This is a genomic window from Myxococcus qinghaiensis (genome assembly GCF_024198215.1).
In the GTDB taxonomy this organism is placed as follows: domain Bacteria; phylum Myxococcota; class Myxococcia; order Myxococcales; family Myxococcaceae; genus Myxococcus; species Myxococcus qinghaiensis.
The window spans coordinates 230685-288355 of the sequence record NZ_JAKCFA010000014.1 but is presented as its reverse complement, the minus strand read 5'-3'; the positions used below and the strand labels follow the sequence as shown (position 1 = coordinate 288355).

44 protein-coding genes and 1 pseudogene (2 of these 45 cut by a window edge) are annotated in these 57671 nt (G+C 68.2%); 15 read left to right on the top strand and 30 right to left on the bottom strand.

All coding sequences use genetic code 11. The features are described from left to right. Positions 1-393 carry the final stretch of an alpha/beta hydrolase gene (locus LZ199_RS26455; protein WP_253996549.1) on the top strand. The gene continues 744 nt to the left of window position 1, outside the view, so the window shows 393 of its 1137 coding nt (coding positions 745-1137); its start codon lies beyond the left edge, outside the window; the stop codon is at positions 391-393. 163 nt (positions 394-556) lie between these two features. After that, positions 557-1258, top strand: coding sequence for an RICIN domain-containing protein (locus LZ199_RS26450; RefSeq protein WP_253996548.1), 702 nt, complete (start codon positions 557-559; stop codon positions 1256-1258). 92 nt (positions 1259-1350) lie between these two features. Here the strand turns inward: LZ199_RS26450 and LZ199_RS46245 are convergent, their stop codons facing one another. Further along, positions 1351-1485: a hypothetical protein gene (locus tag LZ199_RS46245; protein ID WP_256569427.1), complete on the bottom strand. Its 135-nt coding sequence runs from the start codon at positions 1483-1485 to the stop codon at positions 1351-1353. A gap of 39 nt (positions 1486-1524) precedes the next feature. Beyond that, positions 1525-2319, bottom strand: coding sequence for a hypothetical protein (locus LZ199_RS26445; RefSeq protein ID WP_253996547.1), 795 nt, complete (start codon positions 2317-2319; stop codon positions 1525-1527). Positions 2320-2491: 172 nt separating this feature from the next. Here LZ199_RS26445 and LZ199_RS26440 point away from each other — a divergent pair, with 172 nt between their 5' ends. Genes LZ199_RS26440 through LZ199_RS26430 form a run of 3 tightly spaced genes read left to right on the top strand, consistent with a single transcriptional unit; the run spans position 2492 to position 9075 of the window. Continuing rightward, a complete protein-coding gene (locus LZ199_RS26440; protein WP_253996546.1) occupies positions 2492-2899 on the top strand; it encodes a hypothetical protein in 408 nt (135 codons plus the stop codon). 17 nt (positions 2900-2916) lie between these two features. Next, complete coding sequence (locus LZ199_RS26435) at positions 2917-3891, top strand: peptidoglycan-binding protein (protein ID WP_253996545.1); 975 nt, start codon at positions 2917-2919, stop codon at positions 3889-3891. An 18-nt stretch (positions 3892-3909) separates the two neighbouring features. Then, positions 3910-9075, top strand: a complete 5166-nt coding sequence (locus tag LZ199_RS26430) for a TFIIB-type zinc ribbon-containing protein (protein ID WP_253996544.1) — start codon at positions 3910-3912, stop codon at positions 9073-9075. A gap of 28 nt (positions 9076-9103) precedes the next feature. On the opposite strand, the pseudogene LZ199_RS26425 reads toward LZ199_RS26430, so the two are convergent. The 5 genes and pseudogenes from LZ199_RS26425 to LZ199_RS26405 form a co-directional block, all read right to left on the bottom strand. Continuing rightward, positions 9104-9439: pseudogene (locus LZ199_RS26425) on the bottom strand (type VI secretion system accessory protein TagJ); the annotation flags it as partial. 192 nt (positions 9440-9631) lie between these two features. After that, positions 9632-9943 carry a hypothetical protein gene (locus LZ199_RS26420; RefSeq protein WP_253996542.1) on the bottom strand — a complete coding sequence of 104 codons (312 nt, stop codon included), beginning with the start codon at positions 9941-9943 and terminating at the stop codon, positions 9632-9634. Between the two features lie 132 nt (positions 9944-10075). After that, the gene (locus LZ199_RS26415) at positions 10076-11647 is read right to left on the bottom strand and encodes a DUF1501 domain-containing protein (RefSeq protein WP_253996541.1); all 1572 of its coding nucleotides are present in this window, start codon (positions 11645-11647) and stop codon (positions 10076-10078) included. A gap of 18 nt (positions 11648-11665) precedes the next feature. Beyond that, on the bottom strand, positions 11666-12712 hold the full coding sequence (locus LZ199_RS26410) for a hypothetical protein (RefSeq protein WP_253996540.1): 1047 nt from the start codon (positions 12710-12712) through the stop codon (positions 11666-11668). Next, a complete protein-coding gene (locus LZ199_RS26405; RefSeq protein ID WP_253996539.1) occupies positions 12712-14550 on the bottom strand; it encodes a DUF1549 domain-containing protein in 1839 nt (612 codons plus the stop codon). Before LZ199_RS26405 ends, LZ199_RS26410 begins: the two co-directional genes overlap by 1 nt. A gap of 330 nt (positions 14551-14880) precedes the next feature. Here LZ199_RS26405 and LZ199_RS26400 point away from each other — a divergent pair, with 330 nt between their 5' ends. Next, complete coding sequence (locus LZ199_RS26400) at positions 14881-15339, top strand: hypothetical protein (RefSeq protein WP_253996538.1); 459 nt, start codon at positions 14881-14883, stop codon at positions 15337-15339. Positions 15340-15343: 4 nt separating this feature from the next. On the opposite strand, the gene LZ199_RS26395 is transcribed toward LZ199_RS26400, so the two are convergent. The 3 genes from LZ199_RS26395 to LZ199_RS26385 all read right to left on the bottom strand — a co-directional run bounded on the left by LZ199_RS26395 (position 15344) and on the right by LZ199_RS26385 (position 22142). After that, positions 15344-16228, bottom strand: coding sequence for a hypothetical protein (locus LZ199_RS26395; RefSeq protein ID WP_253996537.1), 885 nt, complete (start codon positions 16226-16228; stop codon positions 15344-15346). Between the two features lie 270 nt (positions 16229-16498). Further along, positions 16499-20020, bottom strand: coding sequence for a hypothetical protein (locus LZ199_RS26390; RefSeq protein WP_253996536.1), 3522 nt, complete (start codon positions 20018-20020; stop codon positions 16499-16501). A gap of 76 nt (positions 20021-20096) precedes the next feature. Beyond that, entirely contained in the window at positions 20097-22142 is a 2046-nt protein-coding gene (locus LZ199_RS26385) for a LamG domain-containing protein (protein WP_253996535.1), read from the bottom strand. A 284-nt stretch (positions 22143-22426) separates the two neighbouring features. Here LZ199_RS26385 and LZ199_RS26380 point away from each other — a divergent pair, with 284 nt between their 5' ends. Beyond that, a complete protein-coding gene (locus tag LZ199_RS26380; protein WP_253996534.1) occupies positions 22427-22819 on the top strand; it encodes a hypothetical protein in 393 nt (130 codons plus the stop codon). Here the strand turns inward: LZ199_RS26380 and LZ199_RS26375 are convergent. Continuing rightward, positions 22809-23546, bottom strand: a complete 738-nt coding sequence (locus LZ199_RS26375; protein WP_253996533.1) for an endonuclease/exonuclease/phosphatase family protein — start codon at positions 23544-23546, stop codon at positions 22809-22811. The genes LZ199_RS26380 and LZ199_RS26375 overlap by 11 nt on opposite strands. 410 nt (positions 23547-23956) lie before the next feature. Beyond that, positions 23957-24289: a MazG nucleotide pyrophosphohydrolase domain-containing protein gene (locus LZ199_RS26370; protein WP_253996532.1), complete on the bottom strand. Its 333-nt coding sequence runs from the start codon at positions 24287-24289 to the stop codon at positions 23957-23959. Between the two features lie 113 nt (positions 24290-24402). Between LZ199_RS26370 and LZ199_RS26365 the strand changes: the two genes are divergently transcribed. After that, positions 24403-24672, top strand: coding sequence for an SAM-dependent methyltransferase (locus LZ199_RS26365; protein ID WP_253996531.1), 270 nt, complete (start codon positions 24403-24405; stop codon positions 24670-24672). 113 nt (positions 24673-24785) lie between these two features. Here the strand turns inward: LZ199_RS26365 and LZ199_RS26360 are convergent, their stop codons facing one another. Then, positions 24786-25586, bottom strand: coding sequence for a zinc-dependent metalloprotease (locus LZ199_RS26360; protein ID WP_253996530.1), 801 nt, complete (start codon positions 25584-25586; stop codon positions 24786-24788). Positions 25587-25949: 363 nt separating this feature from the next. Further along, entirely contained in the window at positions 25950-26642 is a 693-nt protein-coding gene (locus tag LZ199_RS26355; protein WP_253996529.1) for a DUF2490 domain-containing protein, read from the bottom strand. A gap of 384 nt (positions 26643-27026) precedes the next feature. On the opposite strand from LZ199_RS26355, the gene LZ199_RS26350 reads away from it, so the two are divergent. Next, positions 27027-27671, top strand: coding sequence for a glutathione S-transferase family protein (locus LZ199_RS26350; protein ID WP_253996528.1), 645 nt, complete (start codon positions 27027-27029; stop codon positions 27669-27671). Between the two features lie 157 nt (positions 27672-27828). Here LZ199_RS26350 and LZ199_RS26345 read toward each other — a convergent pair whose 3' ends face one another. From LZ199_RS26345 to LZ199_RS26315, 7 genes are all read right to left on the bottom strand, one after another. Beyond that, a complete protein-coding gene (locus tag LZ199_RS26345; RefSeq protein WP_253996527.1) occupies positions 27829-29532 on the bottom strand; it encodes a serine hydrolase domain-containing protein in 1704 nt (567 codons plus the stop codon). Between the two features lie 243 nt (positions 29533-29775). Beyond that, on the bottom strand, positions 29776-30717 hold the full coding sequence (locus LZ199_RS26340; RefSeq protein ID WP_253996526.1) for a WD40 repeat domain-containing protein: 942 nt from the start codon (positions 30715-30717) through the stop codon (positions 29776-29778). A 74-nt stretch (positions 30718-30791) separates the two neighbouring features. Further along, positions 30792-33179 carry a hypothetical protein gene (locus LZ199_RS26335; protein ID WP_253996525.1) on the bottom strand — a complete coding sequence of 796 codons (2388 nt, stop codon included), beginning with the start codon at positions 33177-33179 and terminating at the stop codon, positions 30792-30794. 8 nt (positions 33180-33187) lie between these two features. Further along, positions 33188-34705 carry a hypothetical protein gene (locus tag LZ199_RS26330; protein ID WP_253996524.1) on the bottom strand — a complete coding sequence of 506 codons (1518 nt, stop codon included), beginning with the start codon at positions 34703-34705 and terminating at the stop codon, positions 33188-33190. A 68-nt stretch (positions 34706-34773) separates the two neighbouring features. After that, positions 34774-35550: a hypothetical protein gene (locus LZ199_RS26325; RefSeq protein ID WP_253996523.1), complete on the bottom strand. Its 777-nt coding sequence runs from the start codon at positions 35548-35550 to the stop codon at positions 34774-34776. 50 nt (positions 35551-35600) lie between these two features. Then, positions 35601-36566: a hypothetical protein gene (locus LZ199_RS26320; protein WP_253996522.1), complete on the bottom strand. Its 966-nt coding sequence runs from the start codon at positions 36564-36566 to the stop codon at positions 35601-35603. 256 nt (positions 36567-36822) lie between these two features. Then, the gene (locus tag LZ199_RS26315; protein WP_253996521.1) at positions 36823-37758 is read right to left on the bottom strand and encodes an HNH endonuclease; all 936 of its coding nucleotides are present in this window, start codon (positions 37756-37758) and stop codon (positions 36823-36825) included. Between the two features lie 371 nt (positions 37759-38129). On the opposite strand from LZ199_RS26315, the gene LZ199_RS26310 reads away from it, so the two are divergent. Next, positions 38130-39320: a beta-1,3-glucanase family protein gene (locus tag LZ199_RS26310; protein ID WP_253996520.1), complete on the top strand. Its 1191-nt coding sequence runs from the start codon at positions 38130-38132 to the stop codon at positions 39318-39320. Positions 39321-39635: 315 nt separating this feature from the next. After that, the gene (locus LZ199_RS26305; RefSeq protein WP_253996519.1) at positions 39636-40895 is read left to right on the top strand and encodes an alpha/beta hydrolase family protein; all 1260 of its coding nucleotides are present in this window, start codon (positions 39636-39638) and stop codon (positions 40893-40895) included. Between the two features lie 11 nt (positions 40896-40906). On the opposite strand, the gene LZ199_RS26300 is transcribed toward LZ199_RS26305, so the two are convergent. Next, positions 40907-41638: a TetR/AcrR family transcriptional regulator gene (locus LZ199_RS26300; RefSeq protein WP_253996518.1), complete on the bottom strand. Its 732-nt coding sequence runs from the start codon at positions 41636-41638 to the stop codon at positions 40907-40909. An 81-nt stretch (positions 41639-41719) separates the two neighbouring features. Beyond that, positions 41720-43129 (bottom strand): amidohydrolase family protein, encoded by a 1410-nt coding sequence (locus LZ199_RS26295; protein ID WP_256569426.1) that lies wholly within the window; start codon positions 43127-43129, stop codon positions 41720-41722. Between the two features lie 246 nt (positions 43130-43375). Between LZ199_RS26295 and LZ199_RS26290 the strand changes: the two genes are divergently transcribed. After that, positions 43376-44842, top strand: a complete 1467-nt coding sequence (locus tag LZ199_RS26290; protein ID WP_253996516.1) for a hypothetical protein — start codon at positions 43376-43378, stop codon at positions 44840-44842. A 78-nt stretch (positions 44843-44920) separates the two neighbouring features. Here the strand turns inward: LZ199_RS26290 and LZ199_RS26285 are convergent, their stop codons facing one another. Together LZ199_RS26285 and LZ199_RS26280 are read right to left on the bottom strand one after the other, a co-directional pair. Continuing rightward, positions 44921-45541: an MXAN_6652 family MXYO-CTERM-anchored protein gene (locus LZ199_RS26285; protein ID WP_253996515.1), complete on the bottom strand. Its 621-nt coding sequence runs from the start codon at positions 45539-45541 to the stop codon at positions 44921-44923. 107 nt (positions 45542-45648) lie between these two features. Next, positions 45649-46860 (bottom strand): MxcI protein, encoded by a 1212-nt coding sequence (locus tag LZ199_RS26280; RefSeq protein WP_253996514.1) that lies wholly within the window; start codon positions 46858-46860, stop codon positions 45649-45651. Positions 46861-47157: 297 nt separating this feature from the next. Between LZ199_RS26280 and LZ199_RS26275 the strand changes: the two genes are divergently transcribed. After that, positions 47158-48807 carry a serine hydrolase gene (locus LZ199_RS26275; RefSeq protein ID WP_253996513.1) on the top strand — a complete coding sequence of 550 codons (1650 nt, stop codon included), beginning with the start codon at positions 47158-47160 and terminating at the stop codon, positions 48805-48807. 57 nt (positions 48808-48864) lie between these two features. On the opposite strand, the gene LZ199_RS26270 is transcribed toward LZ199_RS26275, so the two are convergent. From LZ199_RS26270 to LZ199_RS26255, 4 genes are all read right to left on the bottom strand, one after another. Then, on the bottom strand, positions 48865-49857 hold the full coding sequence (locus LZ199_RS26270; RefSeq protein WP_253996512.1) for an Ig-like domain-containing protein: 993 nt from the start codon (positions 49855-49857) through the stop codon (positions 48865-48867). Positions 49858-50021: 164 nt separating this feature from the next. Further along, a complete protein-coding gene (locus tag LZ199_RS26265) occupies positions 50022-50855 on the bottom strand; it encodes a hypothetical protein (protein ID WP_253996511.1) in 834 nt (277 codons plus the stop codon). Continuing rightward, the gene (locus LZ199_RS26260) at positions 50852-53449 is read right to left on the bottom strand and encodes an exonuclease/endonuclease/phosphatase family protein (protein WP_253996510.1); all 2598 of its coding nucleotides are present in this window, start codon (positions 53447-53449) and stop codon (positions 50852-50854) included. Before LZ199_RS26260 ends, LZ199_RS26265 begins: the two co-directional genes overlap by 4 nt. Positions 53450-53520: 71 nt before the next feature. Then, positions 53521-54780, bottom strand: coding sequence for a DEAD/DEAH box helicase (locus tag LZ199_RS26255; RefSeq protein WP_253996509.1), 1260 nt, complete (start codon positions 54778-54780; stop codon positions 53521-53523). A gap of 226 nt (positions 54781-55006) precedes the next feature. On the opposite strand from LZ199_RS26255, the gene LZ199_RS26250 reads away from it, so the two are divergent. After that, positions 55007-55531 (top strand): RNA polymerase sigma factor, encoded by a 525-nt coding sequence (locus LZ199_RS26250; RefSeq protein ID WP_253996508.1) that lies wholly within the window; start codon positions 55007-55009, stop codon positions 55529-55531. Positions 55532-55533: 2 nt separating this feature from the next. After that, complete coding sequence (locus LZ199_RS26245) at positions 55534-56217, top strand: hypothetical protein (RefSeq protein ID WP_253996507.1); 684 nt, start codon at positions 55534-55536, stop codon at positions 56215-56217. A gap of 8 nt (positions 56218-56225) precedes the next feature. Here the strand turns inward: LZ199_RS26245 and LZ199_RS26240 are convergent, their stop codons facing one another. Continuing rightward, positions 56226-57671 carry the 3' portion of a hypothetical protein gene (locus LZ199_RS26240; RefSeq protein WP_253996506.1) on the bottom strand. Its footprint extends 132 nt past the window's final position, so 1446 of the gene's 1578 nt are visible here — the last part of the coding sequence; its start codon lies off the right edge, out of view; the stop codon is at positions 56226-56228.

The following is a 57671-nucleotide window of genomic DNA, read 5'->3' as shown; positions in this document are numbered from 1 at the left end:
CCCGGAGACACGTCCGTGGCGGCCATCATCAGCTTCTACGCGCCTGGCGATTTGGTGGCCCGCGCGGTGAGCGACCCTGTCGCGCTCGAGGGCTTCACGGGAGTACCGCTGGAAGGCCACCGCGAGCTGTACGAGCTGCTTTCCCCCATCAACCACATCGGACCTCGCTCTCCTCCCACACTCCTGGTCCATGGAGGGGCCGACAGCGTCGTGCCACTCGACGCCTCGCTCGCGATGGCGGCTCGACTTGTCCAGGCGGGCGTTCCCCACGCCCTCTTCACGCTGCCGTACGCGGAGCACGGCTTCGACATCTGGGATGGGGGCTTCGGCCGTCAGCTCGCCCGGGGGCTGGTGGGACTGTTCCTCCAGGAGCACGCGCCCGTCGGTGAATGAAATTCCCGGGCCCCCGTCATGGACAGCACAGGGTGAGCGGGCGGCGAGAGTCGCCCCTCCGCTGGAGAACTCAAAAAGGAGAAGTCCCATGTTGGCGGTTCGGAGTGTTTCCGAGGGTGTTGGTGCGCGTGAAATCCGGTCGTCCGCGAAGAGCAGGGGATGGGTGGCGCTCGCGCTGCTGCTCCTGCCGCTGACGGCCGCCGCGGGGCCGGGGCCAGGCTACCGCTGGGACGAGTCGCGCAACCGCCCCGGGCCCAACCGCTGCCAGAATGACTCGCACTGCGATGGCGCGCGGACGTGCAGCTCCGCGGGCTGGTGCCAGGGCGAGTCGCGCCCCACGCCGCCGCCTCCTCCGCCGCCCGGGCGTCCGGACCGGGACCACGGCGGAGGGGAGTGGGGCCATGGTCGGGGAGAGACGCGTCCCCTGCGCAGCACCTTCATCCGCAGCAAGCTCGCGGGACTCGTCATCGACATCGCGGGCGCGGACCGCTCGCCCGGCACGGGGCTCATCGCCCACCGGGCCAAGTCCAACCGCGAGGGCAATGACAACCAGAAGTGGGAGCTGGTGCCCACGCGGGGCGGCTACCTCATCCGCAGCAAGCTCAACGGGCTCGTGCTCGACGTGGAGGGTGCCAACAAGGCCGCGGGGACCCGCGTGGTCACCTGGGAGGCTCACGGCGGGTCCAATCAGGTGTGGCAGCTGGTGCCCGGTCGCGTTCGTGGCACCTACTTCATCCAGAGCCAGCTCAGCGGCCTCGTGCTGGATATCGAGGGCGGAAAGACAGACGGCTCGGGGCGGCTCATCACCTTCCCCATGCATCGCGACGGGCCGGCGCACAACCAGCTCTGGCAGCTGGACATCTGACGCCAGCACCCCGGGCGCATGAGACGGCAGGAAAGGTGTGGCGGCACCGCTCGACCAGGGTGCCGCCTTCGACCGTGCTTGAGCGGGCCTCCTCAGCCAGGCGTGCCGTGGAGGCGCGGGGCGGGGCGGACGGGGATGCCGAGGTGAAGCAGCACGAAGGCGATGATGAGGACCATGAAGAACCTGGCCGTCCGGTCGCCGTGGAAGCGCTTGCGTCGTGGTCGCAAACGCCGCGCGTGTCCTGGAGTGAGTGCTGACGCGCTGCCTCAGCGGCGGCGATACCAGCCGCTCTCGCAGGCGTTGGCGCGGGTGGCGAAGACGCTGCGGTTGCCGCCCGCGCTCCACTTCGTCTGGAACGCCAGGCAGCGCGCCTCCGGGTAGGCGAAGCAGGTCGTCGGGAAGAAGCAGTCCATGATGTCCCGGAGGTGGGCCTCCATCGCGGTGCTGAAGCCCTGGGCCGCCGAGGCCGAGCGTCCCCCCGCGCCCATGATGTCGCCCCCGGGCTGCGCCGCGTTGACCACGATGACGCCGCCATTCGTCTTCCCGATGTAGCAGCCGGTGTTCCCGGTGCAGGACTGGCCGATGTTGTAGTTCGTCACCGTCACCGGGGCGCAGGCGCGCCCGCCGAACCACGCGAGGCCCGGGTCGCTCAAGCCGCTCAACGTCAGGCAGCGAGGGCTGCTGCCCGGGGCCTCACGGGCCCGGCAGGTCGTCGCATCGTAGGACCAGCAGGCGGCGTTCGGGTCCGCCGCCATCTGGGTGATGAGCTGGCTCACCGTCAGCGCGGAGCCACACCAGGAGGGACAGCCGATGGAGTCCATGTTCGGTGCGAAGGTCGTCTGCACCATCGCCCCGGTGTCTCCCGCGAGGATGTACTCCTCGGTGAGCTGGCCGATGCCGTGGCCCAGCAGCTCGTGCTGGAGGATGCCGCGTGAGAAGTCGTGCTGCCACGGCGCGCCTCCAGAGGGCCTGGGCAGGTCGCCGCCGAAGGTGGTCGCCCCATACGCCGCATAGGAGCCCGTCTTGACGGTCACCTGCGCGTCGATGTTCGCGCAGTACAAGAAGCCCTTCGCCGCGCGAGGGTCCGTCGCTCTCGCGCCGGGCGCGGAGGATGAGTGCGGCGTGACTCCAGCCTACCTCACGCGCCCTTGTCTTTTTGCGGTGCTCTGGAAATAGTGCCGCGGGAGTTCACCGGGCCAGGGTTCAACATTGTTGCGGATTCGAGAGTCGCAGATGGCTTCCATGCGGCTCGCCGCGATGGAGGCTCGAGTCGACCAGCTGGTCGAGGCGCTCCTCCAGGAGCCGCCGTCGCTGGAGCCCGTCTCGCCTCGCGTGGAGCCCCCCTGGACGCGCGAGCGGCTGCGGCCGGTGGTACACCGGGTGGCGGCCCGCGGCGTCCTCACGCTCGACGACGTGCGGCTGTACGTCGGCCTCGCGCAGACGCTGGGCGTGGACTTCGAGGAGCAGCGTCCTCACGCCTGGATGCGCGCGTGGCTGGATGACACCGCTGTCTCCGAGCCGACCGCGCGTCTGCACCGGGTGGTGCGCGAGCGCCGCCGCCGCGAGGACGTCGCCCTGCGGAACCAGCGGAAGGCCGAGGCATTCCGCCTCCGCCATGCTCCGTCTGGGAAGGACACCTGAGCCCGAGGCGCGACTCCATGCCCCCCACGACGACCCGACAGGACCCCGCGGTTGCCCCATGTCCGCTCCAGAAGGCCCCGGGGCAGGTGGAGGTCGTCGTCGTCGACGACCGCGAGACGCCGCTGCCGGGCGTGGCCTTGGAGCTGGCGCGGCCCACGGGCGACGCGGCCCTGCGCCTGCGCACGGACGAGCATGGAGTCGCCCTGTTCGAGGGGCTGGAGAAGGGCAGCTATCGCCTGCGCCTGCTCAACGTGGAGCCCGCGCTGTGGCGGGTGCTGGGCCGGCTCGCCTTGCCTCCCCGCGAGGCGAAGGCCAGCGCCCACTGGGAGACCGTCTCCCAGTCAAAGGCGCTCTCGTGGACGTGCGAGGGAACGGAGTCGCTCACGGTCCTCGCCGCGAGGATGGGGGTGCGGCCCTCGCGGCTGCTCGATGCCCGGAGCGGGCAGCCGCTCGTGAGCGAGGTGGCCCCGGCTCCCGGCACGCGCATCGCCGTGCGCCCCTTCTCCACGGAGTGGGCCACGGTGGAGACGGGCTATCGGCAGGTGGTGCACCGGATTGGAATCCCCCTGTCCCTGGTGCTCGTGCTGCGCGACGGCGTCCACCAGCCCCGCGCGCACCAGCCCTATCTGTTGAAGCTGTGGATGGACGATGGGGAAGAGCTCCCCGCGCGCGAGGGGGTGACGGATGTCCACGGACGCGTCGTCCAGCTGTTGCCGGAGCGCGCGGAGCGAGGTGAGGTGACGGTGGGCCCCGGCCGCGCCGACGAGCGGCGGCTGGTGCTGCGCTTCGCCGCGCTGCGGGCGACGAGCGCACCGGAGGGGTTGCAGGAGCGCCTGGAGAACCTGGGGTTCTCCTGCGGAGGCGAGCGGGGCCAGCTCGGCCCGAAGACACGTCTGGCCGTCGAGTGGTTCCAGTACGCGCTCGGGTTGCCTCCGAGCGGGGATGCGGACGAAGCGACCTGCGCTGCCCTGGGTCTGTTGCACCGCTCCTGACGCCGGAGGACCTACGCCATGGTGTGTCCCAACTGCGGTACCCACATGATGATCGACACGTCGTCGGGCACGCCTCGGTGTTCCGAGTGTGGCTCCGTCCTCGTGCCGGCCCCCGTCTCCTCCGAGCCCGTGTCCGAAGATGATGTGGGAATCGAGATGGACGACGAGCCGGAGCTCGGCTTGGGAGCGATGGAGGAAGGCTCGGAAGGCGAGCCCTTCGAGGGGGACGAGTACGACGCCCTCCTGGAGGAGCTGAGCTCGCAGGACGCGCATCGCCTCTCCTTCGGCGAGATTCGCGACGAGACGCTCCGGGCCGCGTCCGCCGACGACATCCCCCCGCCCCTGGAGGCTCCCTCCGGGCAGATGGAGGAGGACCTCGTCGAGGAGCGCTGGGTCCCTCCCGGTGAGGAGACCACCGTCTCCGACAGGCCCGTGGTCCCCCCGAGCTTCCCGCTCCGGGTGCTCCTGTGGAACATCGCGGACCTGGGCGGCGGCCCCAGCGGGACGCTGCCCGTGCGCAAGCCGTGGACCATCTCCGCCCTGGCCCACGTCATCCGCGTGGCGAATCCCGATGTCGCCACCATCCTGGAGCTGAAGAAGAAGGGCGGCGCACGCCTGGTCGAGCCCAAGCGCCCGGAGCCCATGCAACAGAACGCTGGCCGCGCGGGCGGCGGCCAGAAGCTGGCGGTGCTGACGCAGTTGGCCCATCGCTTCATCCATCCCAAGGGCTACAACGCCAGGCTCGCCGACGGGGACGCGGTGGGGCGCATCGCGAGGCTGGAGGAGGCGCTCCTCAACGACCTGGCGAAGTTCTTCTCCGCCCGGGTGCGGCGGACCATCTGGCCGGGCTTCGACGCCGAGTCCTCGCCAGACCCGGGGTGGAGTGATTTGGTCACCGGCCTTGGCGGCGAGACGCGGGCCGTCCTCGACGAAAACATCGAGAAGGGCTGGGCCGCGTGCGAGCCCGACCTCATCGAAGCCTTCGGTCAGCCGCCGGGGAAGGCAGACGAGGACGAGGACGAGGACGAAGACCCTCCCGAGCGGCTCGTCGCGCTCGACATCGACGTACACGGGAAGAAGGAGCACAAGCTCGCCGCCTTCCGCCTGCTCTGTGTGCGCCTGCTCTTGGAGGAGGGGTACTACGACTGGCTCCAGCCCTATCACGCCCGCTACGACGCGAAAGAGAAGAAGAAGGGGGAGCCGGGCGCCGAGGAGCGGGTGAAGCGCAACACGCTCGCGGAGCTCGCGGTCTCTGAACTGCGGCAGCACGGCGGAATGCTGTTCGAGCGCTTCCTGGCCCACGTCGTAGGGGTGGACGTGGAGGCGCTTTCCAAGCCCAAGCCCAAGGTCAAGGGCAAGGCCAAGGGCAAGGTCCGGCCGATTGCCCTCGAGAATGCCCTGTACCGCGCCAACGACGAGCACCTGTTGCGGGTCTATGAGGCGAAGTACGCCGACTACCTCGAGCGGAAGAACGACACGGAAGACGCGCCGGAGACGCATGCCGGCCTGCGAGAGTTCATCCGCATCCGCGACGCGCTCAACGCCCAGTGCAAGGCTCGCGGCGAGGAGCTCTACGCGTCGTGGCCAGACGAGGTCCCCGACAAGCCCGTCAAGGGGCTCTATACCCAGGACGAGGCGTACGGGGTCCTCTGGCGCAAGTCCAAGGTGGAGGTGGACGCCTCCGCGGTCTCCTATCTCAGCGCCTACGTCGCGCGGCGGGACTCGAAGTCAGGGTCCTTGAAGATGGAGGTCGAAGAGGAAGCGGTGGACGAGGATGGGGTGGAGGAGGACGAGGCGACGGCGCGCCCCGTCAAGAGCCTCTTCTCCAAGCGCGAGCCCCTCCGGATTCCCGTCCGGCTGGCCAAGGTGAAGGACGCGCCGGCCGTGGGCGTCGTCGCCTGGCATCCGCCGGCCCCCGGTGACCGCAACAAGGCGGCCCGGGGCAGGGACTTCCCCACCTTCCTCCAGTACTGCAAGGACGAGCGTCGGGAGAAGTCGCTCGGGGTCATCCTGTCCGACCTGAACATCGACACCGCGAGGCCCAAGAAGGACCGCGCGGCGGACGAGACGCCGTACATCGACACCTGCATCCCGAAGCTCTCGTTCCACCAGTTCTTCGCGACGGTGCTGGGGCCGGGCGCGGACGCCAGTCACCTCTATTCCCAGGCCGACCAGCGCTCGACCCTCGCCAAGAGCGTGTTCGAGGATTGGGCCATCAACAGCAAGCACGACTTCGGCGGCGGCTCGCAACAGCTCCTGCGCACGCTGCTCAACAAGCACATCGACCCCGCGGTCTTCGCGCCCGCCAAGACGGCGAAGGGGCGCGAGCTGCAGCCACGGCTCACGTCCGGCGAGGATGTGCTGGGCTACATCGAGTCGTTCGTCACTCCGCCGCAGCAGCGCTACGGGGCGAGCGGCTACGACAAGATTCTCGTGTACTCGCCCCGCGCGGATGGCTGGACGCTGGAGCAGTCCTCGGTCTTCGTCATCCCGTTCCCCATGGCCATCGCCGACGCGAAGGAGGAAGGACTCTTCTTCATCCACGGCAAGCTGCTGCCCACGCACCTTCAGCCCTTCTGGCGGCTCATCCAGACGGAGGACGGGGCGCTGCCCGAGGACGAGCGCCTCTTCGACAAGCTTCGCGGCTCGGCCGTGCAGCTCGGGGGCTCGGCCGACGCGCGCTGGACGAAGCTGATGGTGGCCGCGAAGAAGCTGAGCGACCACATGCCGCTCGTCTCGGATTTGCGGCTCGTCTACACCGGCCACGACGCCCTGGTCATCGAGGAGGATGAGGCGCTGCTTCGGCCCACCGGCTCTCCCGAGCTGGAGGCGCTGGAGGCGCTGTGCCTCGCCTTCCAGAAGTCCAAGGGCTCCAGCGAGGAGGCGGCGAAGGGGCTCGACGACATCCTGGAGGCGGCGGCCAAGGTCCCCGAAGCGAACCACCCGCGCGCCGCCACGCTGGTGGCGGACGCCATGCAGGTGCGCGAGACGCTCGACGTGCTGCGGGCGGAGGGGTTCGACACGGCGGACTTCTGGGGCAAGCGGCCCGCCCTCAAGTCGGATGGCGGCAAGGGCAAGGGCGCCGCCGTCTCGCTGGATACCCACCTGGCGTTCCTGGGGCTGACGCTCGTCCCCAACGAGGGGGATGGTGACTGTCTCTTCCGCACGCTCTCCCAGCTCCTCTTCGGCACCGAGCGTCACCACGCCTCCGTGCGCCAGGCGGTGGTCAACCACCTGGAGGATTTGCTCGCGGGGACCGTGCAGGACGTCGGGGGGCTGGTGGGGCCCGTCCCGGTGGCGACCTTCCGCCAGGACATGAAGTTGATGCTCGACTGGCATCGCGCGGCCTGGCCGAACCAGCTCGCATACCGGCGCGTCGCCGGGCTGGACGAGTGGCGCCAGTACCTCCGGGCGATGAGCCGGCAGGGCGTCTGGGGAGACCACGTGGCGCTCGCGGCGGCCTCCCATCTGTTCGGGGTGCGCTTCGAGCTCTATGCCCGGACGAGCAACGCCTCGTACTGGACGGACCTCGTGGACTTCGTGCCGCGCACGGAGGGACATGAAGCCGCGCGGACGCTGCTCCTCTCCAACCGGAGGAACACGCATTACGAGGCCGTGGGACTCGTGGGCGCGCCGCTCCCCGTGGAGCAGGAGCTGCCGCCCGTGCTCGTTCCCCTCTGCGTGCTCCGCCGTCGCGACGAGGGAGGGGCGCCGCAAGCCGCCCAGCCGAGCGGGGCCAAGGCGACCTCCAGCCCCAAGCCAGGGGCCTCCTCGTCATCGTCCGCGGTGAAGGGCCCGGTGCACCTGTGGCCGAGCACCGTCTTCTTCAAGCACGACACTCCGACCCATCATCCCCAGGCGCTCTTCCTCTTCGGGGAGAACGACCAGGCGAAGAAGAAGAAGTACTTCCAGCCCACCACCCAGGCCGTCATCCGCATGAACCCGAATGCGCTCGGGATTCGCACGTGCTGGTTCCCAGGGGTGGGCATGCGGGACACGGACCTCGCCAAGAACCAGAACGCCATGGACGAGGACTGCGGCGAGGCCATCCAGTTGCTCAAGAGTGGCGCGTACACGACGCTCGTCGTGCCGTGGGACTTCACGGCGAAGACCGTCGACATCGGGACGGGAATCGCCGACCTGCCGCTGGGCGCGCCCCAGCTGTGGAAATACCTGCAGCAGAAGATACAGGAGCTCATCGACTGGGCGAACGCGCACCTGGGGAAGGTGCTGGTCGTCCCGCATGCGACCGTGCTCGTGCCGTCGGTGGTGCATCATCATGCATCCGACCTCCACGTGCAGGAGGTCTCGAACGCGATGCTGAAGGCGCCGTCCCTGGGCGACGACTCCAGCACCAGTGTCGTGGGGGCCTCCAACGTCGTGTCCGTGCGGACGCTGCACTTCTCCGGGGCCTCGTCCCCGGAGACGGGGCTCCTGTCGGACGCCGACTACGAGAAGAACAAGGCCATGCTCGACGAGGACCTGGCGGAGCTCACGCGGCGGGTGGAGAGCGGCCAGTTCCGCAGGCTCGTGCTCACCCGGGACGAGGACAACCACATCGTCCTGGGCACGGAGCTGGGCCGGCTCGATGTGAATGCGCCCAAGACGCTGGCCTACCTGCGCGAGCGGCTGGAGGCCCTGTGCGCGCGCTGCGAGGAGGTGCACGTCGCCGCGGCCTCGGGCTCCATGGAGGAGGACGAGCGCTCGACGAGGGACGACCGGGAGTCGGGTTCCAAGGACCGCTCAGGGCCGAACAAGCACAAGCGCCCGCGCGACGACGGGGACGAGGCCGCCGAGGTCGACGAGAACGCCGATGAATGGGGCGAGCGGGTCCCCGGCGAAGACGAATCCACCTTCAAGAAGGCCAGGGGCACGGCGCCGAAGGACGTCGAGAAGCCGCCGCCGCTCGAGCGCTCCACCTCGTCGGGGGAGAACAAGCGCTCGCGCGTCGAGCGCGACGAGGGCGCAGACGAGGCCCGCGAGGAGTTCGACGAGGACGGGATAGAGGAAGAGCAGGAGGCCAGCGAGGAGCCCGTGAACAAGAAGCACAGGGGCCCCGCGCGGGAGGAGGAGGTCGCCGATGTCGAGGAGGCCGAGGCGGTGCTCGACGAGGAGGCGGGGGACCCAGGCGGAGCGGAGCCCGTGAACAAGAAGCACAGGGGGCAGATGGAGGAGGAGGACTGAGCACGGCGCTGGCCGCGCACCTTCCACTTCAACCGAAGAGCTTCGACCAGAAAGACTTCTTCTCCGTGGGAGCTGGCTTTCCGCTCGAGGGTTTGCTCGCCACCTCGAAGTCGATCCGTGTCACCTGGAGGAGCCCCACCATCCCCATGCCGCCTTCGTCATGCGTCAGCTTGAAGTCGCGCTGGCCGAAGGCCACGGCATACCCATGGGGCTCGTGATGCCACACGGTCATCTCACCCAGGCGGACGGGTGCGTGGCCATGCAGGCCCGTCCCGGGGTACAGCGAAGGTACGCGGGTTTCGAACGCGCGGTCATCGAGCGTCTGGATCAGGGCGGGGACCCAGACGACATCCATCGAGCTGTTCGGCTTCTCGACGAGGGCGCCTGCGCCAGCTCCGCCTCAATCAACCGGAGTGCGTCCAGGAAGTCGCCTTCCGCGAGGTGCTGCTCAATCTGTTTCATGGCGTAGGCCCCCAAGGTCCCAGGACTCGATGACGGGAGCCCATCCCTCGCATGCATGCGAGGGATGGGCTCGACCGCTCAAAAAGGAGCGGCGTTACTGCGTCACCGCCCGGGCGGCCAGCATCGGCTGCGCGCAGATGGGAGCCACCTGCGAGGACTCCGACGACGACAGCTCGTCCTCCTCCTCGGCGCGGGCCGAGGCGTCACAGGTGCCGTATTCATACTCCGTAACCCACTCCTCACAGGTGATGACCTTCATGCTCCACGGCAGGGCACAGACCAGCCAGCAGGGCTCGCTCGCATTGCAGCGGTCCTGCGAGCAGTCAGGGGGAAGGGCAGACGCGGACAGCGGGGCCAGCACGAGCGCCGCGACACCTGCGAACAGGGACCTCGGAAGCAGTTTCATGATGTCTCCACGATGACGAGATGGCCGGACCACCCAAGCGTGAGCCGGTTCATCCACTGTCCCAGGAAATTCACGAATCTTCAAAAGTCACGAATAACGCATTTTTCCGTTCCAGAGACAGCTCAGCCCCGGCTAGCCCTTCCGGAGCCCCACCACCTCGCCGTAGCCACCGGGGATGAAGAACTCGTGAGCTTCCATCCCCATGATGCGCAGCGCGGTGGTGACGACGTCCGCGGACCGGGGGACGCGCTTCTGCGTCTGTCCCGTCTCTTCGATGATGTCCACCGGTACGCCGAGCCCGCGCGTCGTATACGTGCCGACCTGTCGATTCGCCGCCACGTTTCCGCCCGCGAAGACGACCGAGGTGAAGGGGTGGTGGTCATCCGGCAGGTTGTAGCTGCCATCCCCCGAGCGTGAGGCCCAGCTCCGACCGAACTCGCTCATCACCAGCACCAGGGTGTCATCGAGCAGCGTCTTGCCCGGCTTGCCCGGAGCGGGCGTGGCCTTCATCTCGCCCAGGAAGCGCGCGACGCAATCCATCAGCCCCCGGCCATGCGCGCAGCTGAAGGCATGCCCCGAGCCGCTGTGCGTGTCGAAGTCCATGCGCAGCGAGACATGCACCGACGTGCACAGGTCCGACTTGAGCAGGCGCAGCGCCATGTCCATGCGCGGGTCCAACCCGACGAGGTGGAAGTTCGCGTTGCCGAACGTGTAGGTGAACGACTCGTTCAAGTAGCTCGACAGGTACGCGGGCCGGTTCGTCTTCAGCGTGTCGATGCCCTTGGTGCCCTCCAGCAAGGACACGACATCCGTCGCCAGCACGCGGGAGACGGATGACAGCGAGCCATGCAGGCCCTCCAGGTAGTTGTCCACCTTCGCCGTCGAGCGGCCCAAGAGCGGCTGTGCGCGCCCCAGCGAATAGCGCTCCACCGTGGTCGTCTTCAGCGCCGCCCCCGTGGGCTTGCCTCGCGCATCCAGCTCCGGGCCCTCGGTGCGCGCGTCCAGCCCCGTCCACCAGGCGTTGTCCGTGGGCTTGCCGGAGAGCATCGGCTTGAGCGCGTCGATGGACGGCACTCCCACGGGAGAGGCGTGGGAGGGCAACCCCATGCCGGAAGGCACGCCCCGGTCTCCCGAAACCACGACGAACGGCAGGGGCCGGGTCTCCCGATGCCGCGCGTACAGGTGGTTCGCGATGACCGAGTGCACCGCGGGCGCCCGGTAGTCCGCTCCCGCGACGCCGCACATCGCGGAGATGAAGGCGCTGGCGTGGTCATTGGTGCCCTGGTCGATGCCATGCAGCACGCTCAACTGCTCATGCAGCGCGAAGTGCTGGTAGCCATACATGAGCGGACTGAAGGAGCCGCGCGCCGCCGGGTCCTGCGGATTCCAGGACTGCCACGTCCGCAGCGGCTTGTACGGGCCGTTGGCGGGCGCCAGGTTCACCACCTTGCTCGCCTCGAAGAAGACAGGCTCGCTGCTGAAGCCGGAGGGCCCCGGGACGCAGAGCGGAATCTCAGAGTCCTCCATCGGCGTGAAGCAGTACGCCGGACGGAAGCCGCCCGGGACGTAGAGCACCACGAGCCGGGAGGGGACGTCCGCGTCCGCGGCCTGGGCGACTCCAGAGCGGAGGAGCCCCGCGCGTTCGAGGAGGCCGAGCTGGCTGGCACCGAGGGCCCACTTGAGCAACGTGCGTCGAGAAGTCATTGGCATGGGGTCCTCGGCTCAGTAGGTGATCCACAGCGGGTGACGGATGAGCGCCGCGCAGGTGCCCACCCAGGCCAGGCGCGTGCTCTGCGCTTCGAGCGGAAGATAGACCTGCTCGTACAGCGCCTTCAGCTCCGCGTCCGAGGGGGGCTGTCCCAGCATGCGCAGGTAGAGGTTGCGCAGGTTCTTCTGCACCGCGTCCGGGTTCTTGGTGGAGGTGTCCGCGAGCGTCGCGAAGCGCAGCACCGCCTTGTTGTTGGGCTTGTCCACCGCGCGCCCGCACCAGGCCTGGGACAGCTGGACCAGCGCCTGCCCGGCGGAGGGGCCGAAGCTCGGGTCCTTCTTGCGGTACTCCAGGGAGTTGCCGCCTCCGAGCGCCTCGTAGCGTTCGATGGCGCGCGCGTCGGAGACGTACTGGCCGGAGATGCCGGGCGCCCAGTCACCGGGCCACACGAAGAACTTGTTCCAGTTCACCACGTACGCCTGGTTGCGCCAGTTGGGGTCGCTCGTGCTGACGAAGTCCTCCAGCACCAGCCCCAGCTGGTCCATCAAGCTCACCACCATCTCGTCGGCGGCCAGCCGGCGGACCTTGAACTCCGCGGGTGACGGCGTCTCCAACTGCACGGGCGGCGCCTTCAGGTCGCGAATCCACGCCTCCACCTGGGCGATGGTCATCGTGACGCGGCCGTTGGCGACGAGCTGCTCGTACGGCTGTCCCGGCGGCATCTGGGCGTAGCTGCCAGGCGCCACGCCCTTGAGCATCTTGATGAGGAGGCTGCCCTCCGGGTCTCCGCGCTTCACGAACCGCTCGTCGTAGACGAGCCCGCTCTCGAACGCGGCGAGCGAGGCGAAGAAGGGCTTGTTGCCGTTGACGTGGCAGCCCTCGCAGGCGGGCGCGAGCGCGAGGCGAACCGCGTCGTTGTCGCTCGACGCGGCGCAGGTGTCGCCCGCGTCCGGCTTGTCATCGTCACCCTGCCGGTAGGAGCTATCCCCGAAACAGGCCCCCAGGTTGAGCGCGAGCACGACGAGCGCGACGGCTCCCAGCAACGAACTCAGCGTGCGCATCACAGGCCCCTCCGCAGCTCGGACTGCTCGAAGAGATATCGGAGGAAGGGCCGCAGCTTGCGCTCCCTGGAGACGAACTCCCTGGCGAGCTTGTCGATGAAGCCCTTCTCCGTGGCCGGATTGAGCTCCCGGCCGATGAACATCGCGTAGAGCTTGCGCGCGGCGCAGCGGTCGAACTCACCGGAGCGGACGAGCAGCTTGCCGAAGCCCAGCGGGCCCATGGTGCCATCGCCATGTTCGCCCAGCAGCGTGTACGACTCCGGCATCGTGTCGAGCAGCACCGCCTCCGGATTCGCCTTGAGCTCCTCCGGCGTGACGGGGGTGAGCACCGTGTTGGGCACGAAGGCGTTCTTCCAGCGCTGGCCCGGCGCATTGCCGATGTGCGGATACTTGCCGGACAGCCACTCCGCGGTGACGCGCTGGTTGCCTACGCCCCCGATGAAGGGCCACGGCACGTAGTAGCTCGGGAACGGCGTGAAGTCCCAGCGCTTGAAGGCGATGGCCGCGGGGTCCAGCGTCTTGTGGCAGTGCAGGCACGTGCCTCCCGTCGCCGGGTCTATCTCCAGCGGCGGAAAGTGCACGTCCGCGGGAGGCGGAGAGAAGTTCTGGCAGGCGAAGATCTCCAGGAAGCGCGCGGCCCGGACGCGCTCGCGCGGGAACGAGGACATGGACCCCATCATGGTGAGCACCCCGGCGGCGGGCAGGCCCAGGGGTGCGTCCTTCGTCGTGCGCGGGTCGAAGCGGTAGGTGCGCTCCATGCTGCCGGAGCGGCTCTTGTCGGGGGTGAGCGAGAGGTGGAAGGGCTCCAGCTCCTCCACCACGAACTCGCGCCAGGCCTGCGGGTCGTTCGGTGTCGGGTGCAGCGGGTCGCGCGGGGCATTGCCCACGTCCGGGCGCCACCACGTGGAGTTCTGGTCCACGGCGCTGCTGCCCATCTGCCGGCCGAAGCGGATGTACAGCGCTCGCAGCCAGTTGGTGCCGACGGAGTAGTTGCCGACGACCAGGTCCGAGAGCGGCCGGTCATGCCACGCCAGGTGCGCGAACAGGCGCGCGGGCTCCTCGTAGGGGTGGCGGCGCTGACCACTGAGGCTGGAGGTGCCCGTGGAGCCCAGGCCGGCGAGCGGCGAGCACCACATCAAGTGGGGGCCACACCCGCAGCCCCGGACCAGACCGGGGTCGTAGTAGCCGCCGTAGGCGATGCCACAGTCGTTGACCTTCCCCGTGGTGGTGTCGGTGACGGTCTTGACGTCGGAGCCCGCCAGGCCCAGCACCTGGACCGTCGTCCCCGGGGCCCACCAGGGCTCGACGGTGTGCACCACCGGCACGGCGGGATTCCCGCCCCCATCCTTGTCGGAGCACTGCTGTCCCGGGTCTCCCGACGCGAACTCGTTGACCGCGTAGTACGCCCCCGGGTGCGCGGTGTTGTCGGCGCACCGGTGAAGGTGTCCGGACATGTCGCCCTGGTACGCGTCGCCGTTGGCGCCCGTGGTGTAGGCGCCCACGGCGATCCACTCGTGTCCGAAGCGCAGCATCCGCTCGTAGAACTTCGGAGAGGCGAGCATCTCATCGAGCGTCGAGCGAAGCAGCGACGCGCGCGCCTCGGGCGACGTCGTCGCCGCCATGGCCTCGTACTGCTCCAGGGTGGGGGTCGTCCCCGTGAGGCCGAGCACGATGCGCCGCAACAGCCGCGTGTCGCTCATCTGGTCCTGGGGCGGGTCGACGGGGGACGTCGGCTCGGGTTCGCATTGCTGCGCGTGCGCGTCAGGCACGACGAGCCCGGACATCGCGAACAGCACGGCCGCGAAGGCCGCGCTCTTCAGGTGCAGGTGCCAGTGCATGCTTGAGACAATAGCATCGGCTGACGCGATAAATCACGAGGAGAGATGTCTGTCATTCCGCGAGAATGAGGGTGGACTCTCCTCCACACCCGACTGTCTTTCAGGCCACGGGTGACGGGGACTGGAGGCCACGGTGGGGTGGACTCCCCACCACAGTTTCACGCACCGCGCCAAGGGGCTTGACTGTGGGCGGCCGCCACACCTCGCCGTGCGAGAGGGGCACGGAGGCCTGACGCTGTCGAGGGGTGTGTTTGACATTGAAGGGCATCGGGCGAACACTCCGTGCGTCCTTCGCTTTCAAATCCTGTCTTCGCGGTTCGAGGTGCGTCCATGCACAAGTTTCGCCCGGCGGTCGTTGCCCTCCTTCTCGCGGTCGTCGTGGTTCCGGGGCTGGTGGTCGCGGCGTCAAGTCAGCCCGTGCACAGCATCTGGTCGAAGAAGGGCGGCTCCGTCATCATCAAGCGCGACCTCTTCGCTCCGATCCTCAATTCCTCGGTGGTGAGCTGGCAGGAGGGGGCGGGGCCCGCGTTCGCGAACGCGAAGATAACGGTGAACACCAATGGCACCGCCACCGTTCTCGAGCTCAACCTGGTCACGCTGCAGGGCTCTCCGACGGACGACCTGGTGGAGGGCCTCTGGGATGTGACGCTCGATGGCGTGCTCGTGTGCCATGAGTGCGAGGGCTACGCCAAGGGGCTCAGCAACCCGGTGGGGAGCCCCTACAACATCGACGTGGACAAGTCCTTCTATCGGCTCGACGGCATCATCACCGCGCGCTTCGACTACTGAGGCGCTACCTCGACCGGGCGAGCACGATGGGTTCGAGCTGGAACGCCGCCGTCGAGGAGGTGATGTCCAGCAGCGGGGCCCCGAGCACGTGTTCCGCGGGGTCCTGGGGATTGAACCGCACCCCCAGTTCCTGTCCGCTCGACAGTTGCCGGAAGCCCTGTTGCTGTTGGCGCGCCAGGGCAAGATGGGCCCGCCGCTCCTTCCTCGTGGAGTAGGGCGCGTGGTTGCTCGGGGTCATCTTCGAGAGGGGCGCCTCGGTCTTCACCGCGAACACGTATGAGGTCTCCCCCACCGTGTAGCGGTAGTGCGCATATTCCCCCTCGCCGTGCCCCACCAGCCCTCCGAACCGGGCCACCGCGGGCGTCCACTCCTCCACCCGGGAGCCCTTCTCGGGCGCCAGGGACCGGGCACGCCGCAGGAAGCTCAGCCGCTCGTCCCAGCGGTCGATGTCACGGAGGACCTCTTCCGCGGTCGCCGTGAGCAGGTGGGGCACTGAGTCGCGCGTCCCCAGGAAGCGGGGCGGCCGCTCCATCATCGGCTGGAGCAGCGGGTCGAGGACCTCGTGTTGCTGGGGCTCCGAGACGCAGTAGCGCATCCGAAAGGCACGCGGCATCACCAGGTCGTCGTACCACTCGCGGGGACCGCCAAACATGCCGCGGTGAAGGTCGTCCCATGGCGAGTCGTAGAGGAAGCAGTACTCGGTCTTCCCCACGCAGTAGCCATAGAGGAACAGCGTCTCGTCCGCATAGCCCGTCATGCCATAGAGCAGCGCATCCCCCTCGGCCGTACGTCCCGTCAGCGGGGCGAAGTGATGGACCGGCAATCGGGAATGCATGGTGCGGAGCTGGTCCAGGAGCGTGCGGACCTCGGTCGGCATTTCAGCGGACATGGGCGGAGACCCCGGCGGTGAGCCTCCATCAAGCCCTGGGCGTGGCCTTTCGTCCACCTGCCATGGAGAGGTGCCGTCCCAGGACACGCTTCGTCCCAAGAGGGCCCCATGAGAGTCCACGCCATCCCATGCTGTCTCGTGTTCGCCCACGCTCCGACCCCGCTCGAATGCAGGGTGGCATTGATTGCCGCGCACTGGACTCGTTCGCGGAAGGGTCAGCGCGCCCGCCCTGACGTGAAGCCAGGGCGGGCGCGTCTGTCTTCACCGCCGTCAGGGCGCCGGGAAGTGGTCGAAGTGCTGGTCCAGGGTGCGAGTCCCATCCGACTGGTTGATGCCCGTGGTCAGCCAGGGAGGCACGACGCCGCCCATCACCGCCGGGACATTCATGGGCTGGCGCCGTGGGTCCTGGAATCGGGGCCCCGTTCCCACCGTCAGCGCACCCAGACGCAGCCCTGGGAGCGTGGCCGTCCCCGTGTGGCATGAGAGGCAGAACGCGTTGCCGCTCGTGTCCGGGCGAGGCATCGCTGAATGGAGTGCGGGCATGGCCAGCATCCCGGCGCGCATGCACCGCGCGGCGAGGCCGGCAGTGGGGTGCGGATTCTTGTGCACCCGGTCGATGCAGAGGTGCTCTCCGTACTGGGCCGGGTAGTCGAGCGGCTCCGAGTAGGTGCCCAGCCGCATCTGCTCGCAGAGGGAGCGCCGCATCCCGGGGTACTGCGTCGCGCGCCAGCGCAGCACCTCCAGCGCCGGAGTCCACGGCTCCGGCTCCCGCCGCGACAGGTCTACCGTCGTGCCGAGCGCCTGGTTGCAGAGGAGCTCCTCGGTCCACGGCCGCTGCGCGTCGCCCGGTGCCAGGGCATAGATGCGCAGTTCATCCACCCAGCCGTAGAAGGGCAGCCGCACCTGTCCCGGCACGAAGGCCGGTCCCGGGTCGCTCACCGTCATCCACGTCCAACCATTCATCGAGTTGAACATCGGGTCGAAGCCCACGTCCCACGGCGCGACAGTCAACGTCGAGTGCCACGTCCCATCGATGTAGAACGCCAGGGTCCGCTGGCCTCCGACGGTGTGAATCTTCATGCCGAAGTGGAAGTAGCGCCCGGCCTGCACCAGCGAGCCCAGGTGGACGGTGTACGAAGAACCCGTCGCGCCGTTGTACACGGCGAGCTCGTGCCACACATTGCCGGTGTTGTCCTTCACCTGCACGAGCCCGACCCAGGAGTTGTCGGAGAAGTAGAAGATGGTGCGAGGCAGGCTCCGCGCGAGCGTCGCGCCGGGCTTGAGCACGTTGTCCTGACGTGAGTCGAGCCAGATGCCGAACAGCCAGTCGCGCTGGGCGCCGTTGACCGGATAGCCCATGTCCATCAAGTCGTTCTGCCCATCCAGCCACACGCCCTTGCCGCTGACACCGCCCAGGGCCACGGGTTCGATTCGCGCGCCGCCGCGCAGCCGCACGGAGGCAGGGGCCTGCGGTCCATCCGTGCCGAGCAGCGGGCTGCCCGTGGCGGCGTTCTGCGCCAGCGGGTTGCGCTTGAAGCGGAAGTCGGCGAGCTGGCCGCCGCGCACGTAGGCCCAGGCGTCCTTGAAGGGCACGAAGCCATCCTGGGGGAAGGTCTCCGCGCGCAGGGGGCCGTGCGGCGACACGTCCATGCGCATGGCGGCGTTCATGTGCGCGACGACGAAGGCGCGCTTGTTGAGGTAGTCGTCGAAGGCCACCTCGCTGTTGCGCTGCGTGTTGGACTGGACGTTCCACACCACGTCGAAGGGCAGGGTGGGCCGCATCCCGTCGAAGTGGTTGAGCTGGTTCTCGAAGGAGAAGATCTGCGAGCTGCCCCGGGGCGTCAGCGACACGTCCGCGCCCGCGTACAGGCGCAAATCATAGGTGCGCTGGTAGTGGTCCTCGGTGTTGCCCGCCAGGTCGGTGATGCTCAGGCCGTTGTCCAGGATGACCGCCTTGCCGCGCGTCCACGCGCCGAGCACGCTGACCGCCTGCGCGGGCGCCCGGTCCGGGTTGAACGTCGCGCGGGTCGCATCCGACGGCGGGCCCCAGGTGACATCCGTCTGGGAGAAGGTGCTGAAGCGGTCCTCGCGCAGCACCTGCCGCGCGTAGTAGCCGTCATGGGGATTGTTCTTCGCGGCGAAGAACAGGTTCTTACCCTCGCGGTCCAGCCACGGGTAGGCCCACTGGTTGCGCACGCCGAAGGGCATGGCGTTGCCCAGCGTGTCCCTGAAGGGCTGCGGCCGACCGTTGACCACCTGGGACTTCGCCAGCTCGTAGCGGCTGTTCACCAGCGGGTCCATGGGCATCATGCTGATGGGCTTGAAGTGCCCCCAGCTCGAGGCGCGACACACGTCGTCGGAGGCCGCGTAGTACAGGCCATTCATGTTGACGACGAACAGCCGTCCGTCACCGCTCGTCGCGGGCTCGAACAGGGCATAGGGCCGCTCGTTCGTGCCCCAGCCCGTCACGCCATTCCACGTCCCGCCGTTGCCGATGACGCTGTCCTCGTCGTCCTCGACCTGGAATGAAGAGCGGTAGCTCTGCCGGTCGAAGAACTGGCACCACTTGGGCGCGGAGCCGGACATGTTGCGCACGTACAGGGGCGTGGGGTACGGCCACACCGGCACCGCGATGTAGCACTGGAAGCCCGGGTTGGTGGTGAACAGGCGTCGCCAGTCGATGGTGTCGGGCGTGCCGGGGATGCTGTACGCGGAGCCCGCGCTCATGTCGCCCCACGGCGAGTCATGAATGTTGAAGGGGCGGTACGGCGGCAGGTTCCAGGTGGGCAGCGACTTCACCTCGCCCTCCGGGTTGCGAGGGTAGACCCAGAGGCCCCAGCCCGCGGTGCCTGCCCCGTCGAGGGACCTTCCCGCATCCGTGGACTTCGGCGTGCGCACGAAGACCGTGAGGTCCACCGAGCGAAGCTCCCAGCGCTTGCCGTCGGACGCGACCATTCCGTAGACGAGCGACATCTCATAACAGTCGCCAGGGACGGGCGCGGAGCTCACGTCGTAGCGGGCCGTGCACGCCACGGGGTTGCGTCCATGGCTGCCCTGGAGCTGGGCGGACATCGAGTTCTCACAGGTGGTGCTGTGGAGGGCATCCGGGAAGTCACCGTTGTTCTTCGAGGTGAGCCCGGTGGCCATCGGGTTGAAATAGGTGAAGGGGTGCAGGCCCACCGTGTGCGGAGGTTGCACGTACCGGACGCCCTTGCTGGCGAAGTCGTAGCGGAAGTCCTGGCCCAGCGTCTCCGGACGGAACGTGTACAGCGTGGAGCCTTCCGCGCAGCCACGACAGCCGCCGCGCACGAAGAGGCGTCCGTCATTGGTGCCACGATTGAAAGGCAGCACCTGGATGGCATTCGCCGCGTCGCTGCTCTCCGGCATCCGGGGCGTGGACCACCCGTTGTCGTACTCGTTCGGCGGAAAGGGCTGCATCACCCCGGAGAGCGCGGCCGGGCGCAGCGTCAGCGGCGACGAATAGGTGGAGCGATAGGGCCGCCACGCGGGGGACAGCTCCCGGAAGATGCTCGGTCGCTGCGGATTCTCAACGTTGTAGCAGTTGTCGATGACGCCGTAGTTGTTGAGACCGGTGGAGCACGCGCTGGTGCCCACCATGGCCACGTCGGTGAACCAGGTGGGCGGGTCCAGCGGCGCCTGCTGCGTGCCGACCTCGCCAGGAGCTGGAGGCTCCGGCGCCTGGGGCGCCGTGTCACAGGCGAGATGGAGTATCAGCAGGAGCAGGAAGGCGGATGACAGCCTTCCCGCGAGTTGTCTTGGGTTCAGGGGCATGGACGCCGTGTAGCAGAGACATTGCACACGGCGTCAACCGGGCATGGAATGACCCATGCCCGGGTTTCATCCAGGGTCAGCAGCAGTTGCTGGGCTTCTGGACGATGACGGCGATGAGCACGGCGATGTTGATGACGAGCTGCGCCAGCACGACGGCGAGGTAGGCGCCCCCGGTGGTGAAGAGGCCCACGACCATGAGGATGAGCGACGCGCAGTTGAGGCCGATGGAGACCCAGTTTCCGGTCAACATGTCGCCCACCACCTTGCCCAGCGTCCCCGCGACGTAGAGCGCCTTGATGACCTTGATGACGGTGCTGCCGCTCGTGGCGCCCTTGGCCGCCTCTCCGATGTCCTTGAGCAGCGCCGTGCTCTCCCCGATGACCTTGCTCAAGGAGGAGACGGCCCTGGTCGCCGAGAACCCCAGGCCCACCACGGTCAGCAGCAGGCAGATGGAAGTCGCGGCCACGGAGACGACCCAGCCGACGCACTCCGTGTTGACGGTCAACTCCATCCGTCCGCACTCCACGGGCCCCTGGGCGGTGTGGTGGTAGAAGACATACGCGGCGCCCTCCACCTTGCCGGCGATGGCGCCCACCGGCATGCCTCCGGGGCCGTTGCCCTTCGCCAGGCCCAGGTAGAGGTTGTTGCGGAACAGCGAGCGCAGCCGGTCCTTCATCGCTCCTGGAACGGAGGCGAGCACCGGCTCATAGGCGGCGATGATGGCTTCGACCTGGTCGGGCGGAAGCGGGCTGTTGGCGGGGTAGGCCACCTCCTCCGGGGACCAGCGGACGGCGGGCTCCAGCCGCGCGGAGGGCTGTACCACCGCCATCTGGAGATTGGAGCTTCCGGACGGGGGCGGCGACTCGGACGGCGGGGTGACCACGGTGGCGGGAAAGGCCGTGTTGAGGAGCACCGGTGGATGGCCCGTCACCTGGTTGGCGAGCATGAGGCTGCTCCAGGCATAGAACGCGACGCAGCCCTCGGAGTCGGAAGGGTCTTCCGACATGTACTGCTGGACCTCGTTGGCTGAAATCACCCGGGACCAGAGCGCCGCCGCCTGGAGGTAGCCCTGGAGCTCGTTTTCGGCGGACCCGGCCGTATCAGGGGTGTACGTGGCGCCGAACAGCCATACCGGGTTCGCGAGCACCGGCGTGGTGCACGCGACGGTCAGGGTATGCGTTCCGTCGAGGTAGATGAGAAACGTGGTCCCGTCATACGTGGCCGCCAGGTGATGCCAGGAGCCCGGGGGCAGTTGGATGCTGTTCCCCCAGCCGCCGGAGCCCCCCGCCGTTTCCTGCTTGAGCTCGAGGTTGAATCCACCGCCGTTCCACATCACCCCCAGGGAGCACCCGTAGCCGGTGTCGCGGTCCCTGCACGAGAACAGGGTCCGGGACGCCGCCTGGAACTCGGAGGGTGCGTCGCAGTTGAACCAGGCCTGCACACTGAAGGGGCCTCCGTCCGCCACCACCGTGAGCGCGTCGCGAGGAGAGGGCTGGACTCCCGTGTTGAGCAGTCGCAGCGCCGGGGCGACCATCACGACCTGCGCGCCGCCCGCGAAGGTGGCCGCGTTCCGGTTCTGGCCGGAGACGTCATGGCTGGAGCCATCGGCGAAGCTGTAGCACGCGGCGAGATTCGTGCTCGGCGAGGGGATGTCCCACAGCGGGAGTCGCTCCCCCTCGGGCAGCGCCGTGGACCAGAACGCGACATTGATGAACTGCGCGTCCGACGTGTGGCCCAGCTTGAACAGGCTGTCGGTCGCGGTGACCCGGGAGAGGGAGCCTTCGATGAACGGCGTGCCATTCACCGACAACGCGTAGGTGCCCTGGTTGGTGCCTTGGGACTGGAAGACGAGCAGGACGTACTGCCATTGGTTCGGCAGCAGCTCGATTTCAGAGCACTGCGGCGTGTTCATGCCCGGGATGCTCAGGGTGAGCAGCAGCCCGTGCAGCCCGATGTAATAGGACGTGCCGGACGACAGCAGGAAGCCGTCGTAAGCGGGGGCTCGCGGGTTCAGCCAGAACCCGATGGAGTAGGAGCTGCTGCCGCTCAGGTCGATAGGGCTCGACGTGCCAAGTGAGATGCTCTGGCCATAACGCACGTCCGCGGCACCGTACTGATACATGGGTCTCATGCGACAGGCGCACAGCAAGGGATGCGCCAGACCGGACAGCTCACTGTCCACGCTCGGACAGGGCCTGGAGCGGGCGCACGGGCGAGCCTACCTGGTGCGTCCGGGTGCAACGCGGTTGCGTTGCCGCGGGACGCATGGGCGCTCCCTGCTGGTTGATGGCGGCAACCCGGCGTCGCGGAGCCGTCTGGCGCCGGGTTCCGACCGTTGGCAGCGACAGGACCGCCGTCCTCGCGCGGGGGTGCCACATTGGGTTGGCCTCCCACGGAGACCTTCCCATGCGAACCATGACTCCCAGCACCGCGTACCGGGCCGCTCTTGGCATCACGCTCTTCGCCTCGCTCAGCCTGGTCTGGCTGAGCCTGGGCGTCGGCATCATCGGCGCGGATGGAGACCGGACCAACCTGCTCTACGGCGGAGTGCTGCTGGTCGGCCTCTCCGGTGCCTTCATCGTGCGCCTGGATGCGGCGGGCATGGCCCGCACGCTGGTCGCGATGGCCTTCACCCAGGCCGCCATCGCCGTCGTCGCGGTGCTCTCCGGCTGGGGGATGCCGTGGAGTCCCCCCGTCGAAATCCTGACGCTCAACGCGGGCTTCATCGCCCTGTTCCTCGCGGCCGCCTGGCTGTTCCAGCCTCGGAGCGCGGGTTCCCGCCGGCAGGTCAGTATCTGACAGTCGCTGTGTACGCGAAGTGGTCGGAGCCGTACTTCTCCAGGCGCTCGGCGGGCCCGGTGCCGATGCCAATCGTGACGTAGAGCTGGTCGATGGGCACGCCGTCGACGCCCGCCGTATTCAGGTGGTTCATCCCTGGGATGTCCTGTGCGAGCGGCCGGTTGAAGTCGCCCACCAGGACGACGGGCAGGTCTCGCGAGCGCAGGTCCGCGACGACCTCGCGCACCACGGCGTTGTGCGTCCGCCAGCGCTCCTGGCGCTCGGGGTGCTCACCGTTCCAGGCGCCGGAGATGTAGTGGGTGTTGATGAACGCCAGCTTCGCGCCGGTCTCCTTGTTCTTCAACACCACCCAGTTCACGAAGCGCGCGGGCGTCACATTCGCCTCCCCCGGGTGCGTGAGCCGCGAGCCGCCTCCCGTCCTGTCGTACTTGTTCCTGCGCCAGGAGATGGCGATGGAGTTGCTGGGGTGGAGTCGCTCCGCGCCGGGACGGAAGTGGTCGTAGGACTCGAGCGCGCCGAGCTTGGTGTGGCCCTCGTCGGTGTCCACCTCCTGCCAGCCAATGACATCCGCGAGCGGTCTGAGGTTCGCGCTTCCGTGAAGGGTGTTGTGCGTCGCGACGGTGGTCGTCGTCACCGCGAGCGCCTCCAGGCGCTCCGGCTGGGAGGCGGGCATGATTCCCAGCGAGACGAGCAGGCCGAGGAGGGCGGAGGACAAGAGTTCGAACATGGCGCCTTCGGGGGGCAGTCACATCACCCGGTGGGGTTGGGAGTCAGCCACGTCCATGCAGCGCTGGCCGTGGTTGTCTGTCCGGGCGTTGAAGTCTAGCGGACAGGGGCCGCCGCCGCACCGTCAGCCTTGACGGAGGAGGGGTGGGCCGCGCCGTCGGGGCGTGTGGGCTGGAATGGGCTGACCTCTGGCGCCAGGCTGGACATGACGACCCGAACCCGTGCTTTGGAGCTGGACCTGCTGCGCTGTCTGGCAATCGCAGCCAGGGTCTGCCTGCACGTGCTGGGCTCCTGGTGGCTGCTCCGCGAGCCGGGGCCCGTGGCACGGCGCGTCGCCAGGGTCATCCATGATGCCTGCCAGATGTGTTCCCGTCCTGCTCCTGCTCTCCAACGGGCCTGTCATACCGGGCGTCAGCTCCAGGTGCGCTGCTGGTTGCGCTCGTTCTTCTCGCGGAAGGCCTGCTCCAGGTCCACGCCGACGCGGTTGGCGATGGCCAGCAGGTAGTTGAAGACATCCACCAGCTCCTCGCCGACCTGCGCACGGGCCTGCTCGGTGGGGGTGCCGCGTCCCTCGTCATAGAGCTTCTCGTGCCGGCGCACCGCCTTGAAGACCTCGCCCACCTCCTCGCCCATGAGGAAGCAGTTGTGGACCAGGTCCAGTTTCAGCCAGCCATGCAGGGCCTCCAGCTCGTGGATGTAGCGCTGGTAGTCCTTCATGGAGGCGTCAGGGGGCAGTTCAATCATCCCCCTGTCCTCGGTCATGAAGACGGGGGGCGTCAACCGTCAACCGCCTCGCCGCACGGGCTGGCCCGCTCGCGGCTCCAGGGCCGCCGGAAGACAAACATCGGAGGCAATGCATGGGCGCGAGCACCCCGGAATATCAAATCGGCCATTCGGACCCCGAGATGAATCGGCTCCAGCTCCAGGCGGGAGTCTATCGTCCGTTGACGGAGCAGGTGCTTCGCGGCGCGGGACTTCGCCCGGGGATGCGAGTCCTGGACGTCGGCTGTGGCGTGGGGGACGTGAGCTTCATCGCGGCGGAGCTGGTGGGGCCCACCGGGGAGGTGGTGGGCATCGACAGCGCGTCGCGGCCCCTGGAATGGGCGCGCCGGCCGGCCTCGACCTGAGCCTTGAAACGACACGAACCCCCGGCCCGGACGTGAGTCGCGGACCGGAGGCTCGGGAGGTCGACTCCCACGGCATCAGGAATGACGCCGTGGGGTGGTCGCGCCAGGGCTGACTAGTACAGGGTGGTCAGCGCCGTGCGGTCGGAGGCCGTGAAGTTACCCGTCTCCGTCGAGCGGAAGCAGGAGTTCATGAGCGAGCCACCGGTCGAGGCCGTGGTCGGCGTGCCGGAGATGTGGATGGCGCCCACGCCCGCGGTGCCCTCGTTGGAGGCGGAGCCGCCGCAGCTGATGGCGCGGTTGTAGTAGTCAGAGTGACGGAAGCCGACCGTGTGGCCCAGCTCGTGGGTGATGACGTGCTCGTTCACGCCCACGCTGTAGGTGTTGAGGCTGGTGCCGATGTTGATGGTGCCGTAGGGACGGCCGCCGGAGGGGAAGCCCGCCGAGCCGCCAGCGCCGGACGTGGTCCGCGCGCTGATGGTCGCGCTGCACGTGCCGCTGTTGCCACGCACCATGGTGAAGCTCAGGCCCAGCGCGTTGTAGTTCGCGATGGCCGCGTCCAGGCCCTGGCTCAGGCGGGCGTAGCCGTTGAACGCGGACGTGGGGACGATGCAGATGCGCGTGATGCTGGAGCTGACCAGGTTGGTCGTGCGGTACTGCTCCATGGTCTCCGCAGGCTGCTGCAGCATCTCGCGGGACGCCTCGAGCGTCACGTGAGCGTCGCGGCCCACGTACACGTTGCCGTCCGCCACCATGATGTCGTTCGCCGGGAAGCCGGCCTCAACCAGGTTGGAGATGATTTCCTGCTCGACCTGCGACTCATCAACCTGCACGTCGGTGCCGCAGCCAGTCAGCAGCGCGCTACCGGTCATCGCGAGGACAGCAGCTCCCTTGAACATCTTCTGGAACACGGGCATCGGAGATTCCTCGTCCATTCAGACTACGGGGGGACGCGTCATCCGCCTGGTGTCCACCAGCAGCGGCTGCCGCGCTCCCGGGCCCTTGAGCAATTGATGGGCCAATGAGTCTTGCAGAGCGAGAAACCCGCAATCGATGTATAACGTGGAGTATCCGTGCTCCATGTATCCGGGGGCGCTGTGTAAACAGTGTTGACGTGAGGGGGCGTAAGTCCGCGTGGGTCCAGGTGAATTTCGGATTATTTCGAAGCGTTTCGAAACCACACAGTGATGACTGGTTATCGGGCACCCGCTCCCTGGGGCCAGTCCACCCCAGGTGGGGGGCCTCGGAGGGCCCCCTGGGGATGCGCCCCTGCCACACAGTTACATGTAGTTGAATGGCATGGAGACGGCGAGCGTGTGGATGAGCTGATTGCTCTCCGCCGAGGGCCGCCGGGTGAAGGCGTTGAGGTAGCCCACCTCCACGGAGGAGTGGTCTCCATACTTCCAGCCCACGCCGACGAACACGCGGTTCATGTCGAAGCCCGCGCTGGGGCCGCCCTCCACCGAGTTGAGGTGGAAGAAGACCTCGTCCCAGACAATCAGGGACAGCCGCCCCTCCGCGGCCACGGGCTGCGCGCCCCGGAGCATGACGCGCGCGCGCCAGGAGACCTCGGTCGTCCCGGCCAGGAAGCGCTGCTCCAGGCGTGCCCGGAGGTTGCCGCGCACCGAGCCCAGCTTCGGCGTGTAGAGGTACTGCTGGAAGAGGCGGCTCTCTCCCTGCCGCAGGGCCGGGTCTCCGTCCCAGACCCAGAGTGGAATCCAGCCCTGTCCCAGCCACAGGGACATGTCCTGGAACAGCCGCACGCCGCCCGCCGAGCGGAGGATGGCGCGGCCGTCGTCCTTGCTGAAGCGCGGCTGCGCTTCCAGATAGTAGAGGAAGTGGTCTCCGATGCCGCCCTGGGCCGACACGGTGTACCAGAACTGGGCTTCCGACTCGGTGGGGCGGGCCTCCACGGTGCGGATGGGAGCGATGAGCAACAGGCCGATGATGGGAAGGAGTTTCTCCGAGCGCATGGTGCCGAGGCCTAGACCATGACTCGAACACGGGCTCAACCCGGTTGATGATGCGACTGCGACCTGCGTGACGGTGGAGTGCTCGTTCCCGCGGGCGTGAGCAGGGACGGGAGTGATGCTCTTCTTTTCAAGGGCGCGGCGCACCGTGTCCGCTCCTGGCCATCCCCAGCATCGAACCCGCCGATGTGTGTCATATCTGTCGAAAGAGAGGGCGGAGCCGAACGGGGCGTCGCCTGCCTTGGGAGTCCGTCGCCAGTCTATGCGGTGCGTCAGCCGCACCAGACGTGACACGCGAGGGTGACGATGAGTGAGCGCCTGGCTGCGTTGACGGTGTCGGTGGGGCGTGGTTGATGGACGCTCATCGAGACGAGGAGACACTGGGGCATGAGGACTGTCAGCGCATTCAAGTGGGTTCCGCCGTTCGCTCAAGGTCTGGTGCGGGACCTCCGGGTGCGGTGGGCGCTCGAAGAGGCGGGATTGCCGTACCAGGTGAAGCTCATCGACAGCGCGGACCAGGCCTCGGCGGACTATCGCGGGCTCCAGCCCTTCGGTCAGGTTCCGGTGTTCGAGGAGGACGGCCTCGTCCTCTTCGAGTCGGGAGCCATCGTGCTCCACATCGCGAATCAGAGTGACGCGCTCCTGCCGTCGGACGCGGTGGGCAAGGCGCGTGCGGTGACGTGGCTCTTCGCGGCGCTCAACTCCGTTGAAATCGTGATTCAGCCGCTCGCGGAGGTGGACCTGTTCTTCTCCAACGAGGAGTGGGCGAAGCTGCGCAGGCCCGGGGTGGTGGAGGCGCTGAAGGAGCGGTTGGGGGAGCTCGCGGCGCGGCTGGGGACGCGCGAGTACCTGGAGGACCGTTTCACTGCGGGCGACCTGATGATGGTGACGGTGCTGCGCATCCTCCGTCACACGGACCTGCTCGACGGATTTCCCACGCTGAAGGCATACAAGGAACGCTGTGAGGCCCGGCCCGCGTTCCAGCGAGCACTGGCGGCCCAGATGGAGCCGTTCCAGCGGCTCCGCGCCTGAGCCTCCACGGCCAGGCCCGGATGGCACGTGGCGTCGCCATCCGGCGCCGAGCGCGTTCACCGCTGGTCAAGAGCAGGGGATGCGGGGAGGGGACGAGGCCTGCCGAAGAAGACCGGGTCGCCGCCGTCGCACTCCCGAGGCGCATGTCAGGCGTGAGCTAAGGGATGGACCGGCCCACGGAGGGAGCCTTGCTCGCGGGCGGCTCCCTCCGCTCCGCGCGAAAGCGACGCAGACGACGGCTGCTGACCAGGAACCCATCGACGCTCCCTGACGCCGCCCGCGTGAAGGTCACCGCTCCGAGCGACCCGACGAACCGGTCTCCGCCCACGGGCTCCAGTACGACTTCGTCCCGCCGGGGCCAGCGCACCGCCAGCTTTCCGTCCGCGAGGCGCACCGTGTACGTCATGTCGACCTCCTCGCTCCGGTACTGCCCCGCGAACGCCGCCAGGTCCGTGCTCGCGGGCATGGGCGCGCTCAAGCGGATGAAGTCCCTTGTCGTGGGCCAGACGTCCTTGATGCTCAGCTCGCGCGGGGCCTGGGACTTCTGCGCAGCGAAGCGCCACACATGCTTCGACTCGCCGGGGCGGAACGCGCCCTCTCCGATGTGGACGAAGGCCTTGGTCGAGCCGACCTCGCGCAGCGCTCCGTCCTTGAACTCCAGGCGCACGACCTCGTCCGTCAAGGGACTCCAGTAGTTGCCAGCGAGCGCGGACAGCTCCGCCTCCGGCAGCGCGACGGCGGGCGGCATCGTGTCCTTCAGCAGGTCACCCAGATACACCTCGGCCACCTTCCACGAGAGGTCCGTGGAATCAATCGAGCCGCCGTTGCACAGCACGACGATGGCCAGCCGTTGGTCGGGGAAGAGGACGGCCTCCGTGCGGAAGCCGGATGCCATGCCGTCATGTCGCACCGTGCGCAGGCCGCGATGCTCCCCCAGATGCAAGCCACCGCCATAACCCGTCTCGATGCCGCTGTTCAGCTTGCCGGAGGTCTTCATCACCGCCGTCAAGGCCGGCCCGCCGACGCGCCCGTCCATCAGGTTCTGCTCCCATTTCAGCAAATCACCGATGGTGGAGAGCAGATTGCCGGGGCCGTAGTTGTCGGTGTTGGGCATGCTGATTCGCCAGCCACCTTCACTGGGAACGTAGCCCGTGGCGCGCCTGGGAGTGATGGCATTGTGGTCGTCCTGGAACCCGGTGTCGCTCATGCCGAGCGGCTTGAAGAGCCGCTCATTGGCGAAGTCCCGCAGGGACTTGCCGGAGACGCGTCGCACGATGACCGCCTGCAACGTGTACGCGGCATTGCCGTACAGAATCTCCGTCCCTGGCTCGAAGTTCACACCGCGTTGCCGCGTCAGCGCCCACAAGACATCCGCCTCGGTGCTCAGGTCGTCGCCGCGCCAGCCGGCCAGGGTCAGCAACTGGCCCTGCTCGCGCAACCCGTTGGTGTGGTGCATCAGGTGCGCGAGGGTGATGGTCTTGCCGAAGGCGGGCAGCTCCGGCACGTATTTGCGGACATCGTCGTCCAGCGACAACTTGCCCTCCTGCGCCAGCAGCCCGACGGAGAACGCGGTGAACTGCTTGGAGATGGAGGCCAGGTTGAAGACGGAGCGCGGAGTGAGGGGAAGGGCGTACTCCAGGTTCGCCATGCCGTAGCCCCGCGCGTAGTCCAGCACGCCGTCGCGAGAGACTCCCACCGCGCAGCCGGGCGTGGCCTTGCCGCTCCAGGGAGAGAAGATGGCGTCGACCCGTGAGTGACGCTGGGCCCGTGAGCCTCGTGGCGTCTGGGCACTGGCGATGGTTCCTGGCACGAGCCACTGGGTGACGAGGGCCAACAGGAGAAGAGAATAGGGAAGTCGCATGCGCGGGAGGGCTCCTCGAGCGGCGCGCTGAGTCGCCCGCCGTGAGCGGAAGGATTCCCGAGCCTCCGGCGACGAGCAGGGCGTATCTGCGAAGCCCCACCTGGCGTCGGTGAGCCGCGCTTTTAGGGCGGTGAGCCGCCACGCGTGAACGCTTGGAGACGGGGGGCGGGGCACGCCTGCCTGGCGGTCCAGGGCCCGGCTGGCACTGACGGTCCTCGAACGCCTGAGGCTGGGAGTCAGCGCTCAGGCAGGCGAGGCGATGCCCCACAAGCCCACGGTGCCGTCGGGCTCGCCCCAGGCCACCGTCGTCCCGTCCGGGCTGAAGACCGCGTTGCTGCCATAGAAGTCGTTGTCGACCTCGTAGCGGAACACCCGGGCACCCTCGTCCACGCTGAGCACGAGGAAGCCGAACTTCGTCACCGCGAGCAGCCCGCCGTCCGGACTGAAGGCCGCGTGGCGTGAGCCCGGCACGGGGCCCGACAGCGTCCCGCCCAGGCTCCAGTCGCTCACGTGGAAGCGCTGGATGCCGGGACCCGTCGTCGTCGCGACGAGCTGAGTGCCCGAGGGGTCGAAGGTGACGTTCACGAACTGCTCCTCTTCCTCCTCGTGGACGTGCACGAGCTGGCCCGTCCTGGCGTTCCAGAGGACGACCCGCCCTTGGAGACAGGCGGCGGCGAGCCACTGCCCGTCGGGAGAGAAGGCCAGCCCCACGACCTCCCGCTGCGGCCCCGCGAGTCTGCCCAGGGACGCCCAGGCCCCGGTGTCCCAGAGGAGCACGCCGCTCCCCTGGTCATGCATGGCCAGCCGGGTCCCATCCGCGCTGGCGACGAGTCCCCAGGACTCATGGTCCGGGAGCTTCGCCTGACGCAGGAGCTCGCCTCCGGACTCGGCGTACAGGCCCAGCTCGAAGCGGGTGTTCGTCACCGCGATGCCCCCGAGCGCGGGCAGCGCCTGCATCGCGACGCCCTTGGGCACGACGACCTCTCCGGCCAGGGCCTCCTGTCGTCCCTCACGCCAGTGCCACCAGCGCAGCCGCTCATCCCCCCGGTGCTCCAGGGTCACCAGCAGGTGGCCGCTCGGAGAGAAGCCGACCTTCTGGTACTCGACCCGCTGTTGGCTGGGCGTGCCCCAGCGGCCCAGGAGCGACCAGCGGTTGCCATTGTCGGGACGCAGCACCTGCTTCATCACCACACCACCTCGCGTCGAAACCCCGAGGCCCCCCGCATGCTCCCAGGTGGCCTCGGGTCGGTCATCATGCACTACGGCTCCAGGTCGAAGTGCGTCTGCTTGCCCCAGTACTTCTCCAGCTCCAGCAGCTCCTGGCCGAACTCGTCCAAATCATTGGGGCTGCGGTTCACCATGGACGCGAACCAGTTGCGTATCTGCTTGCTCACGCCGATGGTGTCGTCCGCCCACTCGGGCAGGCTGAAGACGTACTCGACACTCCCGAGGTCATCCTCGATGGTGACGCCCGTCACCTTGACCGCGATGGCGTCCCGGTTGGTGTTTCCCTTCACGGTGGTGATTTCCCGCCGGAAGTACGGCGGCTTCGTCGACGTCCCCGGGGAGATGCGGACCACGGAGAAGTCGTCGTGCACCCAGTTTCCGTCCGCGTTCTTCGTGAAGCCCCGGGCCTGGAGCTCGGCCTCCAGCTGGGCCACCGTCTTGCCCTTCATGGTGCCCATGCTCTTGACGTGCCCGCCGTTGGCCACCGCGTGACTCCTCTTCGCGGCGGGAATCTGGAGCATCGACAGCTTCTCCAACTGGAGCAGTCCGGCCTTCTTGAGGTGCTTGGCCAGGCGCTGGACAGCGGAGTCTCCCAGGCCATTGAGGAGTCGCTCCACGTCCTTGCCTGACAGGCCATCCACATGGTCGATGGCTTCCTGGCCCAGCCGCTCCACCAGCTCCTCGCGCTTCACCTTGTCGGGGATGTCGTACCAGCGCTTGATGAGCGCCTCGCAGCGGTCAGCCACGACCTTGCCCACCGGCGTCACCGCGTTGCCGACGGCGCGCCAGAACCGGCCGGTGCCGACGACCATGCCCATGGCGGTGAACACGCGCTCGCCCGTGGACAGCTGCGTCCCGTTGGGCATGCACGTCTCCCAGCCGGTGATGACCTCGCAGAAGTCGATGAAGTCACCGACGGGCGTCATGCCGACGCCGAAGAGCGCCACCTCCTTGATGATGACCTGGGCCGAGTCGCCGATGCTCAGCAGCGTGGAGATGATGCTCGGGTCCTCCACCGCCGCGCCGTCCTCCACGGACTGCCAGCCGCCGTGGAGCCCGTCGAGCGTGTTGAGGATTTCGTTCTGCTGCGCCGTCGGCGCGTCGCCCTGCCAGAGGTTGAGGTTGGACTGGAGGCCATCGGCCTGGTGCGCGGCCTCGGGGCGCTTGCGCAGGTAGGCGATGAGCGCCTTCGTCGACGGGCGCACCGGGGTGTCGAGGAACCAGCCGGCCTCGTCCATGGACTCGCGCACGACGTTCCACACCATGTCGCGGGCGTTGATGAACGCACCGACCTCCTCCATGGACACGCTGGCGCGGCTCTGGATGGCCTTCTCGAAGATGCCCTGGTTCTGCCTCCAGCTCCGGACGATGGTCATGAAGCCGCTGCGGTTGACCACCACGCCCGCGCTCCGCGTGGTCTCCAGTTGCTGCAGCACCTGCGTCGCATAGGCGAGGTAGGGGTCGTTGTCCGGGTCGAAGTCGTCGCCCACGTCCAGGTCCGGCGTCTCCACGTCGGGGATGGAGCCGGGGTCCAGGTCCGGGTCATACGTCCCCGAGTCGCCCAGGTCCGGCGAGCCCGTGGGAGGTGTCCCGGCGAGCCAGTCATCCAGCCCGCCCATCTGCCCTCGGAAGTCGGACATGATGCGGTCGATCTCCGTGCGGAGCGCCGCCAGGTCTTCCTTCAAGTCCCGCAGCAGCTGCTGGAGCTGGCTGAGGACGCGCGGGTCCACGCCGCCGTAGCGCGACAGGATGTCGTTGAGGTCCGCCTCGGTGATGGAGTCGAGCGGGCGCTTGGACAGCTCGTCGATTTCGCCCTTCAGCTCGGCGAGCAGGTCCAGCTCCGCCTGGGCCCGCGCGAGGTCCCCGTGGATGCTCAACAACTGCCACTTGCGGTCCTCCAGCACCCTCTCGAGGTTGGCCAGGTTCTCCGACAGGCGGGGGTTGATCTCCTTCAGGTCGAGCGCCACCGACGTGGTGCCCGAATAGGCGGTGCCCCGGCGCTTGACGAGGAAGAGCGGCCGGGCCGTCAGCCCACCGGTCTCCAGCTGCACGATGTCATCGGTGATGACGCAGCTCTGGTCGGGCTGCGCGAGCATGACGTTGAAGTAGAACTGGTTGGGACCCCAGCGCAGCAGCGTGGCGTTGAACGGCGCTCCGAAGATGTTGGTGTCGTTGCCGTGGGAGTCGACCCGGTAGTGGCCGGGAATCGTCCGGGTCGGCAGCGGCATCGCGTTGATGGAGAAGTTGGCCTGCCCCTCCTGATGGAGCCGGCTGGTGTCCTGGCAGCTGCCTTCGCTGCGGTAGGACGTGGACTGCCAGGCAATCAGATAGTCGCGGTAGGTGGCGGCGCGCGCGGTGGCGGGCGCGAGGACCGCCCAGGACAGCAGCAGGGCGAGTGCCCGAAGGATGGATGAAGTCATGGCGGGCCTCACAGGTCCGAGGAGCGCAGCGCGACATCATGCGCGAGCACTGCCTGACGGAGATTGGCGTTGTTGAGGTGGGTCTCCACGTCCACGAGGAGCGCCTCGGAGACACCGGCCCTCCGCATGTTGGTGACGTTGAGCCGCACCATGTTGGGAAGCGTCGTGTTCAGGTAGTTGCGGGCGCTGGTGAACTGCCTGCGCAGGGCAATGCAGCCCGTCTCCATCCAGGGCGTGGAGGTGGTGGAGACGTTGGCGCACAGCGGCTCGAGCTGGAGGATGCTCTCGAAGTCGACGTGCTTGCCCGCAAGGAAGAAGTACTTCAGGTTCCTGCTGCGGGGCGGCAGCTGCCACAGCGCGGTGGTCCGCTGGTTGGCATTGGCCAGGAAGGCCTCGGAGGCCTTGAGCGTCGCCGCGGTGGCGAGCGTCTGCCGGGTGGCCGCGTTCGCCTGGGACGTCACGAGCGCGCCCCGGCGCAGCCGCATGCCCTCCAGCAGCTTCGCCACGGCCGTGGCGACACGGGCATACCGTGCATCCGCATAGCTGGAGATGTTGTTGAGGACGATGGCGGAGCGCTCGGTGAGGTTCACCCGCGGCAGGTTGTTCTGCGTGAGGAAGGCCGCGAAGGGCTCGGTGGCAAGCAGGTGCCGGGCGTGAATCTGCCCCATCGCATGGACCAGCCGCCGTGCGTCCATCTGGAGCTGCTGCGGGCGCTGGCTCTCCGTGCGGCTCAGGTCCACCAGCTCCACCTGGAGCGCGCCCAACTGCGCGAGCGTCGCGGCGGAGGCGCGGGTCGCGATGTCCTCGAGCTGCGCGAAGACAGCGGCCTCGCCGTCGCGGTACGTGACGAAGGCGGCCAGGGTGGTGGTGACCTGCGGCTCCAGCGCCTCCAGGGCGAGCTGGTAGGACGCGAAGTGGTGCTTGTACTCCTCCAGCGTCTCGCGCTGGGTCGCCAGCTCCGCGCTGGCGGCGCGCTGTTCGGCCGTGGCCCGCGCCTTCAGTCCGTCACCCACGCGAGCGCGGGCATCGGTGCGGCGCTTGTTCCTGCGGTCGAGCTCGCTCTGGGAGGGCCCCACCATGTCCTCACCGACGCTCTCCATCTTCTCCAGGCTGGTCTCGTAGATGGCCATGGACGCGCCGAGGGACAGCCGGAAGTAGCCCTGGACCTCCTCGGTGCGCTGCACCCAGATGCTGGGGTTGGCGCTATCGCCAGCGGGAGCGAAGACGTAGGGCGGCTTCGACTTGCATTGCGAGTGAAGCTCCGGGTCCGTGAAGGTGTTGCAGAGGGCCTCCTGCGTGGGCTTGAACTCGCTCAGGAGCGAATCGATGCTGGTGCCTCGGGGCTTGCACAGCGTCCTGCCCTTCGCCCAGAAATAGACCTCCACGCAGACCTGCTCGGAGGCCAGGGGGCTGGTGGTGTCGGCGACGGGGGCCTGGGTTTCAGGCGGGGGCGGAGCGCTTTCGCTCGTGCCGCAGCCGGTGGCGCCCAGGGTGAGCATCAGCGCACCGAGGACGCGTCTCCTCATGCTTCTCTGTGTCTGGGTCATTCTTGGGTCTCCCATGATTCGAGTCCTTTCACGCTCGGGAGCGCGGGCTAGAGACAGCCTCCGCCGTTGGCGAAGTCCGGGTAGCACTGCGCGCCAAACATCCGGACCTTCCAGAGGAAGTAGGTGTTCTGGTGGTCGGGCCGTCCCTTGACGCTGACCTGGAACCGCACGTTCTGGTTGGGGAGCACGAGCGCCTGGAGTTCGTGCATCTGCCGGAGGTTGGTGATGTTGATGCGACTGGTCGCGAGGTCCACCCAGGTGGCGCCATCCTGCCGCTGGAGGCTCAGGAGGACTTCGCTCTGGGCCGGAGAGGGAATCCCCGGCTGGTTGGGGATGAGCAGCTCGACGGAGCCACGGACGAGGCCCGGCACGTCCTGCGGATGCTGGTAGTAGCCGAGCGTCTGTGCGATGGGGACAAAGGCATCCACCGCATCGACTCGCACGTCGACGCGGCCGTAGTAGAGGGAGTAGGAGTCGTACCAGGAGTTGTAGGTCGCGTTGAAGACGGCGTTGCCTCCGCGCCAGTCCATGGTGGCCCGGCTGGCGCCGGTGCACGGGGCGAACTTGCCGCCGTACTGGTCGAGCGCCCAGTAGCACCAGCCCGCCGGCATCATGTCCGGACGCAGCAGCGGCAGGTTGATTTCATAGCCATGCACGATGATGGGCGGAGGCGGGTCTCCCACCGGCTCGCACGTCGAGCACGGGAGCTCCTGGGTGGTGGTGTCGAGCGGGGCCTGTTCTTCAGGGCCGCCGTCCGGAGGAGCGCCGCACGCGGTGGCCGCGAGCAGGCAAAAGAGGGCCATTCCCTGGATGGGGAGTTTCATGGTGTTTCCTTGGAAGATGTCTTGGTGAGAGGGGTTGAGGACGGGGACGCTCAGGGCGTCACCCAGGGGGCGAGCTGCGCCCGGGCCAGGTCGAGCTTCGCCTGGGCGGCGGCGGCTTCTTGCGCGGCCACCTGGTACTGCGCCTGGTATTGCTCCTTCGCGCCGGCCGCGGAGAGCGCGGAGAGCTTCTGGATGACGGGGAGCGCCTCGGGGCCGATGAGCTCCTCCAGCGTCTTCGGCGAGCCATCCGGGTGGTGGTACTTCGTCGGGTCGCTCAGCGAGCCCAGGACGAAGTAGAAGTTGGCGAGTATGCCGGCCTCCTCGTCGTTGAGCACGCCCGCGCAGCCCATGGCCGCCTTGAAGATGATGGGGGCGGCTTCCTGTCCCTGGACGTGCAGGGCATGCGCCGTCTCATTGGTGAGGTCCACGAGGAAGCTGTTGGCGAGCGTCTTCATGAAGTCGAACGCGGCGCTGTACTCGACGAGGCTGGCCAGGTGGTCGCGCTGCGTCGTCTTCGTGGTCAGCGCCGCCTGGAGCGCCTGGAGGATGTCCTGGGCCTGGGTGGCGTTGTCCACGTCCACCTCGTTCCAGGTGATGCTGAGGGAGACGCGGCAGGTGTCGGCGAACGCGGCGGTGCCCGTCCACGCGGAGGAGTCCTTGAGCTCCAGGGAGGCAATCAGCTCCCGGTCCAAATCCCGGAGGGTGACCTCCGGAGTCGACATGAAGGTGTAGCGGGTGGCGGGCGTGCCCGGAGGCGTCAGCGTCACCTCCAGGGGGAACTGCGTGGAGCAGTTCCCTGTCATCACGCGCCGGAGGATGGTGCGCAGCGGGACGGCGGTGGCGAAGTCCGTGGCGGTCAGTGTCTGGGTGGGAATGGAGCAGCGGCTGAGGCGCCCGTTCCCCATCGTGCAGTGGGACGGCGAGATGAGGTCCACCGTCGTGGTTTCGGCGAGCGCGGGCGCGCTCCACACGAAGGAGGAGAGGACGCCTGCGGCGAGTGCGAGTCTGGCATTCATGATGGCTTGTGCATGGGCGGGCATCCGGCCGGCACCCGGAAAAACCCGTGGAAATGAGCCCCCACGGCTATACGCGCGCATGGGCGGATGTTGGTTCTGGCCCACGGACACGACAACGCACGTGGCTGCCTGCCGGGCCGCCACGTGCGTCTCGACTTGACTGAGATTGAGAGCTTGAGACGGAGAGGAGCTGCCTGCGGAAAGGCATTGAACGGTGAAATCGTTCAGTCCTGACGGAGGGAGTCAGTGCTCGCCGTCACGAGTCCCGGGTGCTGCGGAAGAGCTCATAGCGCTCTTCGAGGTACTCCGGTCGAGGACGCTGCGCGGGATGCAGGGGCAGGATTCCCAGCGGCTTGCCCGCGAAGCCCTTGAGTCCGTGCTCCAGCGTGGGTCCGTCGTGCTCATCCATCAATCGCTGCGCGATTTCGATGATGCCATCGGGGCGGATGCCCATCAGGTCCGCGTCGAACGCGCCGTGGTGGAGCTTGCAGAGCGACAGGCCGTTGGCGACCTCGGGACGGCCGCGCACGTCCCGGTCCGGGAGGATGTGGGCTGCGTCTAGCAGCTCCCTGCGCGGAAAGCGGCAGACGGCGCAGCGCTGCTCGTAGGCGTGAAGGACATGCTGACGAAAGGCTACCTGGTGCAGTCGCTTCTTCACCTCTACCGTCGTGTAGCGACGCTCCAGGGTGAGCAGCTTCGGGTCCGCCACATAGCTCCCCGGTGCTCGCACCTGTGCTCCAGGTGGGCCAGAGGACACCGTGAAGGACTTGGCAGTCAGGTCCACGCCTGAGATGTAGACGGGCCAGATGGGGGCGTAGAGACCAGGTTCGATTCCGTAGAAGTAGATGAGAGGCGCATCCAGCTCCATGGCGCGCACGAGGCGTCGGTTGTCGCGCCCCTCGACATCCTCTCCCTGGAACCGGTAGTCGAATCCCTCGTCCGACGGCAGGTCGTCATATCGGGCCTCGCGTCCCTGGCGCGGCACCGTGGTCTTGATGGAGAGGGCGGACTCGCGCATCTGTCGAGGCCAGAAGATGCCGCGCGCCCGGTTCGCGAAGTAGAGCGTCTCCCCCTTGAAGGAGAAGCCCATATTGATGACGTCCCAAGACAGGACGTCGCCATGTCGACGCACCCGTTCCTGCAAGGCGTTGATGGCGGCGAAACGGATGGGCCAGTCAGGGTCCTGGGACATGGGCACCCGGCACCGGGTCAGGGACGGCACCGGGGTCTGACCAGGCTACCAGGTTGCCGTCCTGGGGGGCCGAGATGCCGTGGTCTTGTCACGGCAGTCCCGTGGTGCGCGCGCACCTCTGACGAGGTAGCGCGCCGAAGTCTTGTCTCGCGCCAACGCACGGGCGCATGGCCACTCAGGGTCCTGTCAGTGCATCCACCGCCTGGGATTGGCTCCATGTCCTCGGACCGGGTGCCCTCGGAGGCCGGCTTGCTCCCGCGAATTCCCACACCTTGAACCCTGTTCAGAGGCCGCTCGACAATCCCGCGCCTGGCCTGCTCGTGGGTACGTGGCCGGAGACGTCTCCATTCCACTCTCGCGAGGGCCTCTTCATGGCAGACACACTTCCGATTCAAATCGTGAACAAGACTCCCTATGCGGACAGCGATATCTGGCTCGTGACCACTGGACAGCAGCAGCCAGACAGTCCGGGAGAGGGGCGATTCCACCCGTGGTATCGCCTGGCCGACGCGAGGACCGGCGCGCTCCAGCAGATTGAGCCGGGCGACGAGAAGAACGGACTCCTCGACTACGGCATCAACCTGGGGACCGGAACCGATGGGGGGAAGATGCTGCTGCCCGCGCTCAACGGCGGCGCGCGCATGTACTTCTCGGTCAAGGACAAGCTGAAGATGAAGGCGGCCCGCATCATCGGCTCGCCCTACTTCAACAACACGACGCCGAACGGCTGGAGCACCCACGGCGACAACTTCGGAACGCTCTTCGACTGGTGGGAGTTCGTCAACCTGCCGAAGGACCCGATGACGGGCTTCAATGCGAACCTCACGCAGGTGGACATGGTCGGCCTCCCCATGTCGCTGAGTGTGTACGGCAAGGATGCGCCCGGCGGAGACGAGGTCGGCTTCAAGGCTGGCGCGCGCTCGAAAATCCTGTCGGAACTCAAGGCCACCCCCGGGTGGGAGAAGCTCGTCATCCAGAATGGCGGGCAGGACATCGTCGCCATCGCGCCGTTTCACGGCATCGAGAACGGTGCGTTCAGCCCGACGTACTTCGACCCGTACATCGACGCGGTATGGGAGTACTACGCGGCCAGCGGCCCCCATCGCCTGGGGGTCGAAGTCGAAGCCGGGGTGTATTTCGTCGGGTCCGTCGAGGCCTCGGGCCAGTTTGTCTTCCAGCAAGCGGCCGTCGCCGGGAGCGTGCAGCCAGCGTTCTCGAAGCCGACGACCTTTCAGGTGTTCGCAAACCAGGTCAACGCCCAGGAGGGCGGGGGCCTTCACGGCTCCCAGATTCAAGGCGCGCTCGCCCCTGCGCTCAATCGAACGGTGCTGCTAGCGCAGGACCGTCTGGGCGTCATCAGCGGAACCGAGGCGTGCAAGGAGACCCTGCGGGACAGCTACCAGCCCTGGAAGGGCCTCACGAATCACTACGCCCGCGTGGTGCACGCCAACGCCATCGACGGCCGCGCATATGCGCTCGGCAACGACGACAACTGCGACGGAAGCTCGTTCACCGTCTCGCGGCAGCCCACGAGGGCGACCATCACCCTCGAGGCCTTCTGACGGCCGATAGAGAGACCTCGAACGGCTTCGTCGCGGCGGGCTGGAGCTGGGGGCACCGGCCCTGGCCCTGGCCCGCAACGACGAAGCCGTCGAGCGGAGCCTGGGTCACCGCCGGGTGCGGCTATTGGCTCCAGTCCTGGAATGGCGACGACGAGTTCGAGTGCGTGAACTGAGGGAGGCGCCTGCCCGACGGCCGTGAGCGCACCTGCTCCGGGCGCCTGGAAGCTCGGGCGCCCGTCCGTCGGGCCGTCCGCTTGAATGCGGTCCTCGGGGATATGACGTTTCCCGTCCAGGTTGGATGGGAGCGAGGACCCCATGAGCGAGGAGACAACAGCGCCCCTGCCTCACGGCACGCGGGACAGCGGCATTCCCGCGCGCTTCTTCGCGGACCCCGACTTCGATTTCGAGGCGCGGATGGCCCTGGGGCTCGCGTCGCAGGGGGTGGGCGATATCGGCGGCGTGCTCGTGACGCTCGAGTCCATCGAAGAGGGGAGCGCGGAAGGGTGGTTCCAGGCCTGGAAGGCTTCCGCGGAGCGGCTGCGTGCCCAGGCGGAGTCGAGCGCGGCCTCCGGACATGAGGAGAGCGCTCGGTGGTTCTTCCTGGCCGCGTCGGAGGCCTACTCGCGCGCGCTCGCCTTCGTCACGGGCCTGGCGGACCCCGGCGTCCTGGCGCCGACCTTCGCCCTCCATCGACGGTGCTGGGACGCGGTCGTGGCCTACTCCGAGGGCTGCTTCCTCCGGGTGGAGGTTCCCTACGAGGAGGGGACGCTGCCCGGCTACCTCCTCCGTCCAGATGCCTCGGGCGCGGCGCGGCCGACGCTCGTGCTGACCAATGGCAGTGACGGCTCGCTCACGTCGCTGTGGGGCACGGGCGCCTCGGGAGCGCTGCGACGGGGCTTCAATGCCTTCGTGTATGACGGCCCAGGCCAGCAATCGCTGCTGTTCGAGCAGGGCATTGCCTTCCGACCGGACTGGGAGGCGGTGCTCACTCCTGTCGTGGACACGCTGGTGTCCCGCCCGGATGTGGATGCACGGAGGTTGCTGGCCTACGGCATCAGTCAGGGTGGCTACTGGCTTCCTCGTGCCCTGGCCTTCGAGCCTCGCTTCATCGCCGCCGTGGTGGACCCGGGAGTGATGGACGTGTCCACGTCGTGGACGTCACACCTGCCGCCGGAGCTCATCGCGCTGCTGCACGCGGGAGCGCGGGAGCCGTTCAACGAGGCGATGCGCGAAGTGGAGGCGGACCCTGTCATGGCCCGCGTCATGGCCTTCCGGAGCAGACCCTACGGCACCGGGACGCCGTTCGACACGTTCTCCCAGGTGCTGCGCTACCACCTGCGCGACGTCGTGGAGCGCATCCGCACCCCCATGCTCGTCCTCGACCCGGAGGGCGAGCAGTTCTGGCCAGGCCAGGCGGAGGCCCTGTTCCAGGCGCTGCGTGGCGACAAGGAGCGCGTCCGCTTCACCCGCGAGGAAGGGGCGGACTCCCACTGCCAGCCCTTGGGCAGGACGCTCACGGACCTGCGCATGTTCGACTTCTTCGCCGACCGGCTCGCCCGCGTCCGCACGCACTGACCGCCGCCGCGCTATCTCCGGCGAGGCTTCTTCACGGGTCGGGCCTCGTCCTGATGTCGCTGGATGCGTCGGCCGATTCCCTCCAGCATGAAGTCGAGGCTGTTCTCGAACTCCGCATCGACATCCAGCGCCCGCATGCGAGACAGGGTGTGCTTCACGCCAGGGTAGTCCTTGGCGGGAAGGGCCAGGGCCGCGCTGTGGAAGCGCTGAAGGGGAGGGGACGCACCGTTGTCCCTGGCGGCCCACTGCTCCTGGCGGCGGATGGTGCCCGCGAGCCAGGAGAAGAACGTGTTGTGCAGGTCCCCGGCCTCGCTCCAGGGCACCCCCGCGTCATGGAGCATGCTGACGGTGCGCTCCAGCACGAGGAGCGCTCCGTGCACGGCCGGGCCTTCCTCCAGGAGGTAGTCCATCACGCCCCAGTGGGCCAGGCCGAGCATGCGAACGCGCAGCGCGACCTCTCGCAGCCAGTCGAGCGGCGCGAGGGTGGTGTCGGGAAGCACGAGCTGCTCGAAGATGTGCTCCACCACGCGCGACACCAGCTCCTCGCGGTCGCCGACGTGGTTGTAGAGCGCCATGGGCGTCGCGCCGATTCGCTCCGCCACGGCGCGCATCGAGAGCTTCCTCAGCCCGCTCTCCCGCACGAGCTCCGTGGCGGCCTCGGTGACCAGCGGGAGGGACAGCCGAGGGGGGCGGCCAATCGCCTTCTTCGCCTTCTGTCCCTCCGGAGCTTCGCGACCAGCCATCCCACTCCTCCCGCCGCCGCGCGAGCCACACCACGGCGCGGGCCAACGTAGTCGGCTCCGCGAGACGCGCAAACGGGTTCTTCACCCCGCATCGTCAGCGAGTCCGTCCCCCAGGTTCCAGTGTTCCTGGAGCGCCGCCTGGTCCGCGAGGAGCGCGGACAGCCCACCGACGCGTTCGAGCACCGCATCACGCGCTCGCAAGACCTTCCGCCGGACGGCGGCCACATCCGTTCCGAGGAGGACCCCCTGGTGCTTCACGAGCTGGCCGCGAACCATCACCGACTCGACGTTCCCCGCGTGCGCCTGCATCACCACCGCATCACGAGGCCGGCCCAGCGGCGTCATGTTCAGGGCGTCGGCGGAGAGCACCACCAGGTCCGCCCACTTCCCGGGACGAAGGGAGCCCGTGACGGCCCCGAGCCCGATGGCGTCGGCCGCGTCCTGCGTCACCATGCGGAGCATGCGGCCCGCCTTCAGGTCGAGCCTCCTGGGCAGGCCCGCGAGCGCATTCGCACGGCCTCGCTCGGACTGGAGCGCCAGCCGCATGGCGGTGAACAGCTCGCCTCCGTTGCTGGCCACGACATCACAGCCCAGGGTGGTGCGGACGCCCGCACGCAGGGCGCGCCCGACGACGGGGAACCCCATGCCCATCTGGAGCTCCGACTCCGGCGTGGCGCTGATGGAGCCTCCACTGTCGGCGATGCGGGCCAGGTCCTCGTCACCGCTGAACGTGCAGTGCACGAAGAGGAGGTCCGGGCCGAGCAGTCCGTCGCGGCCCAGTTGCTCGACTTCGCTCGGCCCCGTGACGGGCCACGCCGAGCAATGCAGGGTGATGGGCACGCCCAGCTCGCGCGCGGAGAGAAGCTCCGCTCGACTCTGCTCCCACGGCACCTGCATCTCGGAGAGCGCGATACCCAGCCGCACCCGCCCGCTGTCGGAGGCGAGAGGCCCCTCACGGAGCCGGCGCGCGTCCGCGAAGCGATGCTCGGGGGTGGGGAACGCGGGACTCGGCGAGGGGCCCTGCGCATGGCCATAGGCGAAGAGCGCCTGGATGCCCGCATCCTGGAGCCCTTGGAGGGCCGCGTCCGCGTGGGCTGGCGAGGTGATGCAGTGGGAGTAGTCGACGAGCGTCGTGATGCCCGCGTCGAGCGCCTCGAGTGCCCCCGCGAGGGTGCCCGCATGGACATCCTCTGGAAGGAAGACCGGTGAGAGCTTGACCCGGACCGCCGCGAGGTAGTCGAGCACCGTCCAGTCGCCGCCCAGCGCGCGCAGCGGCGTCTGCCAGGTGTGCCGATGGGTGTCGATGAGCCCCGGCATCACCAGCTTGCCGGCGAGCGGGAGCACCCGGCAGCCCTCCACGCGCAGCTCCCGGCCCATCGCGGTGATGCGCCCGTCCTCGATGAGGATATCGCCGCACGGAAGGTCTTCGAAGTCCGGGTCCCCCGTCACCACGGTGGCACCTTGGAGAAGCCATCGCTCTGTCTGGGTCATCTCCAGGAGAATTAATTTACGCTGTATATTAAGTCAAATCCGCCGATTGGCGCGGTGCGTCCATGCCGGCTCGACGCGCGCGCCGAGGCCGCGAGGTGCGAAGGCTCCGTGACAGCGGAGTCGCGGTGTGCAGCGCGCTACACCCCCAGTCACGGAGGTAACCACTCGAAACATCTGGAATCGGCCTTGGCCCATGCATTGCTCAAGAGGGGACATGTACCCACACCCCTTTCCAAGGAGCAGTTCATGAGGAACGCCAGGTCCTGGCTCGCCGGCGTCGCGGTGTTCGCACTGGTCGCCACGGGATGCGACAGCGAGAACCCGCCCGATGCGCAGAAGGTCGCGGACGTCACCGCCAGCCGTTCAGCGGAGATGGTGCGAGGCGTCAGCGCGAGCGTACGGACGATGAACGGCCTGCCCGCCGTGGACAGCCTGGAGGAGGCCCTGTCCGTCTTCAGCGCGGGCTTCGAGGGCGTCCCCCTGCCGGCGCTCCCGAGCGAGGAGGCGGAGGAGGAGGACGGCTCGTCGCTCCCCGACTTCTCCAACGAGGCCGAGACGAATGCCCAGGCCGAGCGCCTGGAGAAGTATCTGCGCGAGCGCGTCTTCACCGCCGAGCACGTGGAGTCGACGGAGGGGGACTCCACCGTCTTCCTGCTCAAGGGCGAGAATGTCTGCACCGATGGCAGCCAGGCGGCGGACACCGACTGCGTGAAGTTCGTGAACCAGTCCGAGCTGCGCATTCGCGCGACGACCCTGGACGATGACGGGCTGGAGCTGACGTTCCTCATCGGTTCGAAGAAGGCCCAGCCCATGTCGCTGCGCTTCCTGCCGAAGGTCATCGCCCTGGTCGTGGACCTGGGGGGCGTGAAGAGCGCGGTGCAGCAGCTCGACGCGGAGGCGGCCGCCGCGCTGCCGACGGTGATGGTGGGGCAGGTGGAGCTGAAGGTGACGAAGGAGGGCGCGCAGCACTGGATTGTCAGCGGCTCCATCCTCCAGGCGCTGCGGCTGGAGCTGACGGATGAGGATGGCACCCTGGCCATCTCCTCGGCGCGCGCCGTGCCGCTGGTGGAACTGGAGGCGGATGGCGTGGCGAAGCGCGCGCGCTTCCTGCTCGACTTGAACACCACCGAGGTGAGCCTGCCGTACTCGGGCGTCGCGCCCGCGCTGCGGGGCAAGAACTGGACGGCGTCCCTGTCGGGCCTGTCGTTCACGCTGGAGGCGACGGAGAACCAGAAGGACTTCACCGTGGGCCACGTGGGGCTTGGAGACGCGCAGAGCTTCTTGAGCCTGGGCGCCGACAAGCTCTTCACGCTGGACCTCAACAGCCAGTCCGGCCGCCACTTCGACCTGAATCTGTCGCGCGGCGATGACGGGCTGCCGCTGGTGCGCGTGCAGCCGGAGGTGGACCTGGTGGCGCGCTTCTTCCTGGCGCCGCTCAAGGCGGACTCCGAGATGGAAGTGCCGTCCGCGTACGAGGAGGCGACGTATCGCGTGCGCTTCACCGGTGGAACCGGAGGCCCGAGCCTGCGTCCGGTGCGCGCCAACACCACCACCGGCTTCAAGGGCGGCCTGCAGGTCGTGACGGGCGAGCTGTCGCTCACCGCCGGGACCTCCAGCGTGGCCGTCTCCGCGGGCCAGTGCCTGGTGGGCCGTGAGACTTCGAGCGGCGGTGGCTCGCTGCTCGACTACCTGCAGGCGGGCAGCTGCCAGTAGCCCGCGGTCAGCGCTGAAGCACGAGAGCCGCGCTCCACTCCAAGGTGGGCGCGGCTCTCTTTCATTCGAGCGAGGGGCTCAGCTCTTCCGGCGACGACGCAGTGCCAGGGGAAGGGCGAGCATCGCCAGCGCGCCCAGGGAGGCACCGCCCGCGGCGGCGCAGCCGCCCCCATCATCGTCCCCCGGGCCAGGACCCGCGGGCGAGCCCTTGCCCACGGTGATGGACAGCGTCGTGGTCGCGGCCCGGTCCCCCTCGCTGGTGAGGTCCGCGTCGGCGGAGTTGCCAGCGCCGAAGAGCGAGAGGGTGACGTCCGTGGACGGCGCGATGACGGAGAAGGTGAAGCGCAGCTCGTTGCCGCTGAACTCCATGGGCCGGGTGTGGACCAGCTCCGCTCCCAGCTTCTTCATGTTGGCGCCCGCCTGGAGGACGGCCTCGGTGCTGCTCACCGCGATATCCGCGCCTCCGGTCCTCGCGGCGCCACCCCGGATGATGAAGCTGTACTGGCCGGTGGCGCCGGGCTCCAGGCTCGTGGGCCCCTCGAACGCGACGGTGGGAAGCGCGCCTCCTTTGTGACACGTGCTGCACGTCGCTCCGTCCTTGCCCGTATGCCCGGTGATGCCGGTGCTGGTGGCGAAGGCCGGGAGGGACCACAGCGACGAAACCGCGAAGATGCCCGCGAGACGGAACAGAAGACGCATCGATTCTCCAAGAGGACCATCAGGTGTGACGGGGGCTGTCCCCGGTTCCTTTCACACACACGTCTGTCTGGAACCGGGGACAGGGGACTTGCAGGAACAGGCTTGCTTCAGCGCAGCTGGACGAAGGAGAAGGAGAGGCCCCGCGTGGTCAGCGTGGGCCTGCCGCTCTCACCCAGCACCCGCAGCGTCGTCGACGCGGCGCCCGCGCCGAACTCGGTGTAGAGCGTCTGGTTCTCCGACTCGTAGAGGAAGATGCTGCCGGAGGTGGAGGGGAACTCGGACTTCCGCGTGGCGACCAGCGTGCCCAGGTTCAGCTCCCACCACTGCCACCCCGTGCCGCTCGCGATGGTGCGCGGGTGGGTGCCTTCGAGCACCGGCGCGATGCTCTCGTCCAGCACGCGCACGTACGCGGTGCCCTGGGGGCCCGGGATGAGCGCGCCCGCGGTGCCGCCACCCACCAGGCCTTCGAGAGACCGGTAGAACGTGGGGTCGATGGTGCGCGTCTGCGGGTTGAACTTGAGCAGGCACGGCTCCGGCGCGTCCGCGCCCTGCACCCGACGAACCGCGGCGCCGTACGCCTCGGTCGCGAGGAACACCGTGCCGTCGGAGCCGACGGCGATGTCGTGGGTGTAGCCACAGCGGTCATCGGTGGCGATGGTGGCGGCGTCCGTCGTCGTGTCGATGGAGACCACGCCCGCCTTGCGGGTGATGCCGATGCCAGACACCGGCCGCCAGCCGACCGGCATGATGAACTGATTGCCGACGCGGGCGACGGCTCCCGAGAAGGCCAGCACGGTGTCGGGGATGACCAGCGCGGGGAGCGGGATGCTGCCCGTGACAGTCATCGCCGTGGGGTTCCAGATGACGACCTGCGCGGTGGCTCCGTCGAAGAAGTAGGCCTTGGTGTCGGAGACGAAGTGGAAGTTGGCCTGGTACTCACCGAGCGAAGTCACACCCAGGCTTGAAAAGCTCACGGTCCCCGCCTCGTCCAGGCCGCGACTGTCATTGAGCTTGTAGCGGGTGACGACCGCGCTCTCGTCCGTCACCACGTAGAGCGTGCCGGACTTGTGGACGCCCACGCCGAGCGCACGGCCGGGAACCTTGATGGCGTTGTCCAGCGACAGCGTGCTGGTCTGCTCCGCCTGGCTCGTCACGACGACGTAGCTCTCCACCGGGTCGTCGGCGAGCAGCTGCGTGGTGACGGCATACAGCGGCCCGTTGTCGTCGTCTTCGTCCGAGTCGCCGCAGCCCGCGAAGAGGCAGGGGGCGAGCAGCGCCAGGGTCCATCGCAAGGAACGGAAGGCAACAGGATGCTTCATGGGAACAGCCTCTCGACGGGGGGGATGGAAATGCGCCGCCCTTCCATGGCGCCTGCCCCGGTGAGGGGGACATCCGTGGATGAGAACGATACGCATTATCGTTTTCAGGTCGTATTGAAGTGGGGAAACCGTGATGTCAAGGAATGCCGACAGGCCCGCTGTCGCTGGAGAACGAGGGGAGGTTGACCCGACGGCACACTGGCACCCGGGTCTGTTGCGCGTGCGTCCACGGCCCTCCCACTGTGCCCGCCGCGGGTGCGTCGAAACCTCTTCGACGTGAGGCTTCTGGGGGGAGTCATGGCGCAGGACGACGGGCAGGGTTCAGGACCGACGGCGGACTCGGGAATGGCGCGCAGGACGCTGCTGCGGGGCCTGGGGGTCGCGGGGGTGGGCGCCGCCATCTCCGGGACGGGCTCGGTGGCGGAGGCGGCGGGGCCGGCACCGGGTCCAAGGACCCCGGCTCCGGCGATGCCGGCGGCCTCGGGGCAGATCACCGCGGACGGAGTGACGCGAGCCCTGGCGGTGCTCGACGACATCGTCAAGAAGGACAAGGCGGCCACCACCGTGCCCGGAATCGCTGTCGCCGTGGTCTACGACGGCGTGGTCCGCTACCTCAAGGGCCTGGGCGAGCGCCAGGCGGGCGTGGTGGGGGACGTCGATGCGGACACCGTGTTCCAGCTCGCCTCGGTCTCCAAGCCGCTGAGCTCCACGGTGATTGCCGCAGCGCTGACGCGGCGCCTGGCCAAGGTGGACTGGAATGACACGCTCCAGAGCCTCCGTCCTGGCTTCACGCTCGCGGATGCCTGGGTGGGGCAGCACGTCACGGTCGCCGACATGTTCGCGCATCGCAGTGGCCTGCCGGACCATGCGGGAGATCTGCTCGAGGACCTGGGCTACACCGGCGAGCAGATCATCTCGAAGCTGGCGCTGTATCCCCTGGCGCGGTTCCGCGACTCGTATGCCTATACCAACTATGGGCTGACAGCCGGAGCGCTGGCGTTCGCCACGGGGACGGGGCGCTCCTGGCAGGACCTGGCGCGGGAGATGATTTTCGCGCCGCTGGGCATGAGCAGCAGCTCCTATTCCTTCGCGGACCTCCAGGCGAGCAAGAACCGGGCGGCGCTGCACACGTTGGTGGACGGCCAATGGAAGCCAGACCTGGGGGCCAACAATGACGGTCAGGCGCCAGCCGGTGGCGCGAACTCGTCGGTGCGGGATTTGTCCCGGTGGCTGACGATGCTGCTCGCGGGAGGCGGCTACCCGGGGCTTCCGAATCCCGTGGTGGACGTCCCGGGACTTCAGACCATCTGGCGGCCAGTCAGTGTCACCCAGGGGCCGGAGGAATTGGGAGGTCGGACGAGCTTCTACGGGCTGGGCTGGAACGTCGGCTACGAGGACACCGGCGAGCTGAGGCTGGGCCACTCGGGCGCCTTCGGGCGTGGCGCGTCCACGGTCATCACCGTCTATCCGTCCAAGAAGCTGGCCATCGCCGTGCTGACGAACGCGGACCCGCGAGGCGTGCCGGAGGCCATCTCCGCGGAGTTCGTGGACATCGTCCGCTACGGCGCATCCACGCGAGACTGGCTGGCCTTCTTCGGGCCCATCGTGGCCGAGCCCATCACCGCGGACCAGACGAAGTACTCCAAGCCCGCGGTGAGCCCGACTCCCGCGCGGAACCTCAATGCCTACGTCGGAACCTATCCCAACCGCGTCTACGGAGACCTCACCGTGACGCTGAGAGATGGGGCGCTGTCATTCACCGTGGGCCCCGCAGGAAAGCGCTTCGCACTCATGCACTACAGCGGCGACGAGTTCTATTTCCAGACGACGGGAGAGAACGAGTCAGGGTTCTCCGGGGCCTTCTTCGCCGCGCCACGAACGAAGGTCCTCTCGCTGACCATCAATGCCTGGAACCGCGACAAGCTGGGAGTGTTCACCCGTCGCTAGGTGCCGGGTCCTCGCAGCGGCCCACCCCATGGCACCGGGGTGGGCCGTGCGGGTGGTTCAGGGCACGGTGACTGTCGCCGCATTGCTCCGGCGGCTGTTGCCAGCCCGGTCATAGGCGACGGCGACAATCACATGCGTGCCCGACTTGCCCGTCGTGTCCCACGTCCTCGTGAACGGCGCGGTGGCTGAAAAGGGCGACTGGAGGACGCCGTCGATTTCGAAGGCGACGTAGATGAGCGCCTGGCTGTCGGAGGCATTGGCGGACAGCGTGACGAGGCCGCTGACCACGGCTCCGTGGGCTGGCGCGGTGAGGACGGACGAGGGCAGCGCGTTGTCGACGACCAGGGTCCGGGTGTTCGTCTGGACGTTGCCGGCGTTGTCGGTCGCGCGCAGGGTCAGGGAGTAGGAGGTGTTGCCCATCACCCGCGTGTCCCACGTGAAGTTGTAGGTGACGCCCGAGTGGCCCGGCTGCGAGGCCACGAAGGACCCGTTCCGGAGGAGCTCCACCAGGGCCACGCCGGAGAGACTCTGGTCCGTCACCGCCCAGCTCAGGCCGACGATGCCTCGCACGTAGTTCTGCGACTGCGGATTGTACTGAGGCGAGCCGGTCAGGATGATGGGAACGAAGTTGTCCACCAGGACGCTCACCGCGCTGGAGGTGGCCGAGTTGTCCTCGACGTCGAAGGCCTGGGCCGTCAGCGGATGGGTGCCGGAGACCACCGTCGTCGTGTTCCAGCTCACGCTGAAGGGGGCCTGGGTGGCGGAGCCGATGAGCGTGGCCCCGTCGAAGAAGTCCACGCGGGAGACGCCCACGTCATCCGAGGCGTCCGCGGTGAGGGTGACCGTGCCACGCAGGAAGCTCCCCGGAGCCGGTGCGGTGAGCGCCACGGTGGGCGCCGAGAGGTTGTCCAGGGGCGCGCTCACCTGTTGGACCGGGGCCTGGGTGTCCTCCCGCGGGTCCGGGCCCTCACCGCAACCGACGGAGGCCAGCGCGCTCACACCGACCAACACTGCGGCGAGGCCACGGCCTCTTCTCGAAACGATGCTCATGTGGATTCCCCCTTCGGGGTATGGCGCTCGCAGGGATTGGGAGCACCATCGGCATCGACATATCAAACGGCCAGCGCGGATGGGGGCTCCCCCGGGCCTGTCAGCCGCCGCTTCGCACGGTGCCAGGCCGGGTGTGGTGGGACTGCCCCAGGGTTCGCGCTACCTCACGGCGCGGGGGCCGCTGACTGGTTCACCAGCACGTCGTGGAAGTATGCATTCACATACCCCAGTGGAGTGGGGCTGCCGCTGCCGCAGGAAGGCAGGGCGTGCGTGACGACCAGCTCCTTGTTGGCGATGCCGGGAGCCCCGGTGTCCGTGACGGTGTAGGCGCCGTACACCTCGGGCTGGCTGTCGCGCTGGAACACGAAGCGGTCATTCGCCGCGTCCCACTGGACTCGCAAGCGGGCCTGCTCGCCCTGGTGGATCAGGCCCAGGTCCGACGTGAAGAGCGAGCTGCGCCCCGTGCACGACGCGTCCCTGCACCGCTCGATGTTCGCTTCCACGCGCAAGTCCTGCGAGCCCAGCGGGTCCGTGGACCGGGAGACGATGCGGATGGACGCGGTGATGTCATCCTTCGCGCTGGCCCGGCTCGGCGTGGCGGCGTTGAAGAAGTGGCCGGACAGCTCCGCCGCTGCCTGGGAGACCCCGGTACCCGGCGGCTCGCACCCCGTGCTCCGGGCGTTGTTCACGCGGACCTTCGCTTCGATGGCCGTCACCAGCGACGGCTGTGTGAAGCGCAGGCCGTAGCGTCCCGTGCCTGTGTTGGACCGGCTCAAGAGCCGCAGGCGGGTGAAGGCCAGCTCACGAAGCGCCTGCTGCCGGCTTCCGCTCTCCTGGCTCGTCCACCGTGCCGGGTCGATGCCGCGCACCTTCGTCGCGCGAGGCGGGTTGGACTCCGACGGGTTGAAGTTGTCGTACGGCACCATCGGCTCGACGGCGTGGGCCGTCCCCCCGACGAGCAGCGCGAGCACCGCGTACTTCAGATTCATTGCGCTCATGGGGTCTCCAGCTCCTTCAGTTGGATGTAGTGCCGCACCCGGGCGTTGTCGCCCGTGTCATGGTCCTTGCCCTCGGTCTCCAGGGACATGCCGTTCTCAAAGCCATTCAAGAAGCTCCCCATCATCTCGAGCCCGTTGAGCCAATCATTGGCATTTGCCTCGCCCTTCACCCGGAGGACCAGGCCCGACGCCGCGAAGAAGCTGAAGTGGCCGTCCCGCTCGTCCACCGCCGTTCCGGCTCCCCCCTCGGGGATGGAGTCGTAGTGGTCATTGGGGCCGACATCCTCCTCCCAGATGGCGGAGGTCATGTTCACCACCCCGGTGAAGTTGGCGGGCAGGTCCGGGAACTGCGTGGGATTGTCCGGCCCGGTCCGCACCTGCCAGTTCGGGTAGATGGTCTGGTCCTCGACGATGGTCAGGAAGGTGTTCTCCCGGAAGAAGCCATTGGCTGTCATGTGGACACGGGGCGTGAACCAGTCCGCGCAGCAGCCGCTCTCCGTCTCCAAGTCCGTCACCTGCTTCACCGCGTACTCCATCCGGTGCGGCTTGGCGGGGTTGTACTTCACGACGTCCTTCACCTTCGTCAAGGCCACGCTCACATCCACCATCGCGTGGTCAGACAGGCATTGCTGGAAGAACTGCTGCTGCGGGTTCGCGATGAGGATGCCGGAGTCAGGGTCGAAGTGCGGCTTGACGTCCGCCGTGGGCTCCTTGAGCAGCGCGTAGGTGGGGAACTCCAGGGTGTCCTCGGCGGGGAACACCAGCACGTAGTCGAGCCGGTCCTTGGAGCCCAGCTCGTCCGTCACCAGGTCCGTGCATTGGTTGGTCAACCACGTTCCGGTCGCCATCGGGTCCGGGCCGGACGAGGTGCGCGCCAAATCACGAGACTCGGAGAAGAGGCTGTTGGCCTTCTCGAACTGGGTGCGCTCGCTGATGTCCAGGAAGCTTTGGCCCACCATGTCCTGATAGCGGGGGAAGTTGGAGTCGGGCTGGGTGGCCTTGGGCCCCAGGGTGTTCATGTCCCCGAGCAGGAAGGCGGGGCGGTCCATGCCGCTCGGCCACGTGCCCTGGGGGAAGATGTCGTCGTCGCCGAGCAGGTACGGGAAGGTGTTGGCGTGCAGGGGGCCGCCCTTCCGCACCTGCTGGACATACGCCTTGATGTCGAAGAGCTGGTCCTCGCGGGCATCGGTGTCAGGCCCCGGCGAATTCTCTCCCGCGTTGACGTGGGTGCAGAACACATCGACGAACTCGCCGTAGTCCGTGGCCGTGGAGACCCTGGGCGCGCCGGTATCGTCATTGACGACGACAGGCGTGGTCGCGGCGGGGGTGGCGATGCGCGCCCAGATGACGCCCTTGTCCTGGAGGCAGTCGGAGCCGGTGCACATGTGCGAGGGGAAGTGGTGCACGCCTCCCTCCAGAATCTGCCGGGAGGACAGCAGCACGAGGCCCGTGCTCTCGGTGGCCAGCTTGAGGACGTCGTCGTTCAGCTCCGTGACGGCCTGCATGGGAGGCAGCAGCTCGATGGCGCGCAGCGCGTTGACCTTCTCGATGAGCTCGCCGCGCTCATGGGACATCCAGATTTCGGAGATGCAGGCGACCTCCTTCCTGAAAATCTTGGCGGCGACGGTGTCAATCTCGCCCGAGCCACCGTCGGGGACCCAGAACGTCGCGTCGGGCATCTGCCCCACGTTCCACATGGTGAAGCTGAGGGGGATGGAGACGGGCTCCTTGAGCTCGAGCGTCTCCCAGGTCGAGGGGATGAAGTCGACGGGCGACTGGTTCTTCACGTTGGGGAAGATGCCGCCTCCGACCCGCTGCGTGGCGCCGGCCACCGAGAAGACGGTGCTCTGGATGCCGAGGCCCAGCTTGCGGACGAGGGCGGACAGGGGCTCGCTGCCGGTGATGGGCGGCACGCTGGTGCGCAGCTTCACCGAGAACTCGATGTGCACGCGGGACGACTGCGCGCTCGGGGTCGACACCAAGGCGGTGGTGGCCCAGGCCTGGTTGGGGTCCGTCAGGGCCGTCCAGCCATTCGTGTTGTTGCCCATCCGCTGCGACAGCGTGGTATTTCCGTTCGGACCGGTGGAGTAGCGCAGTTGAATGCGCCGGTCCTCGGAGCGGGGCTGGTTCGCCCCGACGACCTGGTTGATGGTGGCGTCGCGCTGGGCGTCGAGCCAGACGTCGATGACGCCGGCCGCGTCCAGGAAGGTTCCGTTGGCGTCCTTGGGCCGGGGCAGGCGCATGCCGATGAAGAGCGTCTGCGAGAGGCAGGGGTTCGTCTGGACCGAGGGAATCCCGCCGGCGAGGGGCATTCCGAAGTTGCACTCTTCCGAGGTGTACTCGGCGTTGTCACTGACGAGCAGGTACAGCTCGCCGTTGGGGCCGCCGTTCGCATAGTCCTGCAGCGGGAACTTCTTGCCGTCGGCGTACTCCATGGGAGCAACCCAGCCGTCCACCGTGGGCTGGACGCACCTCGCGCCGGGACTGCATTGGACCGCCGCGTTCTGGGGAGGAAGCCTCGTAACGTGGGGCGCCGCCAGGGCCCAGGTAGGGATGAGACTGGCGAAGGCCAACAGGAATGCACCGCGTTGCATGAAACCTCCGGGTTGTGCCCCAGAGGAACGAAGGCGTTCGCGGATCTTCCCGCCTGTGTTTCACGGCCCTTTTATTTGCGCGCTCGCGGGCGGCTCGCGGCAGCCGCGGCGGCTTCGCGCAGCTTGTCCTTCTTGCTCTTGCGCTTCCCCTTCACGCCGCCATTGACGTCCAGGGGCGGGGTGGGGACGTCGACGGGCTCGAACCCCGGGAGCTGCTCGCGGGGGAGGCGGAGCTGGTGGCGCCGCTCGATGAGCCGGAAGTGGGCCTGGGTGTCCGCGCTGATGAAGCTCAGGGCCATGCCCGGCTCTCCCGCTCGGCCCGTGCGGCCAATCCGGTGCAGGTAGTCCACGGGCGAGCGCGGCAGGTCGTAGTTCACGACGGCGGGGAGCTGAACGATATCGATGCCGCGCGCGGCGACATCCGTGGCGACGAGGACCTTGATGCGCTTCGCCTTGAAGTCCGCGAGCGCGCGCGTGCGTGCGCCCTGGCTGAGCTCTCCGTGCAGGGGCGCGGCGGTGATGCCGGCGCGGTTGAGCTTCAGCGCGACGTGCTCCGTTCCATACCGGCTGGCCACGAAGGTCAGCACGTGGGACCAGCCGTGGGTCTCCAGCAGGTGACGCAGCAGCATCGTGCGCCGCCCCGCGTCCACTTCAATGGCGCGCTGGATGACGAGGTCCGCGCCGGGCAGGGCTTCTGGCGGGATGTCGATGCGGGTGGGCTCGTGCAGCAGCTCCTCGGCGAGCTTCCCCACGGCGGGAGGAAACGTCGCGGAGAACAGCAGATTCTGGCGGCGCTTGGGGAGCAGGGCGAGCAGGCGCGTGAGCTCGTCTGAGAAGCCCAGGGAGAGGAGCTGGTCGGCCTCGTCGAGGACCAGGGTCTCCACCGTGGCGAGACGGAGCGCGTTCTGGTCCACCAGGTCCAGCGCGCGGCCCGGCGTGGCTACGACGAGGTCCGCGCCTCCGCGCAGCGCCATCATCTGGGGGTTGATGGAGACGCCGCCGACCGCGAGGCACGTCTTCAGTCGCCGGGGCAGGTGGCGCCCGAGCTGCTCGACGGTCTCGGAAATCTGCGCGGCGAGCTCGCGGGTGGGAACGACGATGAGGGCGCGGGTCCGCCGGGGCGTGCCGCCGGGACTGATGCCCAGGGACTCCAGGAGCGGCAGCACGAACGCGGCGGTCTTCCCTGAGCCCGTCGGTGCCGACGCCCAGACGTCACCGCCCCGGAGCACCGCCGGAATGGCTGCGCGCTGCACAGGGGTGGGGTCGAGGCAGTCGAGGTCGCTCATCGCGCGGACGAGCGCGTCCGAGAGACCGAGGGAGGAGAAGGTCATGGCCGGGCACCCTATCCCACAGATGGGTACGCACCTGTCCTAAAGGGCCGGGGTGGCTCAGCGGTGGCCTTCCTGGCTGCCCGGGTCGGGGCCTCGGCCGGAGGCGTGGCTCCGGCCGCGTCTCGGAAAAAGAAGGGGTGGTGTGAGATTCCTCCCCCTGGGGCGAACCATGGAGTGAAGGCGATGGACGCGTCACTCGCGTCCTCGCAACCTGTGGACACCCGCGATGGCCGAACCCGACCGACATGCCCGCTTCCTCGCCCTCCTGGAGGCGCACCGGCGAATCCTCTACAAGGTCGCCCGCGTCTACGGCGGCCCCGGGGTGGAGGCGGACGACCTGGTCCAGGAGACCATCGCCCAGCTGTGGCAGTCGTTTCCCCGGTACGACGAGAGGCTCAAGTTCTCGACGTGGATGTACCGGGTGGCGCTCAACGTGGCCATCTCCTTCCAGCGGCGGGAGGGGACGCGGAAGCGACATCTGGCGCCGGAGAGCCAGGAGATGCTGGAGGTGGCGCGGGACGTGGAGGGGCCTCCGTCGGAGGACCTCGCGCTCTTGTACCAGTCCATCGCCCGGCTCGATGACCTGAGCAAGGCCCTGGCGATGCTGTACCTGGATGGCCACAGCCACGCGGATATCTCGGAGGTGCTCGGTATCAGCACCGCCAATGTCTCGACGCGCATCGGGCGCCTGAAGGACCGGCTGCGCGCCGACATGAAGAGCCTCTCAACCGACACGACGAAGGAGACCTGACGATGGAGCTCGATGACTTCCAGAAGTGCTGGCAGGCGAATGACGCGAGGCTGGACGAGGTGATTCGCCTCAACCGCCGGATGCTGCGCGCGACGGAGCTGGAGGGGACGCGGACGGCGATGGCTCGGGTGCGAATGTCGCTGGGGTTCGAGCTGGTGATGGGGCTGGTCAGCCTGGTCGCGCTGGGGGCCTTCATCGCGGCGAACGTGCGTGAGCCCCGGTTCGTCGTGCCCGCGCTGCTGCTTCATGGGGTGGCGCTGGTCCTCACGGCCATCTCGGGTCGACAGTGGCTTCGCGTGGGCTCGCTCGACTATGCGGCGCCCATCACCCAGCTTCAGACGGGTGTCGAGTCGCTGAGGCTGTCCACGGTCCGCACGACGCAGTGGGTGCTGTGGCTGTCGCCGCTCTTGTGGACGCCGCTGCTCATCGTCGGACTGAGAGGCGTCGCGGGAGTGGATGCCTGGCGCGCGTTGGGGACGGGCTATCTGGCGGCGAACGTGCTCTTCGGGCTCGTGTTCCTGGCCCTCATGGTGGTGGGCAGTCGATGGCTCACGAAGCGGCCCACGGGGGCCGCGTGGCTTCAGCGGCTGGCCCATGCTGTCGCGGGGACGAACCTGAACGCGGCACGCGAGCAGCTCGCCCGCCTCGCGGCCTTCGAGGAGTCGCCGCGAGGCGCCGGGAAGTAGCGGAGCCTCTAGAACTCCGAGCCGGGGCCCAGCTTGAGCAGGAACGTATCGGTGGCCTCGGGCACGAGGGTGCCTGTTCCGAAGTCCTCCGTGTGGGAGAAGTGGCCGAAGAGCAGGGTGTTGCCGTTGCCTTCACCGGACGGCGCCGCGCAGGCCACCTGCTCGGAGAAGAGGTCGGACGGCCCTCCCGAGCGCAAGAAGAAGCGGTTCCAGAGCTCCCGTCCCTCCAGGTTGAAGCGCCGCGCGAAGAGCTGGGGGTTCTGCGCCGGGTCCGTGTGTCCGGAGGAGGGGTGGGGATAGTCGCGGGAGAGCCCCGTCACCACCACGCGCCCCGCGGGCTCCACGGCGACGACGACCTTCTCGGAGCGGCCCAGGCTCCTGAGCCAGCGCGGTGTCCCCGTCGCCTCCGCCGTCAGCAGGAACGAGCGCGCTTCAGGCTTCAGCGTCTCCGTGCCCCACTGGAGTCCTCCGGTCTCCAGCACGCCCGCCGCCACCAGGGTGCCCTTGGAGCTCGCGCCCACACTCGTCACCCGGCCGTGACTGCTGGGGAAGGCGTTGAACCAGGTCATCTGCCCGTCGGCGGAGAACTTCGCGAGGAAGGGTGACTCCACCTGCGTGCTGAAGGTCCCCTTCGGTGTCTGGATGGTGCCGAAGTAGGAGCCTCCCAGCGCCACGCCGCCATCCGGCAGCGCCGAGAGGCTCACCGCCTCCGCGCGGAAGTTGCCGCACTGGGGCTCCGATATCCGCCGGCGCCACACGACAGTCCCTCCGCTGGAGATGCGGTAGAGCGCTCCCTCCATCGGCGCGCAGCGCAGCTCCTCGGAGTACGGATGGCTGGCGCGGACACTCACGAAGGCGCCCTCTGTCTGGCTCGCCACGACGGCCACCCCCGCTTCCGCGAGCGTGGCGAGAGGGAGGGACCACTCCGTGCCGCCATCCTGGTTCAGCTTGGACAGGTGGAGCCCGGACAGCGCGTCGCCACCGCCCAGCGTGACGGAGCCACGAAAGACCTCCGTGAGCAGGTAGAGCTTACCGGTGGGCGACACGCTCATGGCCGCGCGTCCCCAGACATCGGATTCAGGCTCGGTCTCCGGAGCGGGCACCAGGGGATAGGAGCGCGTCCACTGGCGCACACCCGAGGCGGAGTAGCGCTTCACCTCGAAGGACGACTGGTTCCCCATGGCGTGGGGCGCAGAGCCCGTCGAGCCGTGCACGGAGGCCGTGTAGAGGGCCTGCCCATCCGACGTGGCCCCCACGCCGATGGCGAAGTCATGGCGCGGCTGGGGCTCGTGCCTCATCCAGAGTGTCTGACCCGCGGTGACGGGACCTGGCGTGGAGCCCCCGTCTTCTGGGGGCGGTTGCGTTCCGCCATCGCCCTCACCGGGGGGGCCGCCCGCGTCGGGCGAGCCCGCGTCAGGAGCTCCACCTGCATCCGGTGCGCCCGCGTCGGGCAC

What these genes read in the sequence shown, in the direction of transcription:
- LZ199_RS26390 (WP_253996536.1), bottom strand. Translation starts at nt 20,020, where the DNA reads ATGCCCCTGAACCCAAGACAACTCGCGGGAAGGCTGTCATCCGCCTTC.
- LZ199_RS26350 (WP_253996528.1), top strand. Translation starts at nt 27,027, where the DNA reads ATGAGGACTGTCAGCGCATTCAAGTGGGTTCCGCCGTTCGCTCAAGGT.
- LZ199_RS26410 (WP_253996540.1), bottom strand. Translation starts at nt 12,712, where the DNA reads ATGCGCACGCTGAGTTCGTTGCTGGGAGCCGTCGCGCTCGTCGTGCTC.
- LZ199_RS26310 (WP_253996520.1), top strand. Translation starts at nt 38,130, where the DNA reads ATGGCAGACACACTTCCGATTCAAATCGTGAACAAGACTCCCTATGCG.
- LZ199_RS26255 (WP_253996509.1), bottom strand. Translation starts at nt 54,780, where the DNA reads ATGACCTTCTCCTCCCTCGGTCTCTCGGACGCGCTCGTCCGCGCGATG.
- LZ199_RS26370 (WP_253996532.1), bottom strand. Translation starts at nt 24,289, where the DNA reads ATGATTGAACTGCCCCCTGACGCCTCCATGAAGGACTACCAGCGCTAC.
- LZ199_RS26430 (WP_253996544.1), top strand. Translation starts at nt 3,910, where the DNA reads ATGGTGTGTCCCAACTGCGGTACCCACATGATGATCGACACGTCGTCG.
- LZ199_RS26290 (WP_253996516.1), top strand. Translation starts at nt 43,376, where the DNA reads ATGAGGAACGCCAGGTCCTGGCTCGCCGGCGTCGCGGTGTTCGCACTG.
- LZ199_RS26325 (WP_253996523.1), bottom strand. Translation starts at nt 35,550, where the DNA reads ATGAAACTCCCCATCCAGGGAATGGCCCTCTTTTGCCTGCTCGCGGCC.
- LZ199_RS26400 (WP_253996538.1), top strand. Translation starts at nt 14,881, where the DNA reads ATGCACAAGTTTCGCCCGGCGGTCGTTGCCCTCCTTCTCGCGGTCGTC.
- LZ199_RS26375 (WP_253996533.1), bottom strand. Translation starts at nt 23,546, where the DNA reads ATGTTCGAACTCTTGTCCTCCGCCCTCCTCGGCCTGCTCGTCTCGCTG.
- LZ199_RS26405 (WP_253996539.1), bottom strand. Translation starts at nt 14,550, where the DNA reads ATGCACTGGCACCTGCACCTGAAGAGCGCGGCCTTCGCGGCCGTGCTG.
- LZ199_RS26295 (WP_256569426.1), bottom strand. Translation starts at nt 43,129, where the DNA reads ATGACCCAGACAGAGCGATGGCTTCTCCAAGGTGCCACCGTGGTGACG.
- LZ199_RS26360 (WP_253996530.1), bottom strand. Translation starts at nt 25,586, where the DNA reads ATGCCCGTGTTCCAGAAGATGTTCAAGGGAGCTGCTGTCCTCGCGATG.
- LZ199_RS26305 (WP_253996519.1), top strand. Translation starts at nt 39,636, where the DNA reads ATGAGCGAGGAGACAACAGCGCCCCTGCCTCACGGCACGCGGGACAGC.
- LZ199_RS26315 (WP_253996521.1), bottom strand. Translation starts at nt 37,758, where the DNA reads ATGTCCCAGGACCCTGACTGGCCCATCCGTTTCGCCGCCATCAACGCC.
- LZ199_RS26380 (WP_253996534.1), top strand. Translation starts at nt 22,427, where the DNA reads ATGCGAACCATGACTCCCAGCACCGCGTACCGGGCCGCTCTTGGCATC.
- LZ199_RS26435 (WP_253996545.1), top strand. Translation starts at nt 2,917, where the DNA reads ATGCCCCCCACGACGACCCGACAGGACCCCGCGGTTGCCCCATGTCCG.
- LZ199_RS26335 (WP_253996525.1), bottom strand. Translation starts at nt 33,179, where the DNA reads ATGACTTCATCCATCCTTCGGGCACTCGCCCTGCTGCTGTCCTGGGCG.
- LZ199_RS26320 (WP_253996522.1), bottom strand. Translation starts at nt 36,566, where the DNA reads ATGAATGCCAGACTCGCACTCGCCGCAGGCGTCCTCTCCTCCTTCGTG.
- LZ199_RS26440 (WP_253996546.1), top strand. Translation starts at nt 2,492, where the DNA reads ATGGCTTCCATGCGGCTCGCCGCGATGGAGGCTCGAGTCGACCAGCTG.
- LZ199_RS26245 (WP_253996507.1), top strand. Translation starts at nt 55,534, where the DNA reads ATGGAGCTCGATGACTTCCAGAAGTGCTGGCAGGCGAATGACGCGAGG.
- LZ199_RS26355 (WP_253996529.1), bottom strand. Translation starts at nt 26,642, where the DNA reads ATGCGCTCGGAGAAACTCCTTCCCATCATCGGCCTGTTGCTCATCGCT.
- LZ199_RS26345 (WP_253996527.1), bottom strand. Translation starts at nt 29,532, where the DNA reads ATGCGACTTCCCTATTCTCTTCTCCTGTTGGCCCTCGTCACCCAGTGG.
- LZ199_RS26395 (WP_253996537.1), bottom strand. Translation starts at nt 16,228, where the DNA reads ATGTCCGCTGAAATGCCGACCGAGGTCCGCACGCTCCTGGACCAGCTC.
- LZ199_RS26250 (WP_253996508.1), top strand. Translation starts at nt 55,007, where the DNA reads ATGGCCGAACCCGACCGACATGCCCGCTTCCTCGCCCTCCTGGAGGCG.
- LZ199_RS26275 (WP_253996513.1), top strand. Translation starts at nt 47,158, where the DNA reads ATGGCGCAGGACGACGGGCAGGGTTCAGGACCGACGGCGGACTCGGGA.
- LZ199_RS26365 (WP_253996531.1), top strand. Translation starts at nt 24,403, where the DNA reads ATGGGCGCGAGCACCCCGGAATATCAAATCGGCCATTCGGACCCCGAG.
- LZ199_RS26300 (WP_253996518.1), bottom strand. Translation starts at nt 41,638, where the DNA reads ATGGCTGGTCGCGAAGCTCCGGAGGGACAGAAGGCGAAGAAGGCGATT.
- LZ199_RS26385 (WP_253996535.1), bottom strand. Translation starts at nt 22,142, where the DNA reads ATGTATCAGTACGGTGCCGCGGACGTGCGTTATGGCCAGAGCATCTCA.
- LZ199_RS26420 (WP_253996542.1), bottom strand. Translation starts at nt 9,943, where the DNA reads ATGAAACTGCTTCCGAGGTCCCTGTTCGCAGGTGTCGCGGCGCTCGTG.
- LZ199_RS26270 (WP_253996512.1), bottom strand. Translation starts at nt 49,857, where the DNA reads ATGAGCATCGTTTCGAGAAGAGGCCGTGGCCTCGCCGCAGTGTTGGTC.
- LZ199_RS26330 (WP_253996524.1), bottom strand. Translation starts at nt 34,705, where the DNA reads ATGAGGAGACGCGTCCTCGGTGCGCTGATGCTCACCCTGGGCGCCACC.
- LZ199_RS26415 (WP_253996541.1), bottom strand. Translation starts at nt 11,647, where the DNA reads ATGACTTCTCGACGCACGTTGCTCAAGTGGGCCCTCGGTGCCAGCCAG.
- LZ199_RS26285 (WP_253996515.1), bottom strand. Translation starts at nt 45,541, where the DNA reads ATGCGTCTTCTGTTCCGTCTCGCGGGCATCTTCGCGGTTTCGTCGCTG.
- LZ199_RS26265 (WP_253996511.1), bottom strand. Translation starts at nt 50,855, where the DNA reads ATGAGCGCAATGAATCTGAAGTACGCGGTGCTCGCGCTGCTCGTCGGG.
- LZ199_RS26340 (WP_253996526.1), bottom strand. Translation starts at nt 30,717, where the DNA reads ATGAAGCAGGTGCTGCGTCCCGACAATGGCAACCGCTGGTCGCTCCTG.
- LZ199_RS26280 (WP_253996514.1), bottom strand. Translation starts at nt 46,860, where the DNA reads ATGAAGCATCCTGTTGCCTTCCGTTCCTTGCGATGGACCCTGGCGCTG.
- LZ199_RS26260 (WP_253996510.1), bottom strand. Translation starts at nt 53,449, where the DNA reads ATGCAACGCGGTGCATTCCTGTTGGCCTTCGCCAGTCTCATCCCTACC.